Source organism: Bradyrhizobium sp. AUGA SZCCT0158, assembly GCF_018130065.1.
GTDB lineage: Bacteria > Pseudomonadota > Alphaproteobacteria > Rhizobiales > Xanthobacteraceae > Bradyrhizobium.
The window spans coordinates 1-47,139 of the sequence record NZ_JAFCME010000042.1 but is presented as its reverse complement, the minus strand read 5'-3'; the positions used below and the strand labels follow the sequence as shown (position 1 = coordinate 47,139).

Sequence of the window (47,139 nt, the reverse complement as noted above, 5' to 3'; positions counted from 1 at the left end):
AGCAAACAAACTCACGCGCGCTCTGATTCCTTGCAACATCCCAAATCGTTTGGGTCGCCGACTTCTTCAACACAATCGACGCGAAGCGGACGTTCGACGAAAAGTCCTAAGGCAGTCCTGCCAGAAACGGTAGCTATTTGGCGGTAGTGGGCCCGACGAGCAGGCTCGCTTTTGATTTATCGATTCCGGAACATGAGCACTCGTTCGCAAAGTGGTCAGGAGCCCGGCACACCACCGTTCCAAGCTAGGGGTGCGCCTGACTCGTCCGCCAAGCCCGTCATTGGTAGATAGGAAAGGCCCAGCGCCGCGTGAAAGTGCTTATGATTCTTCGTCAGATGGAGACGGTCGCGGCGGTAATAAGGTGCCGTGCCGGGTCGAGAGCGGCGAAATCCTGTGCATATTCAGCCGGCGGGTCATTCGAAACTCGGGTAGCCTAGGGAGCTACCGCGTCATGAGGTCTTATGCCGCCGAACCGCAATGTGCTGACCAATTTAATGGGCAGACGACGGACGGCACCTACCAGCGGTCGCGGATGTTTTTCTACCAAATCGCCGGGTCTTTTTGCATATTGGTATTGCAATTTAGCACTTCGAGGAGGGCGACAGTTTGAACCAGCGGCTGCTCCGTTCCCGAAGCAGGGCTGCGCCGAATCCACACGGCGTGCGCCGAGCTGGAGCGGACCACTCAGGCCCCGATGCCGCTATTGAGATGGCCCGCATCTTGGACGAGCCACCGGTACTGGTGCCCGAGGTTTTGCACGGCGATACGCGTCTGACCTCGAAATGGGCGCATGGCGGGTTGCAAGAAGATTACATGCGGGGCGTTGCTGGGCACGTCGCCGTCGGCTGCTACGAAGGACAGCACGAGATATCCTGGCGGATTGAAAACAAGCGTTTGACTTCCAGAACCAACGCGAAAGCTTTCACTCTCATTCCGAAAGGCGTTGACGGCTACTGGAATATTGCTGGCCCGGTGGTCGTCTCGCACGTCTATCTCACTCAGGAACGCCTCCAGGCATGCGCCGACGAGATTGCGAATGGGGGACGTGTCGAAATTCTTCCGCGTGTCGCTTTTGCCGATCCAGCGGCGGCGGGGCTGCTTGAAATTCTGAGTCACGAGGCGACGCGGGACAGTGCATCGTCCCGTCTGTTCGTGGAGCAGGCGATCGACCTTCTCTGCGCGCGGCTGATCCGGGAGCATTCATCATTTGGCGGCCTGCCTGCTCCCGTCAGAAAGGGGGGCCTTGCTGACTGGCAGGTGCGGCGTGTTACGACGTACATGCGCGAGAATCTCGAACAGCATATCGGGCTCAATGAACTCGCCGCTCTCGTCGGCCTAAGCCGCTTTCACTTCTGCACGGCTTTTCGGCAGTCGACCGGCCATACCCCGCATGCATGGTTGACCGCGCAACGCATGTGCCGCGCCCGCGAGCTTCTCACCCATTCAGATCTGAGTATCACGCAGGTCGCGCTTGCAGTCGGTTACGAGACGCCATCAGCCTTCACGGCGGCTTTCCGTACGATTGTCGGAGTGACCCCCTCGGGGTTCCGACGCTCTCTGTAGTGCCGGTGCAATTCATCGCAACACCGCGATAGTCGCCGCAAAATCCGAACGGTACGTGCCGTCGCACAATGCTTAACTCACGATGCTCATCTGAGGCGAAGGCTGGCTGCGCTTGATACGGCAGCGCGCAGCACCATCCGATCCGCTTCCGAGCGTCGAATTGTGGGCCATCCTGTCGCAATCAGAGAACGATCATCACCTCATAAACAGGCGAGCAGACGACCATGAAAAGCGAGAAGCCATTCAGCGACGATGCCGTCCAGATCGAACAAAACTGTGGCGGATTATCGCGGCGTGCGATCCTGCTTACGGTCGGAGGCGTGGCCGCTCTCGCGGCCGCACCGACCGCACAATCCATATCTGAACGGCCTCCCACCGCATCCACGGGAAGGGTCCGCCTGGTCGTCAACGGAAAGCCGCATGAGCTTGACCTGGATCCCCGCCGTTCACTGCTCGATGTGCTACGCGAAACGCTCGACCTCACCGGCACGAAGAAAGGCTGCAACCAGGGCGCCTGCGGCGCCTGCACGGTGCTTCTGAACGACAGGCGGGTCGTCTCCTGCCTGACATTGGCGGCGATGCATGACGGGGCTCAGATCAGGACGATCGAGGGCCTTGAAGCGAATGGCGAGCTTCATCCGCTTCAGACTGCATTTGTCGAGCACGATGGTTTGCAGTGCGGCTTCTGCACCCCTGGACAGATCATGTCGGGAATAGGCTGCATCGCGGAAGGTCATGCGGGGACGCCGGATGAAATCAGGTTCTGGATGAGCGGCAATATCTGCCGTTGCGGGGCCTACCCGGGGATCGTCGCCGCGGTCGCAGACGCTGCCAAAAGGGCCTGACCATGCTTCCATTCACGATCGAGAAGGCTACCTCCATCCAAGGCGCTATCGCCGCCGCGTCGTCCGGCCGGCGTTTTATCGCCGGCGGTACGACGTTGATTGACCTGATGCGGGAAGAGGTGGAGCGGCCGGAACACCTCGTCGACATCAACACGCTCCCGCTGTCCGACATTCGCATCGAGGGCTCCGATCTCGTGATCGGCGCGCTCGCCCGCATGGCCGATGTCGCAGCTCATCCCGATGTACAACGCCTGCATCCACTCGTCGCGGAAAGCCTGATTGAGGGCGCCTCGCCGCAGTTGCGCAACATGGCTTCGATCGGCGGCAACCTGCTCCAGCGTGCGCGCTGCCCCTATTTCCGGATGCTCGATGCATCCTGCAACAAACGCAGCCCAGGCTCCGGTTGCGCCGCCATCAATGGCCTCAATGCCGGCCACGCCATTTTCGGTACCAGCAATCATTGCGTCGCAACCCATCCTTCGGACATCGCCGTGGTGCTGGTCGCCCTCGAAGCTACGATGCAGGTGAGGGGACCGCGGGGCGAGCGTTCCTTTCCAGTCGAGGAGTTGTTTCGTTTGCCGGGCGATACGCCCCATCTCGAACACACCCTGCTGCCTGGCGAACTCATCCTCACGGTGCGGGTCCCTGGTAGCCCATACAGCCGGCGGGCGCGCTATCTCAAGGTGCGCGACCGTGCCTCCTATGAGTTCGCGCTGGTGTCCGCGGCCGCCGCACTCGACGTTGGTGGGGGAGTAATCCGCCAGGCGCGGCTCGCTGTAGGCGGTGTGGGCACGCGGCCGTGGCGCCTGGGCGCGGTGGAGAAAGCGCTGATCGGCAAGACGCCGGATCGCAAAGTGTTCGAAACGGCCGCCCGGTTGGCAATCGAAGGAGCCCGTCCCCTGTCGGGCAATCATTACAAGCTCGAACTCCTGCCCCGAACCATTGTCCGCGCTCTTGAAATGACGGGAGAAGCCGCATGACAACGAACGTGATCGGGAAGCCGCTGCCGCGCGTGGATGGTCGCGCCAAGGTCACGGGCGTCGCGCGATATGCCGCCGACTTCAACCAACCCGGCCAGGCCTGCGCCGTGATCGTCGGTGCCACGGTCGGTCTCGGCCGCGTGACCGGCATCGACACGGGGCCGGTTGAGAAGATGCCGGGCGTCATTGCAGTCATCACGCATCGCAATGCGCCACGCCTGCCATATGCACCCCATAAGAGCTACATCGATCCGGCCACGGGGGAGCGGCTGCATGTGTTGCAGGATGACCACGTGCGCTTCTATGGACAACCGGTAGCGGTCGTCGTCGCCGACACGATCGAGCAGGCGGAGCGTGGCGCTGCCGCGCTACATATCTCATACACACCCGAGCGGCCGATCATTGATCCTGCCGATGCACAAGCCCTGCCAGTCGTTCCGGAAGCCGGGAAGCAGCCAGATGCAAGGCTGCCGGCCGACACCGCGCGCGGCAGTGCCGACAGCGCTCTCGCGGACGCGCCAATGAGGGTCGACGAGATCTACGAAATCGCCCGCGAGAACCACAATCCAATGGAGCCACATGCCACCGTCGCGGCCTGGAATGGCAATCGGCTGACGCTGTGGAGCAAGAGCCAGTTCGTCGTCAACGAACAGGCCGAGGTCGCGGCCGTCTTCGGCCTGCCGTCCGAAAACGTACAGGTCATCTGTCCGTTTATCGGAGGCGCCTTCGGCACGACGCTCAGGACGTGGCCGCACGTGACGCTTGCAGCCATGGCAGCGCGGCAAGTGGCGCGCCCCGTCAAGCTCGTGCTCACGCGCAAGCAGATGTTCTTCATGACGGGCCATCGCCCCCGCACCTTGCAGCGGATGGCCCTCGGAGCCACAGTGGATGGCAAGCTCACCTGCATTGTTCATGAAGGCACCGGAGAGACGAGCCGCTACGAAGAGTTCATGGAGGCTCTGACGTCAGTCACGACCTTCCTGTACTCCACGCCGAACGTGCGGACCCGCTACCGGCTGCTGCCACTCGATATCGGCACCCCCAACCATATGCGCGGTCCTGGCGAGGCCAGCGGTGTATTCGCGCTCGAATGTGCCGTGGATGAATTGTCGTACAAGCTCGGGATGGATCCGATAGACCTGCGGCGCCGCAACGAGCCGGCGATCGATGAGGGCGAGAACAGGCCCTTCTCCAGCCGATCCCTCATGAAGTGCTATGACCTCGCCGCCGAACGTTTCGGCTGGTCGCGACGGTCACCCGAGCCACGTTCGATGCGCGACGGCCGGCTGCTGGTCGGCATGGGTGTCGCATCGGCGAGCTATCCGGCCTTCCACGCGCCGGCGAGTGCGCGGGCGCGGCTGCTCGCGGACGGCACGGCCGAAGTTGAAGTGGCGGCAAGCGACATGGGCCCCGGCACCTACACGTCCATGACGCAGGTTGCTGCCGAGACGCTAGGACTGCCTGTTGAACGGGTATGCTTCAGCCTGGGACGATCTGACTATCCGCCCGCTCCCTCCCATGGTGGCTCATGGACGATGGCCTCGGTCGGCTCTGCGGTCCGTGCCGCCTGCCTTGCGGTGCAAAAGGAAGCCGGAAAGCACCCCCAAAGCGGCCGACCCATCGAGGCAATCGCTTCGTCTCAACGCGATCCCGATGCCGCGGCCCGATTTTCGATGCACGCCTTTGGAGCCGTATTTGCGGAGGTGGCTGTGGATCCGGACGTCGGCACAATCCGGCTGCGCCGTGCTGTCGGCGCCTATGGTATTGGGCGCGTCGTTAATCCGCGACTGGCGAGGAGCCAATGCATTGGCGGCATGGTCGGCGGTATGGGCATGGCGCTGATGGAGCGCACGGTCCTCGATTCGCGCGACGGACGCCCGGTCAACGCCCACATGGCCGATTACCTCTTGCCCGTGAATCTCGACATTCCGCAACTCGAAGCGCACTTTGTCGAGGAGCTGGATCCACACGTCAATGCGCTTGGCGTCAAAGGCCTCGGAGAGATCGCGCTCGTCGGCATGGCTCCCGCCATCGCCAACGCCATCTTCCACGCGACCGGCAAACGTGTGCGCGCTTCGCCGATCCGAATCGAGGATGTATTGACCGTGTAGCTCCGATTCACGGTCTCGTGCCGCCCTCTCGCCGTAAAGCGTGGCGATCCCTTGATGTCCGCTAAGGTCAAAAGCGCTGTTGTCCGAATGCCCGCTGTTGGCGGATACTGTTGAAAAAGTCCTTTTGGGACGGCGGACGAAATTTTCTAGAGCCGCTCATGCGTTTCGTGCGCAACGACGTGAGGGACCTCGTCGCATCTCAGAAAAACGACCACGGCCGTTCGTACCAGCGCTACGGCCCATCCCAACTGTGGCGTTGTCCAAAAGTCAGCATTTGCGAGATTTTTGAGGTCATTTGATTTTCGACTTTTTCAACAATATCGGCGCAAAGCAGCCGCTGAGATGTGTGGAGCTTGATCTAGCTAACTCTCGATGGCTGGCCCCAGCTCAAACTTCCCCATGAATGGGTTGGATAGATTGTTCAATCTCTTCAATCAGTTGGAAGGCGGCGTGAGCACGACGTGTGCACCGACCGATCAAGGAAAATCTGCCGGCGACGAACGTCGGCTGAACTGAACGCGCTGTGTGCGAGCGGGAGTGGATGCCTTGGGAGGGACGATCGCATCCTGCAAGCGGCGAATTTGCAACGTCAATGTCGAGGGCTCAGTTCGCGGAATGATGAACCCTGGAATAGGAAACCCGAGGAGCCCGTCCACAGCGGGCATCTAGAGTGAACCGGCAGCGAGACTGTCCGGCAAATCCGCGTTTAGATCCAATTGTTGGGCAAGCGGGACCTCCGTCGATGCCAAGCAGAGGTCCTCTGCTCAGCCTGACAAACGTGATCCGCCGGTACGGCATGAAGCCAGCAGCGCCGGGGCAGCGCGAATCGGGGGTGTCTCCAAAGCAGTGCATCGCTCACGGTCATTTGTCGCGACGGTCCTCACGCACATGTGTCCGGCAAAGCCGCAAAACAGCGATTGAAGTACGATCGTAATGTAATATTATCATCGTAATGGCATTGAGCTGGGTCGCTGTTCAGCGACAGCGGAGTGCCGCAATCAGCTCCTTTGCGAGGATTTCATGTACCCCACGAGCGTCACTCAGATTGCATTGCAAGAAACCACAGATCTCACCTCGCTTGGGCTCGGAGACGCTGCAGCAGCCGTTCGGAACGGCGATATCACTTCAGAGTCCTACACCGCGGCGCTTTTGCAGCACGCCCGAGCGCTTGCCGAACTCAATGCCTTCACGACTATCAACGAGGATGCCGTGCTCGAGGCCGCGAGGGATGCCGACAAAGCGCATGCGGCCGGCTTGGCGGCACCGCTCCTCGGTGTCCCACTGGGGGTCAAAGACAGCTATCTGACAAAAGGGCTGCCAACGAGCCTGGGCCTCGATAGCTTGGCTCACTTCATTCCACGGGAAGACGCCGATGCCGTCCGTGCAATCAAGGAAGCGGGCGCCATCGTCTTCGGCAAGAACAATCTGGTGGAGATGTCCTACGGACTGACCGGCCACAATGAGCGCTACGGTCAAGTGAAGAATCCGCACGCCCGCGATCGCGTAACAGGCGGCTCCTCAAGCGGCTCCGCCGCATCCGTCGCAGCCGGAATCGTACCCGCCTCCTTGGGTGGGGATACAGTCGGCTCGATCCGGGTGCCCGCATCGTTTTGTGGCGTCGTAGGATTCAAGCCAACCACCGGGCGTTGGCCGCGCACCGGCGTTGCACCGATCTCCCACACGCTTGACACGACGGGCGCATTCGCCCGAAGCGTCCAGGACTGCATTCTGGTGGATCAGGTCGTGACTGGTGAACAGGCAGCAGAGTCTTTCGCCCGCGGCTACGGCCTGAAGGGAGCCCGACTGGCCTTCGCGCCGCGCCAGTTCCTGGATCTGCTAGACTCGGAAGTCGAGATCCGCTTCCGCGAGGTGGTTCGGCGGCTGCAAGACGCGGGCGCCGAGATCGTGGAGGTAGACCTCGGCGACGATTTCAATGCCCTCATTCAAACCTCGACATGGGGCATCTTCGCTTATGAGACGATGGGCGCGATTTCCGGATTCCTTCGCCGCCACGACATTCCGACCACGTTCGAGGCGATCTACGAGAGCCTCAAGCCTCAGCTTCGCCAAACGTGGGGGCACATCGTACTGCCTGGCGGTGCAGCCGCTACCTCGGCTGAGGACTATCAGACGGCGCTGAACGTGAGCCGACCGGAAATCCAGCGCCGCCTCAACAGGGCGTTCGTCTCACATGGAGCGCTGGCTATTCTGCAACCGACCACGCCCTGCACGGCGCCATTGATCGAGGAGCAGACGACGCTCCATATCGCGGGGCAGGAGGTCAGCTACCTCGCTTTGGCGAACCACACCGTGTCAGCGAGCAGTGTCGGACTACCGGGTATCAGCCTTCCTGCTGGCTTGTCTCGCGCCGGGCTGCCTATTGGCCTTGAGCTGGACGCCCCCTTAGCAAAGGATCGGATCCTTTTGAACATTTCGCGCCGGATCGAAGCTGTCTTGCGCACCTAACTTCGAGCAACTGCGACGTAACGGCACAAGCAACGAGAGAACGATGCGTTTCGAGAAGGGTCATAAGGAGGCGACACGACGGCATATAGTCGATGTCGCCTCGAAATGCTTCCGCCGGCACGGCATCTCGGCCGCTGGAATCGGCGGGATCATGGGCGAGGCCGGCCTGACAAAAGGGGCATTCTCTCCCCACTTTGAGTCAAAGGAGGCGCTGGTTCGGGAGGCGCTGGCGAGCGCGCTCGCGGAGCAGCAACATCGCCTCGACAATGGCAAGCGGAGCGGCCTCGACCTCGAAGGCGTGATTCGGGGCTACCTGAGCTGCGCCCATATCGAAAGCCAGGCTGAGGGCTGTCCCTCGGCGTCGTTGCTTCCGGAAATCGCCCGCCAGCCCTTGCCGACCCGACAGACCTACGAGCAGGGGTTACAAAGCTTCGTATCTACGCTGGCCGCGCTGCTTCCGGACAGCGGCTTTGCAACGAGCCGCCGACACGCGACGGCCATCTTCGGCCTTATTGTGGGAACCCTCCAGCTCGCACGGGCCGTGCCCGACGTCGCCGAGGCGGAGCAGATTCTGGAAGGCGGCGTCGAGGCTGCGTTGCAATTGGCAAAAACTCCATCTTGCTGATTTGGGAAGGCCGAGAGGCCCAACGTGGGCGTCCTTGTTGGACGCTCTGACCAGCGTCCGTTGCTGATGCCGTCCGCGTTTCGTCCACCGGCACGAGAGTGTCAGCGAGTGTGCGTCGTTCGAGGCTCCCTGAGGATGCAACCAATCTTGATGATTGATCTGGACAATACGAAGTCAGCCTTTCAAGCGAATGGCATCGATGCCGTCGGTCAGGTGGTGATCCGCCGCCAGGCTTCTCGACCTCTCTCGAAACGCAGTTCCTTCGCCGATCCCAGCCTACTGCCTCGCTTACATGACAGCCGCCTTGACCACCGCTTGCACGTCGCTATCCAGCTGCTGCGCGATGGCATCGCCCTCGCGGGCAGGTAGTGTTGCGCAGCGCGTCGAGCTGGGTAGGGACCACCGGCCTTGGACCAAGCCGCACAGATAAAGACCTCACAGGTGCGTTAAATGATCAGGTGTTCGAGAAGAAGAGATGACGATCACCATATTATGAGTTCAAGATCACTAGCTATCCAGTGATAATCGCCGCTAGCGATTGAAACAGAGTCAAATCACATCAACTCCACAGCCGCGAGCCGTTGTCCGTGCTGGGCCACCAGTGAGAGCTGTCTGATAAGGAAGAATAAAGGAATGATAACCGATACGAAAGTCGTCACTGTCGACGGTGCAAAGATCGCCTATCGAGTGCAAGGGAGGGGTCCCGCCATTGTGATGGTAAACGGCACGGCCGCGTTGGATGTTCACTGGGGTCCTGTGATCCCGGCGCTGGCCAACCAAAGGACGGTGATTAGCCTCGATTATTCCGGTTCAGGCGACACGATTGATGATGGAGGCAAACTGACATTACGTAAGCTCGCAAACCAAATTGTTGGCGTAGCCAAAGCGGCGGTTTGAACCACTTCGACCTGGTTGGGCACTCTCTCGGGGCCGCAGTCGCCGTCGAAGTTGCCGCTACGAATCCGCACCTTGTTCGCTCGATGGTCACACACCTTTCCCGCCGTTCTGAACCCTTTGGCCGATCAAGCCTTTTCCAGGCGGCTCATTTTTCCCCAAGTACGCATAGCTCTGGTTTGAAACTAAGGGGCCCTTAGCCCCTCGGCATTTGCCACCCCGCTAAGTCGATTAGCGGAGGAGCAGCCAGATGGACGGTCTAACGCCGGTTGCGCCGACAAAAAGTACCCGCTCGGCTTGGGCCAATGGCCCTGCTGGCCGGCCGGCGATGCCCGTTCTCGCGGGCAACCGGAAGCGCTTGGCAGAGGCTCAATCCGACGCGATTGGGCACTTTTGGGACTTGGCGCTATGTCCGCGTTGAGTCCGTAATGCTTTGGCAAGGCGGACACTGGCGGCCTATCCATTGAGATCCACAAGATACACAACGTTAGTGTCACTTGATGGTTTGGTCGATTGCGTTGCTCGCCGATAAAGAGCTGCTTCTTCCGCGGTAGCCAACCTGACCTTCATCGTGGCCGTGGCGTCGCACAACGGCGTCCCATGAGACGTGATTTTGCTCAACTTTGTGCGTAACCTGTCGTGTTCGCGGAGACGTTCCGCGTCCGCGTGCCTCTTAGCCTGCCACGCAAGCGTGGGCCTGTCGTTGATCTTCGTGAATATCGAGAATGTGAAGCGGTGGTCCGTTTGATCTCCGCCTTCCATTTATACCTCAGATCAATCCATCAGCAGATCATAGTCCCGCGGGCAGGCGCGCCTGGGTCATTGTGGCGCCCGCAGAGGTGGATGTGCACGGACGTCGAATCCCTCGGCATCTTGCATCGGGGGCATGGGTCTCAGCAAAGCGGAACCTGCCTTGACTGTGTGGTCGATGGTAGTGACGGATCGGCTCCATCGCGGTTATTACGCTCAGGGACAGATCGGGAACCATCGGCTTCAGCCTCAGGGCTTGCATCTTTTATTCGACGAGGTGCGGCACTTTGCTTAAGTTGGGTTGTTGTTGACGTGAAAGGGGCGGGCGGCATTTGAGCAATCCTTGTGTGATGACTGGCCAGCAAGAGCATAATCGCCTGGCGGATTTTATTCGCCAAAACCAGGCCCCTATCGTTGAAGAATGGATAGAATTCGCGCGAACTATTTCGCCGGCCAGCGACAAGATGTCGAAGCTGGCCTTGCAGGATCATATCGTCGATATTCTTGGATTTGTTGCAGACGATATCGGGTCTGCACAGACGCCGCGTGAGCGGTTTGACAAGTCGCGCGGCCATGGCCCCAAGGACGGTCCGTTTTCCGAAAGCGCAGCAGAGGTTCATGCCGCTCTTCGCCTTGCCGATGGTTTTGACATCGATCAGATGGTTTCGGAGTACAGGGCGCTTCGAGCGAGTGTCGTCAAGCTATGGGTGGCGCGTCATCCGGCGCTCGCCAACACAGATATCGAGGATCTGACGCGGTTCAATGAATCGATTGACCAGGCCGTAACGGAATCGGTGGCGCACTATACGAAGACGATCAATAACTCCCGCAATTTGTTTCTGGGAGTCCTGGGTCACGACCTTCGCAATCCCTTAGGCGCGGTTTCCATGGGCGCGGAGTGGATTGAGCGATCCGGAACAACAAGTCCGAAGCAGGCGAAGGTAGTTTTGGGGATCAGGACGGCGGCGGGCCGGGCGACACAAATTCTAAACGATTTGCTTGATCTCACGCGCTCGTCCTTCGGCACTGAAATCCCGCTGGCCAGAACCAAGACTGACATAGCTCTGCTTTGTCAGGAGATTGCGGACGAGCACCGTGCCATCAACCCGGATCGGCGTTTTGAAGTCACGCATGAAGGCGATCCGATGGGGTCCTGTGACCCCGCGCGCCTGGGACAGGTGTTGTCCAACCTGATGGGCAACGCTGTCCAGTATGGCGATGTATCGAGCCCGATCACGGTAAGGGTTGCAGGCGACGATCCCGAGACTGTCACTATCGCCGTGCACAATTTCGGCATAGCGATCCCAATGGAAGCACAAGCGCTGATTTTCCAGTCCTGGATGCGCGGCCAGGACGTCCATCATCCACCTGAGCAAGGTACACACTTGGGCCTCGGACTTTACATCGCAAAACTAATCGCCGAAGCGCACGGCGGCGACATTTCTGTCACTTCGAACGAACAAGCAGGGACCACCTTCTCCATTCGGCTTCCTCGCGGGTGACGCCAGGCCAGGGTGGGTGAACTCACCGCGGTCTGCGGTAAACTCCCGCGGTCTACCGAAACTGCGGGTGATCAGGTCTGAACGCGCGTTCAACGCTGCGCCTAGTTGTGCAACCTGCTAAGCCGACTTGTCCGAGAAGCCTTTGATCGATGCGATGGCGTCCGCAAGGTCGCGCTCGAAGAAGGGTTTGGCAAGCCGCGGAATCGCCTGAGCCGGCCCGTCCGGCAACTCCGCGTACCCGGTCGCAATGATGATTGGAAGGTCCGGCCAGTCGCGGCGGACCGCTTCCGCGAGTTCGGAGCCGGTCATACCGGGCATCGCCTGATCGGTGACTAGGAGGTCGATGTCACCCTTCTCGCCGATAAGGGTTAGGGCTTCCGCTGCGCTCGATGCGGAAAAGACCGTGTGCCCGAGTTCTTCCAGCATGGCGAGTGTATTGAAGGCAACGAGGGGATCGTCGTCGACGCTGACGATCCTGAGCGCGCGCGTGACTGATGCGTCAGAAGGAGCGATGTCCCTTTTTTCCGGCTCATCTTCACCAGGAGCTACCGGCAGGCAGAGCTCGGCTGTCGTTCCCTCTCCGGGTTTGCTCTTCAGATATAATTTGCCACCGGTTTGCTCAGTCATGCCAAGCACCATCGGCAGTCCAAGACCCGTACCCTTTCCCACCCCCTTTGTCGTGTAGAAGGGTTCGATTGCGCGTCTCAATGTCTCTTCGTCCATGCCGGTACCGTTGTCTTTCACGGAGAGGCAAACATAGCGCCCCGGCTTAAGCCCCGGCTCATTCTGAACATTCCGCTCACGCGCGGAGATGACGATGGAGCCGCCCTGCGGCATCGCATCTTTTGCGTTCATCGAAAGATTCAGGATGGCGAGCTCAAGCTGGTTCGCGTCGGCCGACGCTTTCGGAAGGCCCAGCGAGAAGCGGGTTTCGATCTGTATGGCTGCGCCAAGTGAACTCTGCAGTAAATCGGCCATGCCGGCGATGAGTTCGGTGACGTTGACGGATTGGAGCTTGAGCTCCTGGCGCCGGGCAAATGCCAGCATCCGCTGCGTCAGTGCCGCGCCGCGCTGAGCACCTTGAAGAGCGTTTTCGATGAACTGGTGCATATAGGTATCGCTGGAGGGCATGCGGCGTTTCATCATCTCAAGACTGCCCTGGATGGCCATCAGCAGGTTATTGAAGTCATGGGCGACGCCGCCGGTCAGGTGACCGATCGCTTCCATCTTCTGCGACTGCACTAATGCTTCCCGAGTACGTTCGAGAGTCTCTTCCGCACTCTTGCGTTCGGTGATGTCCCGCGTGATCTTGGCGAAGCCGATAAGCGCTCCCTCGCCATCGCGGATCGCGTCGATGACGACATTCGCCCAAAACGTGGTGCCGTCCTTGCGGACGCGCAGGCCTTCCTTCTCGAATCTCGCGTCCCGCCGCGCTGTTTCAAGCGCGGTTGCGGGAAGTCCGGCTGCGCGGTCTTCCGCGGTATAGAAAACAGAGAAGTGCTGGCCGATGATCTCTTCCGGCTGGTAACCCTTGATTCGTTCCGCTCCCGCGTTCCAGCTTGCGACCATTCCTTCGAGGCTAAGGAGAAAGATCGCGTAATCAGTCACGCCCTGCACCAGCAGGCGGAACTGCTCCTGATTCCGTCGCAGGTCGGCTTCGGCTGCCCGCCGCTCCGTTAGGTCTCGCGTGACCTTTGCAAAACCGACCAGCTTGCCATCGCTATCGCGAATGGGATCGATGATGACATATGCCCAGAACCGGCTGCCGTCCTTGCGGACGCGGCAGCCTTCGCTTTCGAATTTGCCTTCGCGTTCCGCTGTTTCCAGCGCCCGTCGCGGCAGGTCCGTCTTGCGGTCCTCCTCGGTGTAAAACCGCGAGAAATGCTCGCCGATAATCTCGGACTCCTCGTAGCCCTTGAAGCGACGCGCTCCTGGATTCCAACTGCTGATAATGCCATGGGGGTCGAGCATATAGATGGCATAGTCCGTTACGGCCTCCACAAGCATGCGGTAGCGGCCTTCGGCCGACTGCGAGGCTTTAAATCGGTCTTTGCGTTCCAAAGCTTCGCCTGGCGATATAAGAATGTGAATCTCCTAACAAACATACGCGGAATGAGGCCAAACGTTCCACGACAAGGACTCGGCACCGGAGACTGCGTACGTTCAGGGTTCGAGCCAGGCCGAGCGAGTTCATCTTCTGGTGGCAGGCCCAATAACTTGCCGACCGGCAGACTTTCGACAAATGGATGATTTGCGCTGACGGGGCGAGGGCTCTGCCTGGCCGTCGCAAGCGTCGGTCACGCCATTTGCCCGACCGATCTTCTTTGACGCCACGGGCAACAATCCGCAGCGCCCCGTCAGGCAATGCTCGTTGCAGCTTCAGGCCTTGTCCGCAGAAGCCTTCATCCAGGTCTCCACCTCGGCCTCGTCAGGATCACCGGCGGGTGGATGGCACCGACCTCGGCGCTCAGTCATTACGCGCTCCTTTCCTCAAAGAGGTAGGCGGGAAGCGCGGGTGAGTTTCTCATCACCGATAAAAGCCAAGGGCGGCGGGGTGGAATTTAAATGGTAAAGTAGGAGTCCTGGCGGATAGACACGTGAGGGCAATATACACGGTACCGCAGCAGTGGTGCTGGCTTAATTAGGACCGAACCACTACGAGGTGGGTCATGACCGTTCACGGCGCCTTAGGACACACCGCTGTCAGCTTTTTTAGGAACTCAGCGCGTTGCGACGCTTCACCTTCCGCCGGGGAGGAGGGTTTTTTCATGTCGTGTATTTTGAAACCCGGTCGGGGCCGTCAGTCGAAAGACTGGCGGCCTTTGCCGTTGAGGCCATAATAGCAACACAGGCCGGGCGGCGGTGGTCGGGCAGCAGCTCTCTGCCACTACCTCCCTCGAACTATGGTGGGACCTATATACGAGTTGGCACTGCGAAGCGCAGAGACGTTTGCCGTTCTCTCCGCCGCGCGTTGGCCACCGACCCGACCACGAAGAGCCCCTTCGCCACCAAGTTCGGCACCTCGAGCGGTTGCGCAAGGCCGGCTCGGCGATTAGCGGATAGCGATCAGTCCAGTCGTGGCCGTTTCGGTTGAACGGCCGCACGCGCTTGCTCTCGCGTTGGACGATCAGCCGATAGCCGTCATGCTTGATCTCGTGGATCCAGTCCGGCCCGGCCGGAACGCGAGTGCCTGCGGCGTGCCCTCGCAACCGACTCTTTTCGTTGCTCGCTTTCGTGTGCGGATACAGAAGCGCGGCACGTATTATTTTGTCCTCATGTTAATTGCTATGTACAGTGCTGGAGCGCTTGAGCACTCTGCGTCCCCCAAGATCGCAATTATTGAAACAGCCAAACGTAAATCGTCGCAATGAGCTTGCTAAGTAAGTAGAGCCAACCTGCCATTGCGAGGACAACAGGAACAAAGAAGGCCACCCCGACGATCACTTGCTCTCGCCTTTGGCCGCTGGGGGGCATCGGCACTTCGACGGCCGTTTTTTCGCTGGAACTCATTACGCTCTCCGTGTCGGGAAAAAGCGGCAACTCTTGCTCGCTTCATAAGTTGCAAGGCGACGTCGCGCTTTCGCCACACCCTTTGATCCCGCCGGTGAACAGCCCAGCCCGGCTGCGGAGGACAATGCGAACCATGCAACGCTGTTCGCCGCGACCTCCATCAGATCATCCAGCGCGCCCCCGCTTTTGCTCCCGACGTCCCTCTCAAGCCGTTTTTACACGACCAAGACCCATTGCAGACAACAGGCTTCCGCTTGGCGACGACGCGGCCCGATTAGGGCGGAAGGATAGGAATAGCGGGCAGGCGCGGTGTCGGTTGGTGCCGCGGGTCGGGATCGCCGCAGGAATCGATTTCGAGCTCCCGGTAGACTCCTCAGCCTGGTGCGCAGGCGGGGTTTTAGTCAGGAGAAATCCGCCTCGAAGGGCGGCTTTAAGTTTAACCTTTGACGTCTACCCACGGGGCTGAGCTTCAACTGTTACTTCCGGTTCATGACCGTTTTGTTACAGGCGCCCCCGCCTGACTGCTTAGTCTGCTGTTCTCGACGGGTATCTGCATCGCAGCAGCCCGTTCTTTCCGTTCCTTCTTGGAAAACTCGCGTTCGCGTTGCTCGAAAGCCGCAAGCTCCTTTTGCGCCGCCTCAAGAAAGCGGTCACGCGGAGTTATTGCCAACTGAGTGTGTCCCGTCATTACGCACCCCACTGATTGCCCATTCTACCCAAGTGCGGGAACCTGGAATAGGTTCGGCCACGTAAAATTACGGAATGATGACGCGATGTTCACATGCCTGCTCGTGGGAGATGAGCAGACATACCGCAAGCGAAACGCGATGTTGCTGAATGACCCAGAGCGGACTTCGGACCAGCGGACCTTTGATATGGCTGGTGCTCAATGTGCTTATGTCGAGGACGTTCGGATGCGCGCCTCTGTCCGAGCGATAAGGTTATCCTTGCAGCCGAACTGATAGGGACGAAAAAAGTACGGCCCGCCGAAGCGGGCCGCCTATATCAATCGATGACTTCGATGATCCGATGGGTACCTGGATCGACCAAGACGGTCCGATCATTGACGACGGTGTAGCGATACTTAGTGACACCGTACTCGCGCGGAACTTCGTAATACGTCACGCCGCTCGAGGGCAGATCAGCGCCAACTCGGACTTCGCGATCATAGCGGTACGAGCTGTGCTTTTGGCCTGACACATAGGTGCGGAAGCGCGGACGGGTCTCGTCCGAAATGCCGCCAGCGACTGCTCCAACGGTTGCGCCAACTGCAGCGCCGGCCGGTCCGCCCACGATAGCGCCGCCGACAGCGCCCGTTGCTGCACCGGTCGCGGCACCGCCTTGTGCAAGCGCGCTCGTTGAACCCACGAGGGCAATCAGCAAGCCTCCCAATATTACTTTCTTCATAACATCATTCTCCAATGTTGCATTGTGGGAAGCCAACAAGATCGATTGCCAATCGTTCCCGGCGTTAGCGGCGGTCCGTGGAAACTAGACGAACGTTCGTCGCCTGCTGCCCGGCATTGCGGAGACATAACGGCGTGAAATTCGGCCACACTGGCTTCGAGCAGTCTTCCGGGTTGTTCACTTTGTCGCTCGACGTGGTCGCTTCATCTGCGCGAGCACCTGTTGCCAGGAGAAGCAATATTGCGACAGCTGACAGGTTACGTTTCATTGACGCGCCTCTTTGCGAAATTCTAACCAAAACGAGAACAGACGTGCTGTGTTCCGATGAATTTTACCGAGCCAAGAAAAGCCCTGCCGAGTAGGGTGCTCGGCAGGGCTACGCAGAGAAGTCGATAGACGGCAAGTGGGGAAACTTGGTGGCCCGTCGAGGGTCTGCGTTCTTAACGATCAGTTTTCGGAGCAAACCTTAATGGACTTCATACCGGTCTCAGCTTCGGTTCGAGTCTTGAACGTGCCGTTATCGACAATCGTCGTGGTGGTCGTGGTCGGCTTCTTGTCGACAATGGTGCACTTCTTCGTCGTGGCGTCCCTGACCACGTAGAATTCGGTGGTTTGCGCGAACGCCGAAGTGACGGTAAAGGCGACGACAGCGGTCGAAAGCAAAAGCTTCTGCATGGTTTCCTCCAGGGGGTGTCTAAAAATAAGGTGCTAGTGGACAGCTCGAAGCAGGAAGTAGCTCGCGCCAGCTAAAACAACGACAGCAGGAACGGCCCAAAGAATAAGTACTGGCATGTACTTCTCCTCGTTATGCCCACGACGTTCGAACGCGCCATATTGCCACTTGTTCCCGACCTGGGGTTGGCCGATTGGTGTAAGCCAGGGATGGGTCAGGGAATCACGCCGCGTAACGCTTAACGAACGGCAGCATTCAGCGTGCAATAGCTGAAGGGTGGACGGAAAAGCAGCCGCACGGGGTTGCTTCTTAGTTTCGCTAGCCGAGGCAGACGCTGTCGGCCCCTTGATAACGAGCGATCTTAAGAGATCTGACTTCCCGCGAATAAACTAATTGGGTTGGTTTCCCGTCGCGCGCCCGCCCTCCACGCGCTTGCAACGTTTTCCCAGCGGGAACCCGGCCTAGGTTCACTCCGAAGTCGCTTGCCGTCTACCAGCTCGCGCAGCAAGGCGACGTGCTCGTGAGTTGGCTCAAGCAGGCTCGAGAGAGTGGGGTTGCAAAAAACGAAGCCGACCGAGCTTCAGGATGCGCCTCAGGTGCGCGAACCTCATCTCGATCCTCTTGCGAGCTCGCGGCGTGACTGCTCGAAGGCTTGAGCGTCCGCAAGCGAACGAGCAACATCTCGGGCGTTTCGTGGATGTCGCGTGGGTTCTTGCGCGCAAAGTCTTTCGGGCAGAACTGCGGTCTGAGTAGACACACATCGCAGTCGAGCTTGCTGGCAGGAAAACGACGTCCGCGTCTGGATCGAAAGCAGACCTCGGGCTCGAAGTATGGACGTAGAGCCTTATCAGGAAAACTGCGGTCTATGGCGAACTCCGGAACGGTTCGAACGGCGCTTCCGTCAGCAATTCATGCAAGCCATCCGTATGCTGCTCGCCTTTCGACAGGGATGCTTTTCAGGTTCACACCCTCGGGAAAGATATTACACACCGAGTGTGGCCCATTCAGTAGACGTTGCGCGGCCTGAACGTTAATCAGCGCTGACGTTCCAGACCCCGGCACGGCGGCAGGGAGCGCGATTGCCGGGATCGAACGCGTCGATACCCCCAAAATCGCGCAAACGACGCCCACAGCCGCCCCTAAACGCGGCACAACACCGTGGCCAAGTTTAAAATCACAGCGGCTTGCGCCGCTGAGCTTGGAAACGTGAGAGTGCTGCCGCGAAACGCGACGCGGCTTAACCTCTGGCTTGCGAGCGGTCGTCTGATTGGCGGAGTCGTTCGATTAGCGTTTTGAAGTGCGCGGGCAACTCTCGCTCCACTGTGAATGAAGCCCTCAGTCTCTCGCCAATTTCTCGAACGATCTCGCGGCTATGCAGGGAATCAATATCAATGGAGTTTTGCATAGCGGTATCTCCACGCCTGCGCAAAAATTCCAACATCCCAATTTTCGACACCTAGGGCGGCCCGCGCAAGAAGACAATCATCAGCCCCATTGCGACCACGCTGTATAAGCCCGTCACTGTAATGCCGAGACGCATACTGCTCATGATGCCCTTGGAAGGGAGCTTGACCGGTCTGCTGGGCATTGCACGTCCTCGCCGTTTGCCCTACCCGAATAGATCACGTCGAAGCCGGAAAATCGTTCCGCCCCCGAGGTGTATAAAATTGAACACTGGGTTCCACTGAGTTCCCGCATCCGAGAACCGGCACAGGCGTTCGCACGTCGAAACGCACTCCGAGGACAGGGACCACCCCCGACACCACCCGTCCCCTTGCACCGAGCCATCAGGCGAACAGTTAGGCGCCCGCCTGGGTGAACTTTCTCGATATGTATGTGAGCTGACGCACAGTGCTCGGTCGCGATAGGTCAGACAACGCGGTTTCCCGTGGATGGAGGGTTCAGCCATGACCGAATCTGCCAAGCGACGCGTAACAGTTGATGTGATAATCCTAGCGGTGGGAGCGGCAATCTTGATCGTTTCTGCCTTTGTGGGCGTGCTGTAACTGAAGGGGCGGCTTTCGCGTTCTCAGGCGAACAGTTCGGCCGCGGCCGGGGTGAACTTCACGAAGGTTCCGGACTCGTGCAGCAACAGCCAACCGCGTGATATCGCCAGATCAAGCCCGGCTTTGTATTCGGGGGTGGCACGCTCATGGTACAGCATCGGCCCGTTGATCTTCTCGATGTGGATGCGGCCGTCCTGGATTGCCTCGATGGTGTTGGCAGTTTCAAGCCGCTTGCGTGTGGCCTTCTCGGGAGCCGCGAACGGTCGATCGGTGCTGAACTTCATGCGAGCTTCGAATCCATATGTGCTTCGTGAACGTGACGGTCGGTTAGCGTATCGATCGTGGCGCCACAGAAACAGCATGCCTGTCCACCGGTTGATTGCGTCGGTAGCGGGACGCCAGCGGCATGCATCGCGTATTTCCAAGCCGTCCAGGCGCGCTGGCGCCGATACTCGACGAAGTCGGCTTCAGTACAGGTAGTTCTTCCTCGCAGTTTCGATGCCGGCCCGCGCCTCTTCGAAGCTTACCGCATAGCCGGAGCGGTTATGCCCGCGGTGTGATGCTGGGTAGAAACCGACGTCCCATCGCCATTGCTTAGCTTTGACGGGCAAGCCTGATTGGACCGCGATCGTGCCGACCTGGACGTCACCATAAAAGACGTGCCAACAGTCCGTGCGTTCGGGGTGAGGGCGTCGGGTGAGTTCAGGCATGCGCTGTTGAAGCGCGGCTCTGCACCTAGGGCAAATTATCAACCCCTTGGGGATCGGGGCGGCGCGAAGCTACAGGGCGTCGTGGCTGGTAAGCGGGGTTATTTCGATCTAGCTGGCCAGTCTTCCGAATTGGCCGCGATCCAGTCGGCGGCCTCCTTCTTTGTAGCAAAGTCCCCAACGTGGGAATCGGGTCCATTTCCGGTCACCACGACAACAGTCCAGGTGCCGGTCTTTCGCTGCTTTGGTTGAAACTCGGGCTTTGAACTGGCCATTTCCCAGCCCTTCAGGCTCGCCCGCGTCGTCGTAGGAGATATTCAGTAATTTCGCCATCAGGGCGGACAGACCCTGTTCAACCCCGCAGTAATCGCTAACCGCATCGGCGCGGGCTATTTTGAGTGCAAGCGCGGCCTCTTCGCTCAATAATACCCTCCCTAAGCGGGACATCCTTTCGCAACCAGAGCGGGCACGCAAGGGCCGGGGCGCAGAAGTGGCGGTTTCACCGTTCCTTGTAGTGATTGATATCCGCTCCCATCAATCGAAGATCATTAAGGCTAAGCCAGGTCACATCGCCGGGCGGCGTGTTTACCATGCGGCGAATGATCGACGAGGGGACAGTCAATTCTTCTGCAATATGGGCCATCGCCATAGTTGTTTTGCGAGACTCGGTACCATTCTCTGACGCGGCATGCACTCCAATGCGGGCGCGAACATATGCATACTTTGTTTCCCCTGCCGCGAAGATGAGAAAGCAAGCCGATGCGCAGGTTGCGTTTTGCCCTACGTTCGTGGACACTTTTGCAGACCTGACCACGTCTGCCAACCGGACACCTTCTAGTAAGTTACCTCCCTCCGAGTTCAATCGCACCGAGGTCACCAGTTTACCCGCATCAGTAGCCGCCTTGATGCGCGTTCTCAATAAGTCAGCATCACCCGGCGCAATATTGCCGGAGATGGAAATTTCTACATGATCGTCGTTGAGATTAAGGGGCTTTATCTCGGCGGCGGCGGCGACCGACACGCTCAGTGCGAGTAGTCCCGCTACAAGCCCGCAAACCGCAATTCTCCACTTTTTCCGCTCGCAGCAAACAAGGGGACTCATTTCTTCGCCTTCACTTCTCAATCAGGATTAATCGCGGCTTGCTTGTTCCGGGTAAATGCAAGACCAAGGAATCCTATCGCCACTAAAAGAGCCCCCGCGATCATTAGCCAGTACGGCAACTTGATCGACGACAGCAGATCCATTTATTTCCCCTTCCAGTGGGCAGTCGCAAGGAGCTTATCGGAAGAGTCTGTATGTTCGGTCCGCTGTGTTCGCCGCAATGGTGGTACCTCAACGTGGGTATGAGCACTTTTTGATCCTGCCGGCGCGAGGCTGGTCGCGCCTCCGCGCAACGGTTTATGCTCCTCCCCATGGGGCGGGTAATTTCATTCGTTGGTCGACGGGCGCTAGCACTTTGGGCTGCGCCCCCACACCTCGTTATCCCGACCGTTCGACTTTGAGCAGGTAATACAACCCGTTGGCCTTGGCTTGCTTTGCTGCACTGGTTCCGGACTTCATCTCTGTTGGGATGTGGGTAGCCCCTCCTGTAATTAAAGCGGCCACGGCCGACCAAAGACCGCCTGTCATATACCCGGCGGCGACGCCTGGAACGATCTTCATAGCTGACCGCCTAAACCAACCGGAGTTGCGCTTTTCCATCACCACCCGAAGTTCGTCGAGGCGGGCGCGATCTCTGTTCTCACAAAAAACTCGGCGTGTTTTTGGATGTTTCCGGCGTCGCGTTGCTGCATGAGGCCGCTGTTCAAGTCTTTGGCGTAACCCAGCATTGAACCTCGAAACGATCTAAGCTCAGCCGCGCTCTCGGCCCGAAACTCCATGAGATCCTGCGGCGTTAACACGGGAATTTCCGGTAGGAGTAGCCTGATTGATAAAATCGACAACATGCCGACCAACGCTTCAGCGTCATTGATGGGCGAAGCGGTATCAGAGAAAACAGGCAGATCAGGCGCATCGTTCACTAAAGGAATTCCGGTACGGGAAGACTCGAAAATGGCGTTAGCGAACTGATGGAAAGTTCCGCGATAAGCGATGCTGACGTCGCTCCCGGGCAATCCTTTGCTGTGAGCGGCATCAATACTTGGAGTGAATCCTGGAGGGGGTGGCCGCAGATGCCGTCATGGATTGCTGCTATGGTCTGCTGGGGATATCGCTTGTCTCCGAAAATTTTCGAGCCGTCCTGCTCGAATTCGCAGAAGCCTTTCAGATCGGGGACGTGTCTTAGAAACCTCAGAATTCCGATCAATTGCGCCGTGTCGTAATCCTTCTCCCATTCTTTTAGCCGCTCGATTTCCCTATCGACGGCCTTCTGGTCGAAGCCTTCAGCGGGTAGCGATGCGCCTGGAAAGTAGACTTTGTCGAAAACGAACCCCATCAGCGACAGGCTCGCTTGGTTGCGAGGCACCGGATGGGAGTGGTAAATGGCATCGAGCCTTAGAGGGTCACGGTTCATGGCGAGCAATCTAGCACGGCGCCCGCGGAGGTAGCCATGGGAGTTATTCGCTTTTCATTTGTCTCGTTTCAGCCTGCGCCTTCCCCAATGATGCTCTTTGGCGTTGGGATTGAACTGCCGCACCTCGTGGCGGTGGATTGCCTTCAGCGTCGCCATACGCGCCAAAAAAATCCAGGCAGCGCCGCGCTCCGCGGCGTTGGTCAGCATCTCAGCGGCAGTCGTCACCGCGGGCATATCGCGTTCTGATTTCGGGACGGTTTCGGCGAGATAGACGATCGCCTCGCGCAGCGTGTGAAGCTGGTTGCCGTCTGGCGTCTCGATCGGTTCATCGAACTTGCGTTGCCAACCACCGTCAGTCACTGGGTGAACTTTCTCGATCTGTATGTGAGCTGACGCACAGTGCTCGGTCGCGATAGGTCAGACAACGCGGTTTCCCGTGGATGGAGGGTTCAGCCATGACCGAATCTGCCAAGCGACGCATAACAGTTGATGTGATAATCCTAGCGGTGGGAGCGGCAATCTTGATCGTTTCTGCCTTTGTGGGCGTGCTATAACTGAAGGGGCGGCCTTTCGCGGTCTCAGGCGAACAGTTCGGCCCCGGCCGGGGTGAACTTCACGAAGGTGCCGCTCTCGTGCAGCAACAGCCACCCCAGATCAAGGCCGGCCTTGTATTCGGTCGGGCTGGCACCTTCCTTGTACAGCATTGGCGCGTTGATCTTTTCGATGTGAATGCGGCCGTCCTGGATGGCGTCCGTCGCATTAGCGATCTCTAGGAGCTTGCGCGTGGCCTTCTCTGGATCCGCATAAGGTCGTTCAGTCGAAAACTTCATCTCAGCATGCCCCCATAGCGCCGCGAATCCGCAGATGACTACCATGGCAATGATCGTGCGACGGCCGATCCGATTCAAGTTTTCCACTCCCTAATTCAGGCGGGCTCAGGATGCGCCTCATTAACGTGTGCCGCGGCGCTCGCTACATCGATCGAGGAGCCACACAAACAGCGTGCCCATCCGCTGGTCGATTGCGTCGGCAGAGCTAGGCCACCCTCATGCGTGCGATACTTCCAGGCAGTCCAGGCGCGCTGGCGGCGATACTCGTTGAAATCGGCTTCCGTGCATTTCGGGAGGTAGTCTTTCCGGGCGACATCGAAGCCCGCCCGCGCCTCATCGAAGCTCGCCGCATAGCCGGAGCGGTTATGCCCGCGGTGAGATGCCGGGTAGAAGCCGACGTCCCATCGCCATTGCTTGGCGTGCACCGGCAAGCCCGACTGGACAGCGATGGTTCCGACCTGCACGTCACCATAATAGACGTGTCAAGCGTCGGAGCGGCCGGGGTGAGGGCGGCGGGTGAGGGTGGACATGGGCTATTGAAGCGCGGGTGGCCGGCTCCGGCAAACTATCAATACGTGGTGGGTCGGAACGCGATCGACCCACAGCGCGTCGTATCACCCGTTCGTCGAGGAATAGGAACGGATTGCTCCGGCTTTGGTTCATATTGTGTACCGGAGGTTCACATGGATAGAGAAACCAAGCGCGAGTTTCTAATCATGGTTCTAAGCGCCACGAGCGCCATCCCGCTCGCCGCAGCAGTTGTTTTGGCCCTGAGTTACTAGGGTCACCGCCGGTAGACTGGCCCTGGTCATTTGGGTTGATGCCCCCAACTGAGACGGCCTTACTCACGCAACGGAATCAGGGTTTGGGCTTCGCCTTAAGCCCCCAGCTCTAGGGTGCTGCGGGCATTGGCTAATAGGTCAGCACCATCAATCGCTGCACAATCGCGCCGAGACAAACGAGTACAACGAGCAACTTGAGTAGATTCGCAAGCTTGGCGTCGGGTGCGAACTTTTCAATCGCCCAAAAGCAGATCGCGCCGACCACCACGATAATCAAAATCCCGATCAAAAGTGAAATCATTGTGCCCTCGTTGTGCTGTCGATTTTCATATAGCCTTCGCCTTCAGTCCGTCGGATCTCGACTTCGGCGCAATAATCGCCTGCTCAATTCTGTTACACAGGTCACAGCGATATTGAATGATGTCAATTCCCTCACGTCGGGGGAGCTTTTTTCGAGCCTCATTGTTTGATTGCATACGATGCAGCTAATAAGATCGATCAGCGGGCTTTTGTCGTCGTTGCCCGCCGTGCTCACTTCCCCTTCGCCATAGCGCAGCCTTTTAAAATTGCCTCTTTGTAAACGTCTTTCAGAGTTGGATCCGCAAGAATATCCTCGCCCGCGTTGAACGTTGTATCTTCAGCCCATTCCGCGCCAGGCAACGATTTAGACAAAGCAGCAGCGCTAGTTGCGTAAGCCACGCGGGCGGGAACCGGCGAAGCCGTATTCATTTTTCGTCCCTTGTATGCGCTGGCTGCATCTACCTCTTCAGCTAGCTTCTGCCACTCTTCGGCGATCTTGAGCCAGTTCGGCTTATCCCCTGGCAAGCGGGCTTGCAGGGAGCGCTGGCGGCAGTCGTCAGCGTTGCGCCGATATAGTTCGGCATCGCTCATTTCTACGCCTTCAGCCCCACATCGTTAAGACAGCCAGACATGCCGCGCCGCCCCAAACGACTGAAAGGCCAGCGATCAGCAGATATTCAACAGCGTCAAAATCGCGGGCTTTACGCATCGGACACCTCCTCTGCAGCTATTTCCCTTTTGACTTCAACCCCAAATCGACCAGCCGGCGGATGGCTTCGGGACGAGTAAGGCCTGGATCTTTCTGCTTCGCACTCCAAGCGTCAATCGCGTCAAGCTGGGGGTCGTGCATCTTGACCAGAATGCCAGTCCCGGGACCCGTCGTTTTGGGGCGCCCGGGCCTTTTTGCGATATCGCGAATTGACTTTGCCATGAATTCAAGATATCGCAAAAACAAGCCGAGGGGAAGGTACGAACTTCCGCCCGGGCTCTAACCCGGAGACCAATGCAGGTGACCATCCAGGCTGAAAGCGTGCATAGCACGCCACCCACAAACACGTCCGCAATTCTGGAGAAGACGACTAGCGCCCCCGGCGCCGTTCAATTGTCTTCACGTCCACTGATTCCCACCAGCCATCCTGGCGCATCTCAGCCCACCTCCGGGCGGGACGAACCGGAGCCCAGGTCTCTGGGTTCTTCCGACGGGACTGGGTCACCAACCTTGAGCAGGAGGCTCCTGATGAATCTGCTTGTTACAGGCGCCGGCGCGATCGCGTCGGCCGTTGCGCTGCCATCGTCCTCGCTAGCGGCACCATCGCGCGTTCGGGATGCCGTCGAAGTCGCCACGTCCGCGGTAGAGCCGGAAGGTCGCGTCCCCAGTATGGCCGAATTGCGTAGCTGGCCGTTCGATTATGGCTCTTTCCCGGAGTACCCGCCGGAGATCTTTGGAAAGCTACCGGAGGGATTCGTCCTCGAAGATCAGGGGATCGAAATTCATTGTTTTGGCACCGCGAGGCTATCGACGTCCTTGGCCGACCGATAGATGACTACGAAGAGCTATCCGCCTACTGCGCAGTCAAGAACAGGATTTTGGGGGCCGTTCTCTCCGCTCGCCCGGCCACGCCCGGTCAAGTAGCTGCCCAGCTTAGGGCCGTCGTGGCCGAAGTCGATTCTCTTGAAAATGGCGGGACCGTGCCTGTGTCGATCGAGGAGGTTTTGGACGTGCACGATATCGTCAAACTTTCAACGGACCTGAACAGAGCGACTGGGCCGATCACTCCCAAGAAGCATGTTGGAGCATTTCAACGTGACGGCAAACTCACGCGCGAGGGCCTGCTCGCCAGATACCAAAGCTTCTTGGTCCAGGAGCTCCAAACGGTGAGCCGGAATCTTTATGGTGAGCCGGATTTTGCGAAGCATCTCGTACTTTACGACCGTGCGGTGCAGGAGCGCTGCAAACCGGCAGGGGGTTGCGAAGGTCCATTTTTCGATGAAGGGGCGCTCCCGGACCGCGCCCGTGCGGTGCTAGGTAGCTTGGAGATCGATACTGAGATCGCCGACGCCTAACCAGGCGAACTATCAAATAAGCCCGGCCGGTTCACGCCGGCGGGCTCTCGACTAAATATTAACCGCCAGCCGCTAAATTCGAACCAATCGCGGAACGGACCCCAAAGCCCCCGCGAGAGTGATGCGTAAGGAAACCCGCCGGGGGCAGTTACCGGCGGGTTTTTCTTTGCCCGCGAAAACGGAGCCCTTATACGAGGCTGACAACGGCGAGAACAAGTTCGGGGCCGAATTCGCTCGATGCCAGCGCGATCAATGTTCCGGCACAGATGGCTAAAATGGCGGTGACTGTGAGAGCAATCATTTTGAATCCCCTGTTGTCAGTGACGAGGAGAGACTGCTCCGGCTTCGTTTCCGGACGACTGCGTGGGGGAAGGCAATCGGTTTCGTTCACCGAGACGTTATCTTCCGTAGGAATGTCGAAATGAGCCGCCCATGAAAAACCCCGCCCAAGCTGGCTGGCTGGGGGCGGGGTTCATTTCCAGAAAGATGCGCCCGGGACGGAACGCAATCAACATGATGGGGAGGGGCCGTAAAATGGAGCGGAACAATTCCTGACCGGATCGCTTAGTTATGCACGACCGAATGGATGCAACGTCCCCCCCGCGCTTCATTCGAGGAAATGTCGGCCCCAGTGTTCGCCCACCGCGCACGCTGGGGCCGTTCTTTGGAACTCCTAAGCGCCCCAAGAATCGAATCTGCGCTCCCGATAGATTCCTCAGCCCCCGACCAGGAGAAAACCCTGGCGGCCTTTGGTGCAGCGTGGCGTTCTCCGCGCCGGGGCCGTTTGCGCGCGCCGCTGATCGGAACGAAGTAGTGATTCGTGGTTTGGCTTGGCATGGGCCTGTATTTTTTTGACATCCAAATAGGGGACGCGCCGCGTTCTGTTGATGAGGAAGGCGAGCGCTTTCCCGACCTCGATGCCGCTCGAGTGGAAGCCGGCTTGGCACTTTGCAACTTAGGACGGGATTTGATGCAGTCTGGTCAGACGGTATCGCAGATCACGATTTGGGTCAGAGACGAGCGGCGAGGTAATGCTTGCCACGCTGGAGTTCCGTGCCGACTGAATTGACCAAATTCAGGGCGCTGCGGCGATTGCACTCTACAGAGCTCGTTTCCATCATCGTCGACCACGACAAGTCAACGAGGAGTTTCCCCGAAGCTATCGCATTCGCAATCAGCCGCGTCTTGGCGAATTCTCGCTGGAGGACCTAATTCTTAGCAGTGGGGGCTCCTAGGGCTTTCCAATCCTGAGCCCCAACTGAACGAAAAAGGAATAGATGGCGGGGACGATGGCGCTGTGTGTTCTGGCGTACGAGTTTTTCGATCTTCGACATATGTAAGTCCTCTATGATGCAATGCAACATTTGAGGATGCGTTCCGTTCCTATCAGTGCCTGCCGTTTTGTGAAGCCTACTTGGAACAACGGATGGGTCAGCAGGTTCTCCTTGTGCAACGCAACAAGGAACAAAATGCCAGCTGCAACTCAGTCGTTTCGTCCGCCATCTAAGATTCTTATGATGCTTGAAGGGCGGCGCGCTCTCAGCGGATTCGGAGCTTTTCTGGGTGCGCTTCCGATTTTAAACTTGGTCCCAAAGGGGGACGGACATCCGGTGTTGGTGCTACCCGGCCTCATGGCCGGTGACGACTCCACATTACCGCTGCGCAAATTTTTGGAGGGCCGTGGCTACAGGGTTAGTGGCTGGGGGCTAGGCCTAAATCGTGGTCTTCGCGAAGGCGTCCATGATCGCATGCTCAATTTGGTGCGTGAACTTAGCGACCTGCACGGTGGAAAAATCAGCATAGTCGGTTGGAGCCTTGGCGGGATTTATGCGCGGGAACTGGCAAAGATATTGCCGGATCGCGTTCGTTCGGTGATTTCGCTGGGAAGTCCCTTCGGCGCCAGTCCCAAGTCCACAAATGCGTGGCGAGTTTATGAGTTCGCCAGCGGCCAATCGATTGACGACGCGCAGGATGTTGCGGTTGCGCCACCAGTTCCTACAACGGCGATTTATAGCCGCACGGACGGAATTTGCGCGTGGCAGGGTTGTGTAGAGGAAACCTCCGCTCAGGCAGAAAGCATTGAGGTGCAAGGAAGCCATTGCGGGCTGGCCGTGAATCCAGCAGCCGTCTATGCGGTCGCCGACAGATTGGCACAGCCAGAGGGAGGCTGGACCCCGTTTGATCGCAGTGGATGGCGAAGTCTCATCTTCCCCGATCCCTCGCTGGGCGCGCTCAAAGCGAGAAATGCATGAGGAGCACCTGAGCGATTGGTAAATCCAGTGGGGGGGCGAAGTCGCGGCCGCGCCAGTTCGCAAGGGCATGGAAGCAGACTTATGAATTGGGGGCGTTGCCGTCGCGATTGGCATAACGTTCGTTACAGCGGTCGTCGCCTACCTTGCTCTGAGGTTTTTCGCGTCGCTAACTTAGGCCAATTGGGACTGGGAGCAGTTATGACTGATGAGCATCAAATAAGCGCGATCATCGCAACGGCGTTACTCGATAGCTTTGGCGACCATCCCGAGCTTAAGGTGGAGTCTGAGGAGGCCAAAATAATTGCGAAGCGCATCCTTGGAGCGCTTGGGGATGCTGGCCTTCAAGCCACAGTGACGGTGCCAGCACGGCCATAACTTTGAGCGTCAGGCCGCGGGGTCACAATCATCTCGTGGCAATTCGCACGGACAGAAAGTCCAAGGGGTCGCCGAGAAGCAGCGAATTGATAGTTTCCATCTTCGATACCTTCGAGCCCTTGCCGGCGACAAGGATCGGGGTCGTCGATACGGAGATCGAGAAGACCGCGCCCATCGAGGTTGAGACCGCCCCGGACGGAGGCCGCGACGATCGCTCGTTCGGATGCAGGACATGCGAATGGTATGAGAACGTCGGAAGTATTTGCGCCGATCGTTCGGCGTCTTCGCCGAGGTCAGCCGGCCTTCTTTCCGTCCTGGTCCTGCAAGATCCGGACGAAGTCGGCCATGCTGGATTGGTCCCGCTGCTCCCCGGCGCGCGAGGTCGATGACGGCTCGCTGTTGGTCTTCGCGAGCCTCAAAATCCGCTGGATTACCTTGGTGAGCTGCTGCATGTGATGCCTAAAGATTAGCAAGTTGATCATACGCGCAGGCTTTCCAAAAGTTCCTACCAGTTAGCGAAATAGTTCTTCCCCGGACTGCCTCATTTCCGCTTATCCTGAGCGGGCAGGGCACCTTAGGAATCCCATGAAAGATTTGAAAGCCGAGCTGGAGAAGCTTCTCGTCAACGCTGAAGATTGCGAGTTAATCGCCCGCCTCGCGACCGACAAGGACAAGCGGGAAACGTTCAGCCGGATAGCCAAGCAGCTCCGCGGCATGGCCGATGAGCTGAAGGCCGAGATACTTGAGCGGTCAAAGAAAGCTCTGGTAAACGGGCACGCGGCGCCGGATGTAGACGCTCCCGAGCAGCGCCGACAATCATGAATCGCAACGCTTGGACCGATGAAGACAACGCGAAGCTGAGGGAACTCGTCGCAATGGGCGTCTCGATGGCCCGAGCCGCAGTTATGTTCCGCCGCACCATAGACGCCGTTCGCAGGCAGGCCCGGGTGATCGGCACGCCGTTTCGCGTGGCACCGTGAAGGGAAGGGCCGCCATCCCGCCAAGCCCGTCGGCGGAATGAGTTGGCTTAGTCGTCGATGGGATTGCGGATAGGCCCGACTAGGAGGCGGTACGAGGGGACCCACGCCGTATTCCATGTCTCCATGGTCTGGCCGCGCACTGAGCACTGGAAGCAGTCCACTTCGCGCCGGGGCGCCATCGCCTCGGTCCGCCGGTAGATAGCGCCGCATGTGCACTGCCGGTGCTGGTCCATTGGGCGGCTATGTACACTTTTGAACATGATTTACCTAGTTGGCAGGCTTCGTAATCCCAAGCCTTTCTTCGAAAGAAGGCGGTCGCATTCCTAACCCGTAGCGACACGCCGGACTTATGTTGGCGCGTATAGGCATGATGCTTGACGGTGGACGAAAAACATTATCTCCAGCCGGGTGAAGTGATTCAAGAAAGATTAGCTGAACGCAAAGAGCCACCCGTGTCAGGCGGCTCTTGCTACGCTCATTAGCTTTTGAAGTTACTCGCCGAACGCTCGACTAGCCAGGTTGGCTAACAAGCGTCATGCCAGTGAGTGGAGGTGCCTTAAACGCGTCGGGGGCGGCCCCTTCTGCTCCTGCTCCAGCGCGCGCCACGCAGCTTCGATGCGCTTATAGCGTCTCTCGGCGGGGGTGCCTTGCGATTGGCTCAGCAAGCTCTGCCCAGTTCTCGGCGCGCTTTAGGTACTCTTGGACTGATACATGGCGATGCCTGCTAGTGGGTGTTGGACTCCTGCCACTTCTCCAGGTCGATATCCGGCCGGTCGGGATCGAGTTGCTCCTTCTCGGGATTGCCCTTCCACGGCTCGTCCGTCTGGCTTGTGCGTTCCCCGGTCGGACTGCTGCTTCGGATCCTGCACCGGCGAAACCGGGGTAGGGGGCGTGTTCTCTTTGGGATACTGCTTTTCCATGGCCGATAACGAGAGAGCCCGCCGCAGGCTCCTATTCGGAAGCAACCATCGCGCGCGCCCGACGCTCAGGCTGCATGAAACAGATAGCCCCATCCTTGGCTGGCCGCCGCCATCATGATCGCCCGGTGGGTCGGCGAGGGCGCCGTCCACAGCGCTAGTGCTTGGTATAGTATTTTTCCTGAATGAGGAGGCCGCTCACGTCCGGCTCGTCAACTCCAGGGTCGCCCGCCCTGTTGCATTCGCACGGTATGCCGGCGCCGCACTCGCAGCCCAAACCCTTGTCCCATGAAAGGGCCGGGTGGTTCCCGCAGACCCAGCCCAGGCCGAGGCAGATGGGGCAGTTCTTGTTCATCAAAGAGTGTGAGGCGTCCGCAGGGGATTTGACTTGTCCTCGTTGCGCAGCTCTCGGAACGCCGCCTGCGAGAACTCGGCTTCGCGGCCTTCAGGCTTGTCCCAAATCTGATAGGCACGCTCCACCACTTCTTGTTCGGTGGGCTCGGACATGATGCGAAACTCCAGTTGGTGCACGGCCAGTCCGATCCCGTTAACGGCGGACCGTGCACAGGCCACCGACTGAGGAGACAGGGCCCGCATAATAATCCCAACCACTAACGTTGGTTCCTAAATCGGGATGTTCCTGACTCGAAAAAATGTTTCGAGTGAGCAGCATGAAATACAACTGGCCCTTGCTCATCCAGAGCCGGCTCTTGATGACGCGGTGGACATCGCGCTCGATTATCGTCGAAGTAGTCCGACGCATCGCGGACCTCATAGGGATAGCGCAGGAGCATGCCCATCAAGCCTTTGTCGCGGGCCTCAAGCGCGTTGACATGCTCCCGGCTGGTTAGCACCACGCGGGCAATTGCCACTTGATCAAGGGATCGGATAGTTTCTCGAATAACAGCTTATGCGCACCTGAGTTTGGTGCCCCCTTGAGCCGTGGATAGCTGCCAGTCTTCACTGCACCGGGGCCGCCCCAACCGCCGGTAACGGCGGTTGCCACCCGGGGTCAGCTCACGGCACGATTATCGCAACTAGACTGAACTTTCGAACTAGTTCCGAGTATCTCAGTTGGCAGCTTGAGGACGAAAAAAAGGTCCCAGCGCCTAAGGGGGACGAGCGCTGAGACCGTTTGAGTTGCGATGTCTAAATCCCATTAGTCGGGTATTGTATCTCGGTCCGATTGCCACTTGTTCCCGGTACAAATACCAACTTTCCCGAATTTCCTTTCCGACAGTGAACTCCGCTGTTAGGTTTTCGTTTGGCGCTCGCCATACCGCCGCCCGTGAGCGCTTGGTCGGAGATTTTTCTCTGACACGCCCCCGTCGCGCTAGCCCCCGGACGGGGGTTTGGGCCTTTTCTCCAGTACTTGGCAACCCGCCAACCTCGCGATCACACGGATTTCGTCAAACAGGCAAGCGAAGCATCATTGCAACGGCTGTGACGCCGCACACGATGATCGCTATAGTGATGCCGACTATAAGACCGGTGCTTGGCATCGTTCACGGATCCTCATCGGTAGGGCGCATCAATGCTCTACAAATGCTTGCGCAACTTGGCTGGGCAAAAGATATTGCCAGTTTTTCCCGTTGTTATGGAACTCCGCCTTTTATGAGGCGTTGCGCAAGTAGAAAGAGGTGGCGACATGAATGAAGGTGCGGAATTAGCAACCGCTGGTTTGGTCGTGGCATTTGCGGCTGTTTTGCTGGTCGCTTCGCACCTTTTTATGGAATCTCAGTCTGCCAAGCATCTCGTCAAAGGAGCAATTGATCTAAAAATAACGACCAATACAATCGCGAACTGGCTATGACCCGGGAGCGGCGAGGGAAAGCCGATGAGCGCAGGTAGCTGATCGCGCGGTGAGAGAAACAACAAACGTCTCTGCGCTTCGCAGTGCCAACTCGGATATAGGTCCCACCATAGTTTGAGGTAAGAAGTGGCACAGAGCTGCTACCCGACCACTCCCGCCCTGGCCTGTGTTGCTATTGTCGCGGCCCTAAACGGCAAAGGCCGCCAGTCTTTCGACTGACGGCCCCGACCGGGTTTCAAAATATACGACATGAAAAAACCCTCCTCCCCGGCAGAAGGTGAAAGCGTCGCAACGCGCTGAAGTTCCTAAAAAGCTGACAGCGGTGTGTCCTAAGGCGCCATGAACGGTCATGACTCGAACTTCGTAGTGCTTCGGAAGAGGTCCGAATTAAGCCAGCACTACTGCTGCGGTACCGTCCGTATTTTGCCCTTGGGCAAGCTTGGACGCTTTGTTGGCCGAAGCGAAGGCTCGCTTCGCGCTCGAGTACCACGCAGAGGCATCGCATTCTCGTGCGGGGCGACCGCCGCGCTTAAGTCCCAAATTGAACAAACCACTCTAACCGCGGGCCAGCAGGCGTCTTCGGCTCAATCTCTCGGAGCCGACATCATAGAGTCTGGAGCGCTTAAGCGCTCCCGTCGAATTTGGAGCTTTTGGATAGCTGTCGAAGCTTTCTGAGCCAGTCACAACGAAAGGGCTGGGGTGCGCCAGCCCTTTAATCAGCCTGAACAGATGTCAAGTCAGAAACGGTAATTGAGACCGAGCTTACCGGTATGGACGCCGGGGTCGCTATGAGCACTGGTAAAAGTAGCAACCGGAGCGCAGAAGCCGCCTGTACAGACACCGGTGGTATTATAGGTCTCGCGGGCCGCAATGTAGAGATACTCGCCTTTAACGCTCCAGTTACCGGCAAACGCCCATTCCAAGCCGGCGCCTGCCGCCCAGGTCGTCTGAGTGTGACTGTTGCTGAGGCTCGCGCTCGTCACGCCCACCGTCGATACGTAGTTATGGTTCTTCTCGACAAACGCGACGCCGCCCTTGCCGTAGAGCAGCAGCCGATCAATTGCGATACCCAGGCGGCCCGCAATAACGCCGTAAACGTCACCAATACGGGTAGAATCGAAGCCGCCCGGGGACAGGGCGGGGGGCGGCGCGTTGATATCGCGAACGGAGCTTTGCAGGTGGAGGTAACCTACTTCGCCCTCAAGGCCAAAAACCCACTGCGATCCAGGCGCCTGCCAGTTGTAGCCGACCGTGCCGCCGCCGATGAAGCTGCTACCCAACGAATAGTCGTTGGGGGTGGTTACGCCGGCAACTGTAAACAAGCCAAAGCAAGCTGCGCCAACTACGGTACACGGTTCAGTCGATCGAGCATTACGGTCGCCGGTCGCGCCTCCGACGAATCCGCCGATATAGAATCCGGTCCAGGTGAAGATAGGCGCAGCCATCGGCGCGGCTTTAACAGGCATACGCATGTCTGCGGCCATCGCAGGTGCAGAAATGACTACGGCCGCCGTCGCCAGCGTCAAAAAGATCGATCGCATTTGAATCACTCCCCAATCATTAGTTGAGGAAGGTTAGGGGATGAGAGGCGCCGCTGCTATGGCATGCATGCAACAGTCCCGCAAAAGTTGCACTGCCGACTGGGGTTCCGAGATGCGTCACGAACGGATCGGCTATTACATCCTGAACGGTCGCATCGCACAATACGCGCCCGGGAAATGGACAGTACATGGACGACAAAAGAGCAGAACTCTACTGAGCCCCGGTGGCAAATTTATCCGCGCGGACACTCTCGGTCGGATCCTAGCTCACTGGCGCTCCCTGAGGCGGCCTGACAAGGAAAAGCATTTCGTCAAAAATGACGGCGGACTGTACGTCGGCGAAGAGATAGATAATCTACACGGTAGAGATCGCTAGAAAATGTATGGCAACATGCTGTGATACTAACTGATCTTTGCTTTCGGAACCTTGCGGAGTTGGAGAACCGAAATGATAAAACGGTCAATGATTTGGAGCGCTCTGTTTTTGCTGAGTGCTGTTCCAGCATACGCATTGGATGTTCAAGCGTTGTTGTCCTCTCTTAAACAAGGGGGGCTTGTCATTGTAATTCGTCACGCTGCGACAGACGACAGTCAAAAGGATGTTTACCCGCTGAACTTCGGTGACATGAAAGCTCAGCGGCAGTTGAGCGAAAAAGGGCGCGAAGTAGCGCGCCAGATGGGGGCGGCGTTCAGAGAATTGGGCGTTCCGATTGGCGACGTTTACACTAGCCGTCTGAATCGGGCGGGTTGAGATGGGCAAGTTGTTGTCCGGCAAAGAAGTCGTCGGCGTCGAGGCAGCTTTTGGAATAGCCCGCCGACTCAACCCGGCGGGTTTTTCTTGCGCGCTTAGCTGCGCCCCATTTAGGATCGCGCCGGGGGCGATACACTGGAGAACGAACGTGGCGATAGGTACTGTGAAATGGTTCAATCCGTCCAAGGGCTTTGGTTTCATCCAACCCGACAATGGCGGAAAGGACGTGTTCGTACATATTTCGGCGGTGGAGAAGGCTGGCTTAAGCAGCCTCAATGAAGGTACGAAGGTGAGCTATGAGGTCGTGGCAAACCGCGGCAAGGAGTCGGCTGAAAACCTACGGGTAGGGTAGTGTGGCCGGCGAGCGCCAGCAGGACACCGAGGCAACAGATTGCCAGCGAGTTCTCGAACTGGCTGTTGTGCAGCGTGCGCCTGGCGGATGCCCCTCGCTTGGGCTTTGCGATCGCCGCCGGAGAGCGGAATGTTGTTGTGCGCGGCGACATGGCCATTTAACCCCGCTCCCGATGGGTCTACGAATGACCCCAGCCGTTGTAGCGTAGATTGTGCGTCCCCCTAGACGGAGTGATAACTAAGCGGCCGAGTGGCAGACGCTGGCTACCAAAGGCAAAAAAAAAATCCCCAGCGTCTGCACAAGCGTGGCACGCGTCTGTATTCTATTTCTCGGGATAACGACGGCGATCAACGATCGGGGGCACTTTTTGGGAAACAGAATGTTAGAAGCTGATGGAAGAACGTCCATGCGAGGCAAGCGAAGATGGCGTGCTGGATAAGCTCCGGCGGCATGTTCGCATTCTGGTCGATATTGGGCGACTGGCGGGTGAGAACGCCGATTTAAATCGCTTCCTGGAACAGACCGTCGTCCAGATTGCCCGGGCGGTGGAGATCCACCATGTAAAGGTTCTGCAATATCGTCCGAGCACGTCAGATCTCCTCCTAGCCGCCGGTGTCGGATGGAAGGAAGGCGCTGTACGCTCTTCCACCTTCACCATCGATCTGCGTTCTGCGCCCGGGCGGGCATTTCAGACGGCTGAGCCAGTCAGCATCAGGGATTTCCGCGACCAAGACGAGTACATTGCGTCGGATTTCCTGAAGGAGCACGGAATCGTCTCGGTGACGAACGTGCCGGTACTGATAGATGGCGCGGCCTGGGGTGTGTTGGAGGTCGACAGTACCACGCCAAGGAACTTCACTGAGGATACGACGGATTTTCTGACTGCTGCTGCAGCCCTTATAGCGACGAAGATTCGCGGCAGAGAACGGCCGGAAGAAGCACGCCTAATGGTTGCCGCCGCCGAGGCCCAAAAGCGAGAGGTCTTACTTAGGGAAATGCAGCATCGGGTAAAGAATAACTTTCAACTCGTTCTGTCCTCCATTTCCATTCAGAAACGTAGGTACGCAGAGGAGGGGGCCCACCGCGCGCTGGATCACGTTGCGAGCCGCATCCATGCGATCTCTCTCGCTCATGATCAGCTTTCGTTTCGGGACGAAGGCCAAAACGTCCGGCTCTCCAATTATTTGCGCGCTCTTTGCGGAGCGATCCGTCAGCAGGTCGACGGTGTTGAGGTTGAGGTCGAATGCGACGAGCTCGAACTAAGTATTGATCGCGCCTTGCCGGTTGGCCTCATTTTAAATGAGACTGCGATGAACAGTATCAAGCATGCATTCGGCCCGGAGGGCGGAAGGATAAGCGTGCGCCTGGTAGGAGGCATCGGCTATGGTGAGGCCCGTTTGACGGTATCCGACAACGGCCGCGGCATCCAGAATTTTAACGAAAACGGATCTGGCCTCAAATTGATTGCCTCGCTTGCACGTCAGATCGGCGGCGCAGTTGATCAGGAAAGCAGCGATAGGGGGACGACAACCTCGCTCACGTTTCCATTGATGACGTGATATTCAAGCATCGTTCGCAACGCGATCACGCGATGCCACATGTCCGTAAAGATGCAAGTGTCGCTGATCGGATAAGTGCCGACTTCATCGCTTAATACTTAGTTCAACCATTTCATTCGAGAACTTGCGGAACATTGCGATCCGCTCTTTTGTGAGCTCTTCAATGACGCGGAGTAACTGAAAGGGCGACCTAATCGACGCAAGCCTCGGTCCGAATTCAAGCGCAAATTGCATGTTGGCTTGTGCCATTTCCAACAGCTTTGCTTGAAAAGCCCGCACTGTTACCGTGGCTGAAGAAAAATCAAAACCTTTCTTTAATTCCGTTTCGCTCATGATGTGTTTGACGGAGTCCTGCAGTGCCATCGCCGGACTCTCAAGCTTGCTGCGTTCGCGACGTGACGAATTCCGGAGCCGGCGTTCGTTTGGAGCAGCTAAACGTCATGACGAAACGCGAGCGCGGCGATCTAATTTATGGGGTCGTCGCGAGTGCGCTCGTATTTGTGTTCATGATCATCATGATTTTCTCGCGATGATGGTTTCGCTTGTCGGAGTTTACGCAACGGCGCGCCGGCCCAGTGTCGCTTGGTCTGGCGAGACGCTGACTTCGTCGGCGTCGCGTTCGGGACCTTACCTTTGGGATCCAAAGCAGTTGCCGGTGGAATTCGATCTGTCGTTCGATAATTTTCGGACGGTTCGCCGCCATGGCGCCGTATGCCTGGTCGCTGAATAGCGAATACTAACCCAACGTAACCCCATCGCCTCGCTAGGTCTTGGAACCGGGGCCACCGGCTAAACGTTGTCATAGCTAGAATTCCAAGCTGCGCAATTACGCAGCAGGCGGAGTAAGACGCATGGATACTACCACACTTCTCATCATTGTACTTCTTGTTCTGCTGCTTGGCGGCGGCGGCTGGTACGGCCGAGGACGCTGGTACTAAACGTTAGCTCGATCTGTTGTCGATCTCTCAGCGGGACCAAGACGACTACATGATCCCCGATGAGTGAAGGATCGCTGCATCGATCAGCGACGGCTTTGAGCACCCGACGGCAAGCGGGAACGCGCCGGTTCCGGTTGCAGTCGGCTAAAGGTCGAAAAGCCGAGATTAGCTAAATTCGTCAACTTCTTGTTCACCAATAATTGCCAACCTGATCGTCGCCTTACCGGGCTTGTAATTGCGTAATCGAAAAGCCGCCCCCGATCGTCCCGGAGGCGGCTTTTTTGTTTTCATCCGGGGCGCGCGAGACCGCACGTGAGTTTTCAGATCACGGTTTTGAAGGTGTTGGCCGGTCAAGTTGATGGGCGAGCAACTCTCGCCGAACTCACGCGACAGGTTTCTATTCTCATTTCCAGTGGCCCCGATTGGACCGATCGAACCAAACGGCTAGCTGCGCTTACGCCCGGCCTAAGCATCTTCGGTTCGCATTTTGTGACTGTCGATGGTGGCGGTTGGCAGATTACCGACGCGGGCCGGGCGTTTCTATTGTCACTCGAAACTCCAGCCTCGGCGATGTCCGAAAAGCCCTGCATTACTGCGGACGTTGTGCGGGCATCCGTTACAGCACACCTCGAACCGACGCCCGAGGCTTCGCCGCCGCCGTATGAAGGTCAACAAGTGCCCGAAGTTGCTGCACCACAGCCCATCTCTCAGCGATCCACGATGATGCGCCTGATCGGCATCAAGAGACGAGTCAAATCCTCACCTAATGCGGGACGAAAGCGGCGGTCACGTTAGCCGCCCCACGATGGCTCCCTTGCAAGCGTGACGGTTAACGTTCCGTCCGCATGTAGGAGCCCTTCTCAGAATAAAGATTCAATGGCGGATCATCGGCCAGGATGCGGGCAACTTGTGTCTTCTCGGGTCTCGTTTGCTGCGGACTCCAGAAGCCCCACACTTTCGAAACCTTCGGGGCCGCCGCCGCGAGATGGCTCGGTGCAGCAGTCAGTAAGATCAGTCGCGTGACCAAGACTGCACATGCGGCAGCGCAGGTCGACCATCGGACAGATTGCGCCAGATCAATGTGGCGAACGATCTTGTCGATAGCCGTGATAATCGACCGAGCGATACGGAGGGGTGCTGTTGAGGTTCCTACCAGAGGCCCCGGTACCCTCAGCCACGCGCGCATTTACGAGCTCTAACGGCACCGCGTTATCAGATCGGGCCGCCAACCCCGCGCGGCCTGGCACGGTTCCGTCCCAACCCTAGCCCACTACCGAGACGGGACCGTGCACGCAGCGGCGCCCACTGATCTGACCCTCAAACGCCAAACGAGTGCCTGATTTGTCGCAGCATCGACATGGTGCCGTCGGTGTACTTGCCATTGCAAACGTACTGATCTAGGTGCGATGCACCAAGCACCAGCAAAACTGCAATCACGAAGCCCTCGAACATAGTGGGCCTCCTATGGAGACCGGCAACCGGGCAGGTCGGGTTAAACTAGGAATTCGCTATCGCTCGAGCGACCTATCTGCAATGGCGCTAGGCTGACATCAATTCGTAGCAAAACCTTAAAGGGCGAGACGGCCCTTTGTGTCATAGAACCTGACGTATGCCGCCCTTCATCGACATCACTTCATGCCGCCGATCGAAACACGCGAGATGGTCGGTCGCCGCTAAATCGATCGTGGCGCCACAGAAACGGCGAGCCCGTCCGCTAGTCGATTGCGTCGGCAACGGCGGCTGGCTTGATGCATGGCGTATTTCCAAGCCGTCCAGGCGCGTTGGCGCCGGTACTCGATGAAGTCACCTTCGGTGCATCGCGGGAAATAGGCTTTCCAGGCAGATTCGAAGCCGGCCCGCGCCTCGTTGAAACTTGACCCATAGCCGCTACGGGAACGACCGCGATGTGATGCCGGGTAGAAGCCGGCGTCCCATCTCCATTGCTTGGCCTTGACCGGCAGCCCTGACTGGACCGCGATCGCGCCGACCTGAACGTCACCATAAAAGATGTGCCAGCAGTCGGAGCGTTCGAGGGCGGCGGTGAGCTCGAGCATGACCCATTGGAGCGCGCACGTAGCGGCTAGGCAAACGACCCCAGCGCTAGGGTTCGTAACTGCCGCGGCATACTCGGGATTGCGCTGTATCTTCAGCCGGAGCTGGACAAGCCGAACTGCTTTGCTCGTTTTCTGTACCGCCGTTGCAATCGAGCATAGACAGCTTGGCGTGTTCGATTCAGTTCAACAGCTATCTCGGCGGCTTCCTTTCCGGCATCGAGGAGCTCATCAAGCTTCTGCTCCCCTTCGGAGGTCCAACGCCGTCTCGCTGGACTCGGAGCTGTCATTTCTTTGCCTTGGGCGGGGCTTTTGTGGGCGGTGGCGCTGCAGCCTCGCGCTCCAGCCGCTCGGCCTTGAGACGCTCGCGGTTTTTTGAGAACGCCTTTTGCGCCATCTCGTGCTCTGTCATTGCCTTTTCGGCGTCGACCTGTCGGAATGCCTTACGCGCTTCGCGCTCCGCTTTGCTGATCGGCTTCTGTGGTTCAACTGCGGCCGGTGTCTTCGTCATTTCTTAGCCTTCAGCCCCATTTGTTGCCCTTTTACGCTACAGAATCGAGCAGGTTTGGCAGCGGCGGCATCTGGGCGCGTAGTCAGGTTGTGGATCAGGATTATTCGCGGCTTGTCTGTTCCGGACAACTACCAGACCAAGGGAGTCAATGGTCACTAAAACAGCTCCCGCGATCATGAGCCAATGCGGCAAGTCGATCGACAACAGCAGGTCCATTTAAGTATCCTTCGCTCCGCTGGATGGCGTCTCGCGGATCGGCCTAGGTGAATGTTTCGACGGTTTGCCAATCAAGATAGGTGTATGGGCTGGACCAAGCATAGACGTCGGTCTGGCAAAACTCACATTTGAAGCGGCCGCTCGCTCCTTGAGTCTGAGGCCTTTGAGTGGTCTGATAGCCTGCGCCGCACTGCGGGCAAACGAATATGACGATAATCGGAGGACGCATTCATAGTCTCCCATGGCGCGATTTGACTACCGCTTCGAAGATAATTGAGCGGCTCCGGGGCAGCTTCTCGATGGCCGCAGTAGACGCAGTAAATTGTACGCTTTCGCGACCACAGTGCCTTACGCTCGTTAGCCACCATCGGCCACTCGCCGCACTTTTGGGCACGCCATCAATAGATCCTCAGGCTTCACCCTCTGTCCTCCCGAATTACCAACGAAAGGCGGAACGAGTCGTTCCTGCCGAGTTACCCCGGCCGAGCGTTCTTCGGACCTCGAAATTATCCAGGCAGTGGCCACGGCGGCGCGCCGCGCTCGCCGGTCCCGTCGCGCTATTGCTCAGCAGTCCAAGCGCCATGGTGGCGCCAGTCATCGAAATGGGCGGGGAGTGCGCGTCGGCAGGTAATCGGTCCATGCGGCTTCGCAGGCTTTTGCGAGCCGCGGCGTAGTTTTCGGCCGTATAGCCATCGTGCTTGATCTCATGCAGCCAATTTTTGGAAGAGGGGACCTTGGTTGCGCGCGTCGGGATGCAGGGTTCGGACGACGATCTTCGCATCACCCTCTATCAGTATGGCTTGAGGTGGATTGCGCCCGGGCTCGGCGTTTTCTAATTGCAGAGACCGATCGTGTCATAGCCACGGCTACTGAAAGTGAAGACCTGCCGCTGTCTCGCAATTCAAGCAGCCGGCGATCATTCCTCCGTCCAAGGCCTGTTATTATTTCTAACCATCGCAAGTTCTAAGGCGTCTTGCAATTGACAGGCTGAGGCGCGGTTGCCGCCCTTGAGGGGCGGGCCCGCCAGTCTGCCGTTACGAGAATGCCTTGCTCGGACTCTTCAGCCAGCTTGTGGAGCAAGCGCGCTTTGTCCTGGTCGGGTTCGATGAGCGCTAAGCGACGGTATTTTACGGCTTTGGGATTACTCATGGGCAATTCCTCACGCAACAAAACAACGATCGGAAGATAGGAAGCGCGCCGACAAAATGGAGTCCTTCTAGGTGAGGAACCTGAACCATTTCCGGCCCGGGCCGTCTTATTGGACGGAGGTTGGCCATGGATTAGCTTGAGGACCCCCGCGACCTGGAGCGCAAGATTGAACAAGCGAGCCGTATAGCCTCTCGGGTAACAGACCAGACGACCTATCAGCGGCTTACCGCTTGAGTCGATCAACTAAGACAGAAACTGCAAAAACACCTTGCTGCCAGGCGATCTAAGGAAGAGATTAGAGCGCGCGCTCACGAACTATGGGAGGCACGGCCGCCCGGTTGGCCGGGACGAGGAGTTCTGGCTGCAGGCAGAGTCGGAGCGCGGGAAATCTCAAGACGAGTAGATCTGGGTGCGCCTTACGCCCTGACCGGGGCGATTTGCGCACAAGAGGAGGTCGCGATGTCAGTTCCCAAAAAGCCTCTGAAGTCCGGCGATTTTCCGGTCAATGCCGACGGCAAAAAGATCAAGAAGCAAGACGGCGTTCCGATTGCAGACACCGATGATCCGGCTGTAGCTGACGACATTGCCGAACGTCTTAACGACGACGAAGCCAGGCGCGAAGAAGATAGGTGGTCGGCGTGACATCAAAGGCGCCGATTCACGGGCTTTTACGGAAGAGGCCGCCAACCGAGCCGGCCTTACTTCGGGCGCGGAGGATGCGGCTGCCTTGGCGGGACGGCAATCCGGGGCACGAACGCGAAGCGCGTTGGCTCCGACAATCTCGATGGTTCCGGCGGTCTGTTCAGCCTCAGAAGCCATGAGGCGAGATACGCATAGCGCCGCCTAAGCGATTGCGGGAACGTTTCCTCAGGTCTGGGAGAGGTTCGTCCATCCCCCGATCATGCGCGCTTCAAAGTTGCTAAACGGTTGAGACCGACAAATGAGGCGGCCGACGGCGCACACCGGACCCTGCCTTTCGGCACGGTGCTGAAGGTCCAGAGCGGCGGCCGGTCGATCCAGGTCACGGTGACCGACCGCTGCCCGTTCACCGGCGCGTTTCTTGATATATCACCGGCAGCCGCAAACGCGCTTGGCTGCCGCTGTACTCATCGCAACGTGACCGCGACTGTCATGCAAATGGGATCGGGTGAGACCGGCGTCGCCAGCCGAAGCCGTCAACGCGGACCAAAGAGCGTGGCTTAGCCTGTTCATGGCGTCCTCGAAATATTAATCGTTTGACGAATTACCTGACATTGTTTGTCGGAGGTCAGGAATGCGATGTCGGATGCGTCACGGCCGCTTCCTATCCGCACAATGCCTTCGATCGGTGCAAGCCGTGTGGGATCGATAAGCCACCAGCTATCCTCGATGTAAACTTCGAAGATGGCGTGAAAGTCCGGCGGATCCAGTTCAAGTGCATAGGCGCTGACGGCTCGGGCGGGAATTCCCAACGCCCTGGTCAATGTGATCCCTAGGTGGGTGAAATCGCGGCAGACTCCAGCCCGATCAACAAACGTCTGTTCGGCGGTGGTCTGGGCATCGCTCGCGCCGGCGACATAATCGACGTGGCGATGGATCCATTCTAGGATCGCCATGATCCGAGCAACGCCGTCGCCAGCACTCGAGAACTCTCGTTGCGCAAATCGCATGAACTTGTCGGATGGACAAAAGCGGCTTGGTAACAGGAACGGCAGCACCTCACTCGGAAGCTCGGACCACACGTGTTGTAAACCGGATTGAGGAAGCAACCGTCGGAGATGGTTTTCAACCAAGGCCACGTATCGGATAGTTACGTCGCCGGAAAGGGATGCCCGAATACTTCGTTCTCCATAGGAAGTAGTGTCGGAAAGAAACCTGGCCGGCGGCTGGATGTCCAGCGATTCCGATAGAATGATTTGATCGCCTGTTCGCGAGGCTTCCAGATTCGCGATGACCTGCGTATCAGCGACGAAATTGTAGACAAGTTCGGCCTCGATTGAGAGCTTCATAGAATCCTCAATATCAGAAAGGGAAGTCGTTCACGACAAGACTTGCGCCGGAAACCATGGTCGCTTGGCTTCGTGATGTCGAGTTAGAAATAGAGACAGACAGGGGTCTCAGCAGCAAGGGAGTCGGACTTACGTAATGTCACCGTCGCACCGTCCAGACGTTCGAGGCAGGTTCTCTCAGCGCCTAATGGAGGGAGGCTAGATCGACGGGCGGCTTTGCTGCGGGTTGCGCCGTCAATTTGGCGCCTCCCCAGGACGCGACATGACAATGCCGCAGGCTTTGCCAACGGTGGAAACAAAGAACTTGCAAAAGCGGAACCCCCGCCGGTCTGGGAAGACGGCGGGGGTCATGCAGGAAAGATGGTACGAGGCTAAAGCTCGGAGTCTCTAGGTGTCGCGCCAAGGACCCGCAGATGGATCGAAGCGCGGATGCTAAGTTTCAGCAAGGCGATTTGGTGAGCAAGCCGCACAGTATTTCAGCGTTGATGTGTTGGAACAAAAGATCCGTAAAGCTTCGCGTTCGATTGCAACGAAGCAGTTGCCGATCTGCTGGTGGGGATGGACAAAGCCTCTCCGAATTGGCGGAGCTGACGGCTCGTTCTTAACATCCGATGAGAATGGCAGGTTCATACCGACCTCGTTGCTTCCGGCTTCGGTCCTATGGAAACATACACGGCGTTGGAGCGCGTTAATTTTGTAGTGAAGCTGGTGGCACCGCGGTCCGGAATATTTCCCGTTCAAGGCCTCTCCATTGAGACTGGTGGGCGAACCATTACTGGCGTTCGACCGGATCCGTCACATCCGTCGAACTGATCGAAACTAAAAATCTGCAGCATCAACCGCCTCACCTGCATTGTTACCTCGCATTCGCAAGCGAAAGGCTGCTTCTTGTGACGACAGCATCCCATTGACGGTCTTCCGCGGCAGGATAATTGATCAAGACGCAGTTCATGTATTCGTTGGCCCGGTTGCAGCGGTTATACCAGGTCCGCCCATTTCGAATGCTGGACACTTTGTACTGGATACCGGCAGGCGGCCGCCTCTTCGCAAGAAAAGTGGCAGGTGAGTCATTCTCAGGATTGGGAACGGACTGCACGGTCAGATCTGCCCGGTGGTCCTTTGTAAAGAAGCGCCGTCCAGTACTGCCATCCGGCGGGCCCGCGTCCTCTGTGAAAATAGTCACCGGAATATCTACTTTCGCTCCGGTTTCGAGAATGATGTACTTTCGCCATTCGGTGGTGTCCGCAAGGACCGCCGCCGGAAGGAGGGTGACAACCAAGGAAACGAGCAGCTGGTGCGGGGAGAGAGGTCACGAATCGTGATTCCAGGTCGACGCGAATCGCGACGAGGTCGATCCATGGTGGGCCGTCTGAAGAGTGACCAAGGTAGGCTTGCCGTCGTGCACCCAAAACGCCGGCTCAAGCTACTAAGAAAACGACCGCCCGAAGGCGGTCGTGGGAGTGCGTTGATCGGTCAGCAGTATGGCTGCCGCCTACCGGGGAAAAATAGGTTCGGGATCAAACTTTCTCGTCCGATCGACGATAGCAGTTGTCCAAGACTAGTTGCCTACAAATTAAATTTCAATTCTGAAATGGAACAGTTATTTTGATGAAGTTGCTCTTGCTACTCGCGCCAGGCGTTCTGGTCGATCGGCGTCTCGAACGGGTCCTCAAGTCACATGGTCGCCACCAAATCGACCAAAGGATCGCCTTGGACGAAGGTGCGAATATTGCACCGATCGCAGAGATCAAGCCGACCTCCGGCCGTGTCGCAAAATCGGCCCGTGTCGAGTGGGCCGTAAACCTCGGACGTCATGAAGCTTTCGTCTGCTTGCCGGCCTTAGCTATTCTGCTGTTCAAGACAACGACTACCAACTTGTCTGTTCGGTAGTATGCAACATTGGGTGCGGTCGGCCGTCGAGTTCGTCCATGCCAATGCCCGCTTTACCACTGAAGAGCGGACATCGACCGACGATGACGGGGGATGTCCGTTTATAAGCAATCCAGAGATTGTGTAATTGTGCATAGGCCGCGATCACCGCGGCCTGATTCCAGCGCATTTTTGTTTCCGCTGCTGGCACTTTTGAGACATGCCCGCCTATCCTGAGAATGTCCGTTCACCGGGGAGTCGCCGTGGTCCGGCCAAGCCAAGGCGAATGACAGGAGGACATCGGCCTGTAGCGCGATCCATTTTCTTGCTGCGAGACTTTCCGCTTAGCAGACACAAGCTAAAGTACCTCAGCGCAAACCTGGGCCACGCCGCGATCCGTAATTCCTAAACTGCGCGCAGCGCCGAGCGAAAGGTCGAGGACGCGGCCGCGTACCCAAGGTCCCCGGTCGTTGATACGAACCACTACGGACTTGCTGCTCGCAAGATCAGTTACACGAACTCTAGTACCGAACGGTAGTTTGCGGTGGGCAGCGGTCAGTGAATGCCGAATGAACGGGGCACCGCTCGCTGTTTTTCCTGTCGGATATGAATAGTAAGAGGCTTTTCCAGAAAAAACCCGGTTTGAAGGTCGAGGGGCTGAGCGCTCTTCCGGACGACGAGCCGTCTCCACCCCGGTCGGGGGTTGCTCTAGCGGAGGATTTTGTCTGGTCTTGTCGTGTGTCTCGGGTGCCGGTTCTGCGTGCGCTTTTGGAATGATAGACCATCGATCAATGAAGGTCTGTGCTGAAGCAGAATCTACATCTATGCACAACCAAGCCGGGACTGTCATAATCGCGACTATTCCCAAAATCAGGCGCATGGACGGCCTCCCAAACAAATAGAAACAAATGTAATAACGCAAGCTGTTGAGGCTCTGTTCCTGTTATGCAGGAATGAAGGGATATATACCGATGCTTCCAACTCCTACAGTTTGGTGTTTTAGGCGCACCGCAGCAACAAACGCCTATTTCCGAGGGTATTGCTTAAGTGAGAGTTTGTTGTTCCTGATCCACGTCGATGGAAGCGAGATTTAGATCAACCACGACTAGGCGCGACACCTAAGATCCCTCCATCAATTAGGCATTGCTCCCGGCCTTACTGCACGCGCGCTTATCTGTTGGCGCTTTTCGGACCTGGCGCCCCTCGTCGGCGATGTCCGATGATCGAGTAAGAGCAGAAGTCACGGCAGGCTTTCAAGGTGACGCGACTGACCCTGGCTGTGTGAAAACGCCGCTGCTTTGCTATTATTCTCTCGTGATTCTGCGGGGGAAGCTGATGCGGCGCTTCGT

51 protein-coding genes and 2 pseudogenes are annotated in these 47,139 nt (G+C 58.0%); 23 read left to right on the top strand and 30 right to left on the bottom strand.

Translation table 11 applies throughout. The features are described 5' to 3' along the window. Positions 1-606 precede the first annotated feature (606 nt). From JQ574_RS32955 to JQ574_RS32915, 10 genes are all read left to right on the top strand, one after another. Positions 607-1,563 (top strand): helix-turn-helix domain-containing protein, encoded by a 957-nt coding sequence (locus JQ574_RS32955; protein WP_249119761.1) that lies wholly within the window; start codon positions 607-609, stop codon positions 1,561-1,563. A gap of 224 nt (positions 1,564-1,787) precedes the next feature. Continuing rightward, on the top strand, positions 1,788-2,408 hold the full coding sequence (locus tag JQ574_RS32950) for a (2Fe-2S)-binding protein (RefSeq protein WP_212215009.1): 621 nt from the start codon (positions 1,788-1,790) through the stop codon (positions 2,406-2,408). Positions 2,409-2,410: 2 nt separating this feature from the next. Next, positions 2,411-3,388 carry a xanthine dehydrogenase family protein subunit M gene (locus JQ574_RS32945; RefSeq protein ID WP_212215007.1) on the top strand — a complete coding sequence of 326 codons (978 nt, stop codon included), beginning with the start codon at positions 2,411-2,413 and terminating at the stop codon, positions 3,386-3,388. Beyond that, positions 3,385-5,499 carry a xanthine dehydrogenase family protein molybdopterin-binding subunit gene (locus tag JQ574_RS32940; RefSeq protein ID WP_212215005.1) on the top strand — a complete coding sequence of 705 codons (2,115 nt, stop codon included), beginning with the start codon at positions 3,385-3,387 and terminating at the stop codon, positions 5,497-5,499. Before JQ574_RS32945 ends, JQ574_RS32940 begins: the two co-directional genes overlap by 4 nt. 1,020 nt (positions 5,500-6,519) lie before the next feature. Then, positions 6,520-7,965 carry an amidase family protein gene (locus JQ574_RS32935; protein ID WP_212215003.1) on the top strand — a complete coding sequence of 482 codons (1,446 nt, stop codon included), beginning with the start codon at positions 6,520-6,522 and terminating at the stop codon, positions 7,963-7,965. Between the two features lie 43 nt (positions 7,966-8,008). Continuing rightward, the gene (locus tag JQ574_RS32930) at positions 8,009-8,590 is read left to right on the top strand and encodes a TetR/AcrR family transcriptional regulator (RefSeq protein WP_212215001.1); all 582 of its coding nucleotides are present in this window, start codon (positions 8,009-8,011) and stop codon (positions 8,588-8,590) included. A gap of 147 nt (positions 8,591-8,737) precedes the next feature. Continuing rightward, on the top strand, positions 8,738-8,959 hold the full coding sequence (locus JQ574_RS32925; protein ID WP_212214999.1) for a hypothetical protein: 222 nt from the start codon (positions 8,738-8,740) through the stop codon (positions 8,957-8,959). 264 nt (positions 8,960-9,223) lie between these two features. Further along, entirely contained in the window at positions 9,224-9,487 is a 264-nt protein-coding gene (locus JQ574_RS32920; protein WP_212214997.1) for an alpha/beta fold hydrolase, read from the top strand. Next, positions 9,484-9,684: a hypothetical protein gene (locus JQ574_RS35950; protein WP_409411232.1), complete on the top strand. Its 201-nt coding sequence runs from the start codon at positions 9,484-9,486 to the stop codon at positions 9,682-9,684. The genes JQ574_RS32920 and JQ574_RS35950 overlap by 4 nt, the downstream gene beginning before the upstream one ends. Before the next feature lie 900 nt (positions 9,685-10,584). Then, positions 10,585-11,736, top strand: a complete 1,152-nt coding sequence (locus JQ574_RS32915) for a sensor histidine kinase (RefSeq protein ID WP_212214996.1) — start codon at positions 10,585-10,587, stop codon at positions 11,734-11,736. A gap of 117 nt (positions 11,737-11,853) precedes the next feature. Here JQ574_RS32915 and JQ574_RS32910 read toward each other — a convergent pair whose 3' ends face one another. The 18 genes and pseudogenes from JQ574_RS32910 to JQ574_RS32835 form a co-directional block, all read right to left on the bottom strand. Next, entirely contained in the window at positions 11,854-13,797 is a 1,944-nt protein-coding gene (locus JQ574_RS32910; protein ID WP_283813794.1) for a PAS domain-containing sensor histidine kinase, read from the bottom strand. Between the two features lie 247 nt (positions 13,798-14,044). Then, positions 14,045-14,204 (bottom strand): annotated as a pseudogene (locus JQ574_RS35395) (SOS response-associated peptidase); the annotation flags it as partial. 270 nt (positions 14,205-14,474) lie between these two features. Continuing rightward, a complete protein-coding gene (locus JQ574_RS35945; protein WP_409363446.1) occupies positions 14,475-14,945 on the bottom strand; it encodes a hypothetical protein in 471 nt (156 codons plus the stop codon). Positions 14,946-15,072: 127 nt separating this feature from the next. Continuing rightward, complete coding sequence (locus JQ574_RS32905; RefSeq protein ID WP_212214995.1) at positions 15,073-15,246, bottom strand: hypothetical protein; 174 nt, start codon at positions 15,244-15,246, stop codon at positions 15,073-15,075. Between the two features lie 1,005 nt (positions 15,247-16,251). Continuing rightward, the gene (locus JQ574_RS32900; RefSeq protein WP_212214994.1) at positions 16,252-16,653 is read right to left on the bottom strand and encodes a DUF1236 domain-containing protein; all 402 of its coding nucleotides are present in this window, start codon (positions 16,651-16,653) and stop codon (positions 16,252-16,254) included. A gap of 447 nt (positions 16,654-17,100) precedes the next feature. Further along, positions 17,101-17,328 carry a hypothetical protein gene (locus JQ574_RS32895; protein WP_212214993.1) on the bottom strand — a complete coding sequence of 76 codons (228 nt, stop codon included), beginning with the start codon at positions 17,326-17,328 and terminating at the stop codon, positions 17,101-17,103. Positions 17,329-19,355: 2,027 nt separating this feature from the next. Next, positions 19,356-19,616 carry a hypothetical protein gene (locus JQ574_RS32890; RefSeq protein WP_212214992.1) on the bottom strand — a complete coding sequence of 87 codons (261 nt, stop codon included), beginning with the start codon at positions 19,614-19,616 and terminating at the stop codon, positions 19,356-19,358. A 534-nt stretch (positions 19,617-20,150) separates the two neighbouring features. Beyond that, complete coding sequence (locus JQ574_RS32885; RefSeq protein ID WP_212214991.1) at positions 20,151-20,462, bottom strand: hypothetical protein; 312 nt, start codon at positions 20,460-20,462, stop codon at positions 20,151-20,153. A 76-nt stretch (positions 20,463-20,538) separates the two neighbouring features. Then, positions 20,539-21,141, bottom strand: a complete 603-nt coding sequence (locus JQ574_RS32880; RefSeq protein ID WP_212214989.1) for an ATP-dependent Clp protease proteolytic subunit — start codon at positions 21,139-21,141, stop codon at positions 20,539-20,541. 17 nt (positions 21,142-21,158) lie between these two features. Next, a complete protein-coding gene (locus tag JQ574_RS32875; RefSeq protein WP_212214987.1) occupies positions 21,159-21,284 on the bottom strand; it encodes an LPXTG cell wall anchor domain-containing protein in 126 nt (41 codons plus the stop codon). Positions 21,285-21,519: 235 nt separating this feature from the next. Next, positions 21,520-21,702, bottom strand: coding sequence for a hypothetical protein (locus tag JQ574_RS32870; protein WP_212214986.1), 183 nt, complete (start codon positions 21,700-21,702; stop codon positions 21,520-21,522). Positions 21,703-21,740: 38 nt separating this feature from the next. Then, positions 21,741-22,061 carry a hypothetical protein gene (locus tag JQ574_RS32865; RefSeq protein ID WP_212214984.1) on the bottom strand — a complete coding sequence of 107 codons (321 nt, stop codon included), beginning with the start codon at positions 22,059-22,061 and terminating at the stop codon, positions 21,741-21,743. Then, positions 22,061-22,552: a hypothetical protein gene (locus tag JQ574_RS32860; RefSeq protein WP_212214982.1), complete on the bottom strand. Its 492-nt coding sequence runs from the start codon at positions 22,550-22,552 to the stop codon at positions 22,061-22,063. The genes JQ574_RS32865 and JQ574_RS32860 overlap by 1 nt, the downstream gene beginning before the upstream one ends. Positions 22,553-22,606: 54 nt before the next feature. Next, positions 22,607-22,912, bottom strand: coding sequence for a hypothetical protein (locus JQ574_RS32855; protein WP_212214979.1), 306 nt, complete (start codon positions 22,910-22,912; stop codon positions 22,607-22,609). Between the two features lie 218 nt (positions 22,913-23,130). Beyond that, a complete protein-coding gene (locus JQ574_RS32850) occupies positions 23,131-23,460 on the bottom strand; it encodes a hypothetical protein (RefSeq protein WP_312014772.1) in 330 nt (109 codons plus the stop codon). A 17-nt stretch (positions 23,461-23,477) separates the two neighbouring features. After that, positions 23,478-23,846 carry a hypothetical protein gene (locus JQ574_RS32845; protein WP_212215045.1) on the bottom strand — a complete coding sequence of 123 codons (369 nt, stop codon included), beginning with the start codon at positions 23,844-23,846 and terminating at the stop codon, positions 23,478-23,480. Between the two features lie 448 nt (positions 23,847-24,294). Continuing rightward, positions 24,295-24,465: a hypothetical protein gene (locus tag JQ574_RS32840; protein ID WP_209841672.1), complete on the bottom strand. Its 171-nt coding sequence runs from the start codon at positions 24,463-24,465 to the stop codon at positions 24,295-24,297. A 230-nt stretch (positions 24,466-24,695) separates the two neighbouring features. Beyond that, positions 24,696-25,055 (bottom strand): hypothetical protein, encoded by a 360-nt coding sequence (locus JQ574_RS32835; protein ID WP_212215043.1) that lies wholly within the window; start codon positions 25,053-25,055, stop codon positions 24,696-24,698. A 646-nt stretch (positions 25,056-25,701) separates the two neighbouring features. Here JQ574_RS32835 and JQ574_RS32830 point away from each other — a divergent pair. Next, a complete protein-coding gene (locus JQ574_RS32830) occupies positions 25,702-26,004 on the top strand; it encodes a hypothetical protein (protein WP_212215042.1) in 303 nt (100 codons plus the stop codon). A 113-nt stretch (positions 26,005-26,117) separates the two neighbouring features. Then, positions 26,118-26,528: a hypothetical protein gene (locus JQ574_RS32825; RefSeq protein WP_212215041.1), complete on the top strand. Its 411-nt coding sequence runs from the start codon at positions 26,118-26,120 to the stop codon at positions 26,526-26,528. Positions 26,529-26,715: 187 nt separating this feature from the next. Here JQ574_RS32825 and JQ574_RS32820 read toward each other — a convergent pair whose 3' ends face one another. Next, a complete protein-coding gene (locus tag JQ574_RS32820; RefSeq protein WP_212296457.1) occupies positions 26,716-26,919 on the bottom strand; it encodes a hypothetical protein in 204 nt (67 codons plus the stop codon). Positions 26,920-27,363: 444 nt separating this feature from the next. Here JQ574_RS32820 and JQ574_RS35940 point away from each other — a divergent pair, with 444 nt between their 5' ends. Both JQ574_RS35940 and JQ574_RS32815 read left to right on the top strand, forming a co-directional pair. Continuing rightward, positions 27,364-27,597, top strand: coding sequence for a DUF6894 family protein (locus tag JQ574_RS35940; RefSeq protein WP_409363450.1), 234 nt, complete (start codon positions 27,364-27,366; stop codon positions 27,595-27,597). Between the two features lie 400 nt (positions 27,598-27,997). Beyond that, positions 27,998-28,780 (top strand): triacylglycerol lipase, encoded by a 783-nt coding sequence (locus JQ574_RS32815; RefSeq protein ID WP_212215039.1) that lies wholly within the window; start codon positions 27,998-28,000, stop codon positions 28,778-28,780. A 668-nt stretch (positions 28,781-29,448) separates the two neighbouring features. Here the strand turns inward: JQ574_RS32815 and JQ574_RS32810 are convergent. Beyond that, complete coding sequence (locus JQ574_RS32810) at positions 29,449-29,607, bottom strand: hypothetical protein (RefSeq protein WP_212215038.1); 159 nt, start codon at positions 29,605-29,607, stop codon at positions 29,449-29,451. Positions 29,608-29,740: 133 nt separating this feature from the next. Between JQ574_RS32810 and JQ574_RS32805 the strand changes: the two genes are divergently transcribed. Further along, complete coding sequence (locus JQ574_RS32805; RefSeq protein ID WP_212215037.1) at positions 29,741-29,977, top strand: hypothetical protein; 237 nt, start codon at positions 29,741-29,743, stop codon at positions 29,975-29,977. Between the two features lie 1,429 nt (positions 29,978-31,406). Here JQ574_RS32805 and JQ574_RS32800 read toward each other — a convergent pair. Then, complete coding sequence (locus JQ574_RS32800) at positions 31,407-31,559, bottom strand: hypothetical protein (RefSeq protein ID WP_212215036.1); 153 nt, start codon at positions 31,557-31,559, stop codon at positions 31,407-31,409. Between the two features lie 233 nt (positions 31,560-31,792). Further along, a pseudogene (locus JQ574_RS35385) lies at positions 31,793-31,960 on the bottom strand (Ku protein); the annotation flags it as partial. Between the two features lie 740 nt (positions 31,961-32,700). Here JQ574_RS35385 and JQ574_RS32795 point away from each other — a divergent pair. Then, positions 32,701-32,865, top strand: a complete 165-nt coding sequence (locus JQ574_RS32795) for a hypothetical protein (protein WP_212215035.1) — start codon at positions 32,701-32,703, stop codon at positions 32,863-32,865. 737 nt (positions 32,866-33,602) lie between these two features. On the opposite strand, the gene JQ574_RS32790 is transcribed toward JQ574_RS32795, so the two are convergent. Continuing rightward, positions 33,603-34,406, bottom strand: coding sequence for an outer membrane protein (locus JQ574_RS32790; RefSeq protein WP_212215033.1), 804 nt, complete (start codon positions 34,404-34,406; stop codon positions 33,603-33,605). A gap of 448 nt (positions 34,407-34,854) precedes the next feature. Between JQ574_RS32790 and JQ574_RS32785 the strand changes: the two genes are divergently transcribed. The 3 genes from JQ574_RS32785 to JQ574_RS32775 all read left to right on the top strand — a co-directional run bounded on the left by JQ574_RS32785 (position 34,855) and on the right by JQ574_RS32775 (position 37,068). Next, positions 34,855-35,157, top strand: coding sequence for a histidine phosphatase family protein (locus JQ574_RS32785; protein ID WP_249119760.1), 303 nt, complete (start codon positions 34,855-34,857; stop codon positions 35,155-35,157). Between the two features lie 148 nt (positions 35,158-35,305). Then, the gene (locus JQ574_RS32780) at positions 35,306-35,509 is read left to right on the top strand and encodes a cold-shock protein (RefSeq protein WP_212215054.1); all 204 of its coding nucleotides are present in this window, start codon (positions 35,306-35,308) and stop codon (positions 35,507-35,509) included. Between the two features lie 392 nt (positions 35,510-35,901). Then, positions 35,902-37,068: a sensor histidine kinase gene (locus JQ574_RS32775; RefSeq protein ID WP_212215031.1), complete on the top strand. Its 1,167-nt coding sequence runs from the start codon at positions 35,902-35,904 to the stop codon at positions 37,066-37,068. 84 nt (positions 37,069-37,152) lie between these two features. On the opposite strand, the gene JQ574_RS32770 is transcribed toward JQ574_RS32775, so the two are convergent. Continuing rightward, the gene (locus JQ574_RS32770; protein ID WP_212215029.1) at positions 37,153-37,431 is read right to left on the bottom strand and encodes a hypothetical protein; all 279 of its coding nucleotides are present in this window, start codon (positions 37,429-37,431) and stop codon (positions 37,153-37,155) included. Between the two features lie 887 nt (positions 37,432-38,318). On the opposite strand from JQ574_RS32770, the gene JQ574_RS32765 reads away from it, so the two are divergent. After that, positions 38,319-38,801 carry a hypothetical protein gene (locus JQ574_RS32765; RefSeq protein ID WP_212215027.1) on the top strand — a complete coding sequence of 161 codons (483 nt, stop codon included), beginning with the start codon at positions 38,319-38,321 and terminating at the stop codon, positions 38,799-38,801. Positions 38,802-39,679: 878 nt separating this feature from the next. On the opposite strand, the gene JQ574_RS32760 is transcribed toward JQ574_RS32765, so the two are convergent. Continuing rightward, complete coding sequence (locus tag JQ574_RS32760) at positions 39,680-40,060, bottom strand: hypothetical protein (protein WP_212215025.1); 381 nt, start codon at positions 40,058-40,060, stop codon at positions 39,680-39,682. A gap of 283 nt (positions 40,061-40,343) precedes the next feature. Beyond that, on the bottom strand, positions 40,344-40,568 hold the full coding sequence (locus tag JQ574_RS32755) for a hypothetical protein (protein WP_212215023.1): 225 nt from the start codon (positions 40,566-40,568) through the stop codon (positions 40,344-40,346). Positions 40,569-42,201: 1,633 nt separating this feature from the next. Here JQ574_RS32755 and JQ574_RS35935 point away from each other — a divergent pair. The 3 genes from JQ574_RS35935 to JQ574_RS32740 all read left to right on the top strand — a co-directional run bounded on the left by JQ574_RS35935 (position 42,202) and on the right by JQ574_RS32740 (position 43,136). Continuing rightward, the gene (locus tag JQ574_RS35935) at positions 42,202-42,336 is read left to right on the top strand and encodes a DUF2934 domain-containing protein (RefSeq protein ID WP_409363449.1); all 135 of its coding nucleotides are present in this window, start codon (positions 42,202-42,204) and stop codon (positions 42,334-42,336) included. A 56-nt stretch (positions 42,337-42,392) separates the two neighbouring features. Next, the gene (locus JQ574_RS32745) at positions 42,393-42,575 is read left to right on the top strand and encodes a hypothetical protein (RefSeq protein ID WP_212215021.1); all 183 of its coding nucleotides are present in this window, start codon (positions 42,393-42,395) and stop codon (positions 42,573-42,575) included. 285 nt (positions 42,576-42,860) lie between these two features. Further along, positions 42,861-43,136 carry a septal ring lytic transglycosylase RlpA family protein gene (locus tag JQ574_RS32740; protein ID WP_409363448.1) on the top strand — a complete coding sequence of 92 codons (276 nt, stop codon included), beginning with the start codon at positions 42,861-42,863 and terminating at the stop codon, positions 43,134-43,136. Positions 43,137-43,141: 5 nt separating this feature from the next. Here the strand turns inward: JQ574_RS32740 and JQ574_RS32735 are convergent, their stop codons facing one another. The 4 genes from JQ574_RS32735 to JQ574_RS35930 all read right to left on the bottom strand — a co-directional run bounded on the left by JQ574_RS32735 (position 43,142) and on the right by JQ574_RS35930 (position 46,640). Continuing rightward, positions 43,142-43,921: a transglutaminase family protein gene (locus JQ574_RS32735; RefSeq protein ID WP_212215019.1), complete on the bottom strand. Its 780-nt coding sequence runs from the start codon at positions 43,919-43,921 to the stop codon at positions 43,142-43,144. An 856-nt stretch (positions 43,922-44,777) separates the two neighbouring features. Next, positions 44,778-45,200, bottom strand: a complete 423-nt coding sequence (locus tag JQ574_RS32730) for a hypothetical protein (RefSeq protein ID WP_249119759.1) — start codon at positions 45,198-45,200, stop codon at positions 44,778-44,780. Between the two features lie 588 nt (positions 45,201-45,788). Continuing rightward, positions 45,789-45,980 (bottom strand): hypothetical protein, encoded by a 192-nt coding sequence (locus JQ574_RS32725; RefSeq protein WP_212296455.1) that lies wholly within the window; start codon positions 45,978-45,980, stop codon positions 45,789-45,791. A 168-nt stretch (positions 45,981-46,148) separates the two neighbouring features. Further along, complete coding sequence (locus JQ574_RS35930; protein ID WP_212215047.1) at positions 46,149-46,640, bottom strand: septal ring lytic transglycosylase RlpA family protein; 492 nt, start codon at positions 46,638-46,640, stop codon at positions 46,149-46,151. Between the last annotated feature and the right edge of the window lie 499 nt (positions 46,641-47,139).

Excerpts from the sequence above, each read along its gene's own strand:
- JQ574_RS32950 (WP_212215009.1), top strand. The coding sequence starts at position 1,788 with ATGAAAAGCGAGAAGCCATTCAGCGACGATGCCGTCCAGATCGAACAA.
- JQ574_RS32945 (WP_212215007.1), top strand. The coding sequence starts at position 2,411 with ATGCTTCCATTCACGATCGAGAAGGCTACCTCCATCCAAGGCGCTATC.
- JQ574_RS32940 (WP_212215005.1), top strand. The coding sequence starts at position 3,385 with ATGACAACGAACGTGATCGGGAAGCCGCTGCCGCGCGTGGATGGTCGC.
- JQ574_RS32935 (WP_212215003.1), top strand. The coding sequence starts at position 6,520 with ATGTACCCCACGAGCGTCACTCAGATTGCATTGCAAGAAACCACAGAT.
- JQ574_RS32930 (WP_212215001.1), top strand. The coding sequence starts at position 8,009 with ATGCGTTTCGAGAAGGGTCATAAGGAGGCGACACGACGGCATATAGTC.
- JQ574_RS32920 (WP_212214997.1), top strand. The coding sequence starts at position 9,224 with ATGATAACCGATACGAAAGTCGTCACTGTCGACGGTGCAAAGATCGCC.
- JQ574_RS32915 (WP_212214996.1), top strand. The coding sequence starts at position 10,585 with ATGACTGGCCAGCAAGAGCATAATCGCCTGGCGGATTTTATTCGCCAA.
- JQ574_RS32905 (WP_212214995.1), bottom strand. The coding sequence starts at position 15,246 with ATGAGTTCCAGCGAAAAAACGGCCGTCGAAGTGCCGATGCCCCCCAGC.
- JQ574_RS32900 (WP_212214994.1), bottom strand. The coding sequence starts at position 16,653 with ATGAAGAAAGTAATATTGGGAGGCTTGCTGATTGCCCTCGTGGGTTCA.
- JQ574_RS32895 (WP_212214993.1), bottom strand. The coding sequence starts at position 17,328 with ATGCAGAAGCTTTTGCTTTCGACCGCTGTCGTCGCCTTTACCGTCACT.
- JQ574_RS32890 (WP_212214992.1), bottom strand. The coding sequence starts at position 19,616 with ATGAAGTTCAGCACCGATCGACCGTTCGCGGCTCCCGAGAAGGCCACA.
- JQ574_RS32880 (WP_212214989.1), bottom strand. The coding sequence starts at position 21,141 with ATGAGTCCCCTTGTTTGCTGCGAGCGGAAAAAGTGGAGAATTGCGGTT.
- JQ574_RS32875 (WP_212214987.1), bottom strand. The coding sequence starts at position 21,284 with ATGGATCTGCTGTCGTCGATCAAGTTGCCGTACTGGCTAATGATCGCG.
- JQ574_RS32870 (WP_212214986.1), bottom strand. The coding sequence starts at position 21,702 with ATGAAGATCGTTCCAGGCGTCGCCGCCGGGTATATGACAGGCGGTCTT.
- JQ574_RS32860 (WP_212214982.1), bottom strand. The coding sequence starts at position 22,552 with ATGAACCGTGACCCTCTAAGGCTCGATGCCATTTACCACTCCCATCCG.
- JQ574_RS32840 (WP_209841672.1), bottom strand. The coding sequence starts at position 24,465 with ATGATTTCACTTTTGATCGGGATTTTGATTATCGTGGTGGTCGGCGCG.
- JQ574_RS32835 (WP_212215043.1), bottom strand. The coding sequence starts at position 25,055 with ATGAGCGATGCCGAACTATATCGGCGCAACGCTGACGACTGCCGCCAG.
- JQ574_RS32830 (WP_212215042.1), top strand. The coding sequence starts at position 25,702 with ATGAATCTGCTTGTTACAGGCGCCGGCGCGATCGCGTCGGCCGTTGCG.
- JQ574_RS35940 (WP_409363450.1), top strand. The coding sequence starts at position 27,364 with ATGGGCCTGTATTTTTTTGACATCCAAATAGGGGACGCGCCGCGTTCT.
- JQ574_RS32815 (WP_212215039.1), top strand. The coding sequence starts at position 27,998 with ATGCCAGCTGCAACTCAGTCGTTTCGTCCGCCATCTAAGATTCTTATG.
- JQ574_RS32810 (WP_212215038.1), bottom strand. The coding sequence starts at position 29,607 with ATGCAGCAGCTCACCAAGGTAATCCAGCGGATTTTGAGGCTCGCGAAG.
- JQ574_RS32805 (WP_212215037.1), top strand. The coding sequence starts at position 29,741 with ATGAAAGATTTGAAAGCCGAGCTGGAGAAGCTTCTCGTCAACGCTGAA.
- JQ574_RS32800 (WP_212215036.1), bottom strand. The coding sequence starts at position 31,559 with ATGTCCGAGCCCACCGAACAAGAAGTGGTGGAGCGTGCCTATCAGATT.
- JQ574_RS32795 (WP_212215035.1), top strand. The coding sequence starts at position 32,701 with ATGAATGAAGGTGCGGAATTAGCAACCGCTGGTTTGGTCGTGGCATTT.
- JQ574_RS32790 (WP_212215033.1), bottom strand. The coding sequence starts at position 34,406 with ATGCGATCGATCTTTTTGACGCTGGCGACGGCGGCCGTAGTCATTTCT.
- JQ574_RS32785 (WP_249119760.1), top strand. The coding sequence starts at position 34,855 with ATGATAAAACGGTCAATGATTTGGAGCGCTCTGTTTTTGCTGAGTGCT.
- JQ574_RS32775 (WP_212215031.1), top strand. The coding sequence starts at position 35,902 with ATGGAAGAACGTCCATGCGAGGCAAGCGAAGATGGCGTGCTGGATAAG.
- JQ574_RS32770 (WP_212215029.1), bottom strand. The coding sequence starts at position 37,431 with ATGGCACTGCAGGACTCCGTCAAACACATCATGAGCGAAACGGAATTA.
- JQ574_RS32760 (WP_212215025.1), bottom strand. The coding sequence starts at position 40,060 with ATGCTCGAGCTCACCGCCGCCCTCGAACGCTCCGACTGCTGGCACATC.
- JQ574_RS32755 (WP_212215023.1), bottom strand. The coding sequence starts at position 40,568 with ATGACGAAGACACCGGCCGCAGTTGAACCACAGAAGCCGATCAGCAAA.
- JQ574_RS32745 (WP_212215021.1), top strand. The coding sequence starts at position 42,393 with ATGTCAGTTCCCAAAAAGCCTCTGAAGTCCGGCGATTTTCCGGTCAAT.
- JQ574_RS32735 (WP_212215019.1), bottom strand. The coding sequence starts at position 43,921 with ATGAAGCTCTCAATCGAGGCCGAACTTGTCTACAATTTCGTCGCTGAT.
- JQ574_RS32725 (WP_212296455.1), bottom strand. The coding sequence starts at position 45,980 with ATGCGCTGGAATCAGGCCGCGGTGATCGCGGCCTATGCACAATTACAC.
- JQ574_RS35930 (WP_212215047.1), bottom strand. The coding sequence starts at position 46,640 with ATGACAGTCCCGGCTTGGTTGTGCATAGATGTAGATTCTGCTTCAGCA.